A 57,671-nucleotide genomic window follows, 5' to 3' on the forward strand; every position below is an offset into this window, starting at 1 on the left:
GAGGGCGCGAAGCCAAAACGCCGCTGTACCGGGCGTACTGCAAGTTTTGGCGACAAAGCCCTCGGCGAAAAGGCCAAGCGAGGCGGCGCGAGGCATTGCACCCCGGGCTGCTAGCAGCCCGGGGTGCAATGCATCGTGTCGCCTCGCGCTGCGACGGCGATGCCCTGAGTCTGCGAGTTGGAGCAGCCTGGGGCCGCGGAGCACAGCCTCGGCGCCGTGTACCATGGCGTCGACATCATGAGCACCCTCGACCACTTCGAGAGCGCGTTTCGATCGGCGAGCAAGGACAGCTTCACCTGGGCCCCGCCGCTCATCCGCAAGATCCTCGTCGTCACCGATCTCGACGCCCCGGGCTCGGCCGAGTTCGAGGCCCAGATCGAGCCCCTGTTGACCGGGGTCCTCGCCCACACCGTGGCCGCTGGCGTCAGCCCCGAGCGCCGCGTGGTCAACGGCAGCGACTACACCCGCGTCGACGAGCTCCACCAGCTCGTCCAGGACTGGGGCCCGGACCTGCTGTGCACCTACCGCAACCTCCACAGCTCCGCGTGGTCGTTCAAGTTCTCGCTCGGTGAGTTCATCGACGTCCTGACCCAGGCGACGAGCGTGCCGGTCTTGATCACCCCGCACCCCCAGCAGGCCCAGACGGCCGCGCACGCGCTGCGCAACACCGACGTGGTCATGGCGATGACCGATCACTTGACCGGGTCCGAGCGCCTGGTCAATTTCGCCGCCGCCGTGACCCAGCCCGAGGGCAAGCTGTGGCTGAGCCACGTCGAGCCCGAGATCGCCTACGAGCGGATCCTCGACGCGATCGCCAAGATCCCCCAGATCAACACCGACACCGCCCGCAACCTGATCCGCGACAAGCTCCTCCAGCAGCCAACCGACTACGTCGAGGCCTGCCGCCAGGTCATCGCCGAGCACCGGCCCGCGCTCGAGGTCAAGCCCCTGGTCGTGATGGGTCACCACCTCGAGACCTACCGCCAGCTGATCCGCGACCACGAGGTCGATCTGCTGGTCATGAACACCAAAGACGAAGATCAGCTGGCGATGCACGGCATGGCCTACCCGATCGCCGTCGAGATCCGCGAGATCCCGCTGCTGCTGCTGTGACCGCCATGCCACCGCTGTCCCCTCTCCTCGCCTCGGCCCCCGAGACCGGCCACGAAGTCTCGCTGACGATCACCCTCGTGTTCACCGCCTTGTTGCTGGGCATGATCCTCGCGCTCGCGCTCGAGGAGAAGCTCCACGCCAAGAAGTCGCTGATCGTCGCCCTGTTCGCGGTCGTGTGCCTGTTCGTCGGGACCGCCGTCGACATCCTGCCCTTCGGCCCGGTCATCGTCGGCAGCCACGAGATCGACATGCCGATCTACATCCCGGCCGTCGACTGGGGCGTGATCGCGATCATCCTCGGCTCGAGCCTGTTCATCGACGTGACCAGCAAGTCCGGGCTGTTCACGTGGATTGCGATCAAGCTGACCAAGGCCTCGAAGGGCGAGCCTCGCCGGCTGCTGTGGCTCTACGGCCTGATGACCGTGGTGTTCTCGGCCGTGCTCAACAACGTCACCGCGATGCTGATCGTCGGCTCGCTGACCGGCGTGAGCCTCAAGAAGCTCGGCCGCGAGAAGTACCTGCTCGGCTTTTTGATCGTCGAGGGCCTGCTGACCAACATCGGCGGCCTCCTCACGCTGATCTCCTCGGTCCCCAACATCATCGTCGGGACCGCGGCCGGGATCAGCTTCGTCGAGTTCTTCTACAAGGCCAGCCCCTACGTGATCGTTGCGACGATCGTCACGGTCGCGCTGGGCATCCGCCTGTTCAAGATCGAGAAGCTGCCCGACGACGCCGCCCGCGAGGAGGCCGCCAAGCAGGTCGAGAGCTTCGACGAGAACGACGGCATCGAGTCCCAGGGCTTCTTCATGTTCGGGGCCGCGATGACCATCGCCTTCGTGCTCGTCATCGCCACGACCTCGATCCTGCCGTGGGTCAACGAGCTCGGCATGGGCTACGTGGCGCTGTCCTTCGGCGCGATCATGCTGATCCGCTACAAGAGCTCCGTCGACCAGTTCTACAAGGGCCTCGACTGGGATCTGCTCGGCTTCTTCGCCGCGTTGTTCGTGGTCATCAACGTCATGGAGCACGCCCAGGTCCTCGCGCTGATCGGCGAGGGCCTCGCGTGGATGATCGGCCTCGGCGAGACGACCGGGACCGCGCTGGTTTTGGTCTCGGCCGCGGGCTTCTCCTCGGTCACCGACAACATCCCCCTCGCCGCGATGCTGGCCAAGATCCTCGGCAACATGGGCACCGTGAGCACCGATCCCAAGTGGTGGTCGGTCGTGTTCGGGGCCAACCTCGGCGGCAACCTCACGCCGATCGGCTCGGCCTCGACGCTGGTCGCGGTCACGATCATCCACCGCTACAAGCTCGAGCTGAGCTTCGGGGCCTTCGTGCTCAAGGCCCTGCCCTACGCGCTGATCCAGATCGCGCTCGCGGTCGCCTACGTCCTGCTCTTCCTCGCCTGAGCCCACGCCACCGCGGGGCGCCCGCCCAAGCGGGTCGCCGCTGGCGCCGCCCCTCATGCGCGGTTCCCGGCAGCACCACTAAAGTAAACAACGGGTCTCGCCGCACGAGCGCTCGCGGGTAGGCTCCCCCCATGCGCGACTCCAAGCACGAGCCCGTCCGCCTGACCGCCTACGCCAGCGGAGGTGGTTGAGCCGCCAAGCTTCGGCTCTCGGACCTGGTCGAGGTCCTCGACGGGATGCTCCCGCCCGCAGCCGGGAGCGAGCACGTGGTCGTCGGACCGGAGCTGTCCGACGACGCCGCCGTCGTGCGCCTGCCGACCGAGGACGGATCCGAGGGGCCGCAGCTGATCCTGACGACCGACACGATCGCGCCGCTGGTCGACGAGCCCGAGGCCTTCGGCGCGATCGCGGCCGCCAACGCGATGTCGGACGTGTGGGCGATGGGCGGCCAGCCGCTGTGGGCGCTCAACTTGGTGTTCTTCCCCAATGACCAGCTGCCGCTGTCGATCCTGCGCCGGATCATGGCCGGCGCCCGAGACAAGTGCGCCGAGGCCAAGGTCTCGATCGTCGGGGGCCACACGGTCCGCAACGGCGATCTCAAATTCGGCCTCGCCGTGACCGGCATGCTCGCGCGCGGGCGTCGGCGCGCGCTGGCCAACACTCGCGCGCTGCCCGGCCAGGTCCTGATCTTGAGCAAGGCGCTCGGGACCGGGGTCATCGGCACCGCGATCAAGAAGCAGGTCGCGAGCGAGGCCGTGGTCGCGGCGGCGATCGCCTCGATGACCAAGCTCAACGCGACCGCCGCCACCCTCGCCCTCGACCACGGCGCGACCGCGTGCACCGACGTGACCGGCTTCGGCCTGCTCGGGCACCTGCGCAACATCTTGCGAGGCAGCCGCCTCCGGGCGCAGATCGATCTGCATCGCCTCCCGCTGCTGCCCGGCGCCCTCGAGCTCCTCGCCGCCGGCCACTACCCCGGCGGCAGCAAGTCCAACCTCGAGCACGTCGAGGGCTCGCTGCTGCGGCGCTACTCGAGCAACGACAAGGACGCCGCTCGCCGGACCCGGCTGGCGGCCGACGCCCAGACCAGCGGCGGGCTGCTCGTGTGCCTGCGCGCCGAGGAGGCCGAGCGCATGCTCGAGGAGCTGCGCGGGAGCGGGCACCAGGCCGCGATCATCGGGGAGCTGCTGCCCGCGAAGCCGGCTCAGATCGGTGAGATCGAGCTCCGCAGCGGGCGCTGAGGGCTGGCTGTTGGGCTTCTCGAGATGCGGTCGCGGCGACGTGTGCAGCTTTGAGGACTTGTCTCAGGGCGGGAGAATGTGGGCATCGAGCTCGATCCCCTGACACGCGTCTTCGACCTCGGCTCTCGCCGAGGGACACGACGCCCCCGGCCCACTGGTCGCCCACACTTCGTACTCCGAGCATGACAACTCGGCCAGACATGACAGTCCGCGCGCGAACGCATCCTCGCAAGCCGTCCCCTGCTCGACGCTCGCGTCCGCCTTGTCGTAGCAGTAAGACACGCAGCGCTCGAGCGCGTCCGCTTCGATCCCGGGGTCGACACAGGCCACCGTCTCGCAAATGGAGTCGCACGCCGCGTATTGTTCGGACGGCACCGGTTCGCGGTGGCATCCGAGCAAGACCGCACCGAAAGCCAGAGTGCGCCAGTGTACCCGCATTTAGGCCCCGGTGCGAATGGTCAGCTCGGGACAGCGGTCGGTCAGCAGGGCCTCCTCCGCCGCGCAGGGTGCGCCCTCTTCTTCTGCTGCCCACTGGTAGAACTCGTCGCAAGTCAGGCGGTCGAGGCATTCCAAGAGTTCCTGGTAGGCGTCGCTGCAATCGTAGTGACTCGCGTCTTCGACCCGCTCCTCGCAGGTGACCCTGCACCCTTGCTCCGCGTCCTCGGTCGGCTCCAGGGTTGGGTCACAAAAGGGCTTTATGCAGATCTTCTGGCACAGTGCGATCTGGTCTTCGCCGTCGCCAACGCTATCTCCCGAGCCCGACCGGTCACAGCTACCGCACACGAGAGCGAGAGCGAGAGCGAGAGGAATTGAGCGCAGTATCTCGAACATTTTTGAAACTCCTAGCATCGAGTAGCCGGATGTCAAAGCCGGCCGTGTCCGGGTCCGTATCCGAGAGGATATGCGCCGGAAGGGGGCACGACAGAGTCAACGCGAAACGTACCGTCACACTGGGACTGCCAGATGAGGCTGGCGTCCGTGTGCGGCGTGAACCAGAGGATGTCCGTACATCCGTTGCGATCGAAGTCCCTCAGGATCGGCGACGCGTCGTCGAAGATGGCTTGCGCCGGCGTCATGGTCTGGCTTGAGACGTCGTAGAACTGCACCTCCGAGTCCTGAGGCCGATAGACCATCAGGCTGTCCTTGGCGCCGTTGAGCCGGATGGCCGCCAACTTGCCCTTTCCGACCTGAAAGCTCGGGGAGAACATGCAGTTCGGGAGGGATGCCCAGTACGTGACGGTCTCCATTTCGAAGTCATACCATGCGATTTCATCCTGCTGGTCACCGTCGAAATCACCGGAAACACCATTATACTGCTGACTGGACAATCCACAGAGCGTCTTGTCAATCAAAGTCTCTTGGATCCCGCCCCCCGAGAAGCGCGTGAGGTGTACAATATCCTGAGTCGGGCTTACCCAGAGCATCGAACTCTGCCCGGACACGAGTTTACCCATAATCGGCGAGTAGTGCCCGTCAGTATATATCCGATCGTCGTAGTCGAGGCTCGATTCGATCTCACCTCCAACATCGCGCCACAACCTGTCGGCGGGGTCTTCAGGACGGTGCCACCATACACTACGATCGGCGGGGCCGAAGAATCGATCCAACACGATGGGGACATCGACGTTGGTCACCAAGTTGCCCGGAACGTCGGACACCACGCTGCCATCGAGATTCTTGAACAGCATCTCGTCGAAATCGCCGGGACCGTACATCAGCACATCGACCGGGCCTTCATGGTGGAGAAGAACAGGCTTCCAGTACGGAGCAGCCCCCGCGGAGCAGTCATTCTCATCGTAGCACCCGGTCGTCTCGACGAACTGAATCGGCTGATTGACTCCCCCGACCGACTCCCAGACGATGTACTGTCCGGCGGGACGGTGCCAGACGAGCGTCCCCGAGTCTGGCGGACCCGAGGCGCCGCCGATGATGGAGCGCGGCAGGTTGTAGATGTAACTGACCGTGGTCCGATCGAGCGTCGAAGGATACGGGGGCAACGGATTCGGGTTGGTTCCGAAACACTGAGGATAGCCCATGACAGAGTCCGAGTCGGCCGCCGTTACACCGCGGCCATCACCGTCATCGATACTGGACAAGTCACAAAGAGTCCCCTCGGGCTGCAAAAAACGAGCATGCTCGTGCGAAAGACCGAGAACGTGGCCGAGTTCATGTGTAATGGTGCGCTCGAGGCCTGCGGGACCCTGCAGGAATGCGTTGTCCCAGAGGTAGACAGTTCGGTCGCTTTCGGCGGCGTTCGGAGGGAAAGCCAAACCTTTAATCGTACAGAGGACGCCCCAGAGGCATGAGTCGCCCTCGTACCCCACGGTAAACAATGCGCCATCGTGGCTACAAGGCTCACCACCGCCGACCTCGATAAAGTTCACATCTGCTGCACTCTCCCAGGCGAGCGTGGCCGCACGCATGGTTTCCGTGGCTTGAGCCCTGTAGTTCTCCGGTGCGTCATTCCATGAATCATCAAAACAGTAAGAGAGAGCTAACTTCTGGCTCGGGCTCCAGATCTCATCGATCGCAAGTTCAGTGTCACAGTACACTGTCCCCCGAAACTGTTCTCTGGCCGGGCCCTGCTCTTCTCTGACATTTCCGTTGTAGCGCCAAAAGGCTGCTACGACCTGACGAAAATCATCAACTAAGAGATCGCCTTCAATGACCCAATGAGTACCATCTTGGGCCGTGATGACGTGATCCTGGACATATTTCTGCAACTCCGGGGATTCGATGACCAAATATCCATCGCCGCCCGAACCTCCCGTTTCGCCGTTGGGCCCCCAACTGCACCCAGCCAAACTGGGGTCGGGCTCATCAGGTGTACTGGGGCCACAACCCAGAGAGAAAACACAAGTCACACAAGCGAACCATCTCAGACGCGCATGTCTCATCGTGCGACGATATCATTGTCGCCCGGTTGCAATGTAACATATCGGGAACCCTCGATGTGCGTTTGCTCACTTGAGCATAGTGCGTTCCTCATCCGACCAGGACCGCTGAGTCGCAGGGACTGCGCGTCGCTGTTGGGGGATTGGCCGAAGTCGAGCTCGAGCTGGCCAGGCTCGCGGCGGCAGTCAGCCTCCAGCCTCAGCCGCGGCGGACGACCTCATTGAAATACGACAGCGTCGCCTGAGCGATCGCCTCGACAATCTGCCCGCGCCCGCCCTCGTCGAGGAGCAGCTTGCTCTCGTCCTCGTGATCCAAGAACCCAACCTCATGCAGGACCGCGGGCATCCGCGCGCCCATGAGCACGTCGAAGTTGGCCAGACGCACGCCGCGATCGACCCGGTTGGGGAAGCGCCGCGCCTGCTCGCGCTGGATCGCCGCGGCGTAGTGGGCGGCGTGCTTGCGGTCGTTGGTCATGCCGAGCTCGCGGAGCATGACCGCGACCTCGTCCCCGCCCGCGTCGCGCGGCCGGCCGAAGCCCTCGTCGTTCTCGCGCTGGGCCGTGAGCGCGGCGTCGTGGCTCGAGGCCTTGACGTCGAGCAAGAAGGTCTCGAAGCCGGTCTGATCCCCGTTGCGCGAGGCGTTGCAGTGGAGGCTCAAGAACAGGTCGGCCTCGACCTCGTTGGCGAAGCCGACGCGCTGCGTCAGGTGCAGGGTCTCGTCGGCCTCGCGGGTCAGGAGGACCTCGGCGTGGGGCATCAGATCCACGACCCGCCCGGCCAGGGATTGGGCCAGCATCAGGGTCAGCTGCTTCTCGTGGACTCCTCCGCGGTGTGCGCGACATCCGCCGTTCTCGCCGCCGTGACCGGGATCGATGACCAGGCGAAAGCCCTGCTCGATGACGGGCCGGGGAGCGGCCAGGGCTCGGGCCGGCCGGAGGACGGCGGCGCCAGCGGTGAGTGCGCTAAACCCGAGCAGGAAGTCACGTCGGTGCATGTCCTACATGTAGGATATTGTCGGTTCGCCTCAAAGAAAGCGCCGAAACTGGCTCTGGCCTTCTGGGCTCGGGCGGCGCTGCGTCTGCGGCCACGAGCGAGCTCCGGGGGTATATATCTTGCCCGTTGCGCCTCGAGAGCCACTCGCCGGAAGAAGAGCGCTCACCATGGGCGATCGCTGCCGTCGCGCTCGTCGCGGGGCTGCTCCAGATCATCGCGAGCATCGTCCTGGGTCTGGCGCGGCTCGAGAAGTTTACGGCGGCGGCCAACGAGGGCGCGTACATCTACCTCGTCGTCGGGGCGCTGCTCGGCGCGGGCGTGTTCTCGGTCTGGGTGGTCCGCTCGCGACCACAGCTCGCGGTGACCCTGGCCTTGGTCTGGCCGGCCGGGGTCTGGTACGGCCTGCGCGCCCACACCTCGACCCTCGGCCTCGCGTATCACGGCGAGTACATCCTCCATCACTTGTCGGCGCTGCTGTGCCTGGTCCTGGCGATCTCGGTCCCGATCGGCTGGGCCAAAGATCGTCGCCTCGGCAAGCTCGCCTTCGTGCCGCTGCTGCTCGCGCTGCCCGGCGCGCTGGCGCTGGCGGCCTCGCACCTCGGGCAGGTCCCGGTCGGACCGACGTGGCTGGCCGATCATCGCCTCGCGACGATCGGCGCCGCGCTGTTGCTGGCCTCGTGGCCCGTCGCGGCCGCGCTGTTCTGGTCCGAGCTCGGCCCGCGTCAGCGCCGGCCGCTGGTGTTCGTGCTCTTGCTCCCGCTCGCGGTCCGGGTCGGCTTCGCGGGCTGGGACGGGCTCTCGGGCGCGCTCGTCGAGCCCGAGGCGATCCCCTGGGTCGGGGCCGCGCTCGTGGTCACGGCGATCGCCACGCTGATCTTGCTGCGGCCACGGCTCGAGCTGTGGGTCATGGCCGTGGTCGGCGTGATCTGCCTGCTCGCCAGCATGTTCTTCTACTTCCTGTACGAGAACGGCTTCGGCGAGCTCGAGGACGGCCTCGGCGGTCTCTTGCAGTCGCTGTTTGGGTTCGCGGTCCCCTACCCCTCCTACGTCGACGACCTCCGCTCGGCGGCCCTGATGATGGGGCTGTTCTTCATGTTCGTGACCGTCTACTCGGCGCTGGTCTCGGCCGAGGATCGGGTCCGGGGCATCGCGTTGGGCCTGATGGTCATCGCCGGGCTCGGGTTCTCGAGCCCGCACCTGGTCCTGATGTTCGGGGTCGGGGCGCTGCTCGTCGTCGAGGGCATGCTGCCCGGGGCCCCGCACCGCGAGCTCGGGTCCCGGCAGGCCGCGGCCGACGCTGCGGCGATCGAGCGCGCGCTCGCCTACGACGATGGCCCGCCGCGCGATCTCGCCAGCGTCCGCGAGCTCATCGAGGGTCTGGCCGAGCGCCTCGGCCTCGATCCACCGACGGCGGTCGAGACCGAGTCCGGCGCCGGGATGATCGGCCTGCGCGGAGAGCTGCTCGGGCCCGAAGGTCGCGCGGAGGGCGGGCCGGTCCTCGATCTGCGCGCCCGCGTCGAGCCCGGCTCGACCCGCATCGAGCTCAGCGTCGGGTTGCCCGGGCGCGAGGAGCCGGTGTTCGAGCTGGTCCCCGATCCGGGCAAGCGCGGCCGACGTCCAGACCACCTGCTGTCGCGCAGCCACCGGGTCCACGGGGAGCTGCGCGCGCTCGAGGCCTTCGGTGACGCCCCCCTCGACGCGCTGACCAGCTTCCCGACGGCCTACCTGCGCGCCTGGGACGGAGGCGTGGACGTCGATCTCGGCCGCGAGCTCGTCGGCCTGCGCGTCGATCAACTCGACGCGCTGGTCCGGTCCGTGGCCAAGGCCCTGGAGCCCGCACAGCGGTGAACACCGGACCCCTGCACCGCAGCCTGCGCTTCGCCGAGATCGAGCTCCTGTCGCCCTACGAGCTCGCGGCGAGCCACGACGATCGTCGCCACGTCGCGCTGCTCGAGGAGCCCGGCGCGCCGTCGGAGCTCGGCCGCTACGCCTACTTTTGCACCGACCCCTTCTGGGAATTTCGGACCAAGCGCGGGCGCTGCTGGGCCGGGCCTCCCGACGACCTGCGCGCGCTCGAGGGCGATCCCCTCGCCGAGCTCGCCGGCCTGCTCGAGCGCTACCGCTGCGACACTTCAACCTGGCAGCCGGGCCTCCCGCCCTTCGTCGGCGGCGCGGTCGGCTACCTCGGCTACGAGCTCCTGTACCTGATCGAGGACGTCCCCGACCGCGGCCGCGACGACCTCGCGCTGCCCGACGCCGAGCTGCTGTTCTACGGCCTCGTCTACGCCAGCGACCGCGTCGAGGGCCGCAGCTTCATCCTGGCCACGGGCTTCGGCGCCAGCCCCGAGCAGGCCCAGGCCCAGGCCCAGGCCCGGCTCGCCGAGGGACAGCGCGTCGTCGAGCGCCATGCGCGTGACCCGGGCCCGCCCGCCGCGGCCGAGGTCGAGCGGCTCCGGGCGCGCGCCCGGGCGGCCCGAGCCCAGGACCCGCGCCTGCTCGAGGTCCACCTCCACGAGCGCCGGATCACCCCGACCGTCGACCGCCTCGCCTACCTCGCCTCGATCGAGCAAGCCAAGCGAGAGATCCTGGCCGGCAACGTGTTCGAGGTCTGCCTGACCCAGCGCTTCGATCTGCCCCGGCAGACCTTGCCAGCGCAGCTTCGCCAGCTCTACGGGGCCCTGCGCGCGGTCAACCCGGCGCCGATGAGCGCGTACCTGCGCCTCGGCGAGATCGAGGTCCTGTCGGCCTCGCCCGAGCGCTTCTTGAGCCTCGATCGCGCGGGCGCGGTCGAGACCCGGCCGATCAAGGGCACCCGCCCCCGCGGCGCCAGCGAGGCCGAAGACCGGGCCCTCGGCGACGAGCTGCGCGGCGCCGCCAAGGACCGGGCCGAGAACCTGATGATCGTCGATCTGTGCCGCAACGATCTGGGCAAGGTCTGCCAATTCGGGACGGTCCGGGTCAGCGAGCTGTGCGGCGTGCACCCCTACGAGTTCACCTGGCACATGGTCTCGACGATCCGCGGGGTCCTGCGCGAGGGCCTCGGGCCCGTCGACTTGCTCCGCGCGACCTTCCCCGGCGGCTCGATGACCGGCGCGCCCAAGATCGAGGCGATGAAGATCATCGACCGGCTCGAGCCGACCAAGCGCGGGGTGTTCTCGGGCGCGATCGGCTTCTTCGACTTCGACGGAGCCCTCGATCTGAGCATCGTGATCCGGACGCTGGTCAAGTCCCCCGAGCTCGTCACCTTCCACGTCGGCGGCGCGATCGTGGCTGACTCGGACCCGGCCGAGGAGTACCAGGAGACCCTCGACAAGGCCCACGGCCTCGTCCTCGCCATCGACCTGGCCCGACGGGAGCGCAGTCGCTGACATGCCCTACCGCCTGCTGATCCTCGATAACTACGACTCCTTCGCCTACAACATCTACCAGGCGCTGGGCGAGCTGACCCAGACGGCGGCCAAGGTCTACCGCAACGACCGCGTGTCGCTGGCCGAGGTCCTCGCCGACGACCCGACCCACGTGTTCATCTCGCCGGGCCCCGGCAACCCCGAAGATCCGGCCTACTTTGGGATCTGCGCCGAGGTCGTCAAGACCCTGGGCCCGCGGCAGGTCCCGATCCTCGGCGTGTGTCTGGGTCACCAGGGCCTCGGCGCCGCGCTCGGTGCCCGCGTGACCCGGGCACCGCAGGTCATGCACGGCAAGCAGAGCACGATCGAGCACGACGGCCAGGGCCTGTTCGCCGGCCTGCCCTGCCCGCTCACGGTCATGCGCTACCACTCGCTGATGCTCGACGAGGCCAGCTTGCCGCCGCAGCTCGCGGTCACCAGCCGCACGCGCGAGGGCCTGGTCATGAGCGTCGCCCACCGTGAGCAGCGCGTGGCCGGCGTGCAGTTTCACCCCGAGTCGATCGGCACCGAGCACGGCGCCGAGCTCCTGCGCAATTTCCTGGCCTGGTGACGCCGCTCAGCCGTCGCCGTCGCCGTCGCCGACGTGGATCCGCGCCAGGCTCGAGGACTCAGTCAAAGCCTGGGCCGATGCCGTCAAGCTCGAGCTCAGCGGGCGGCCCGGCTTGGTCACCCTCGCCCAAGCTCCGATCCTCGACCTCGACCTCGACCTCGATCTCGCGCCCGCCGTCCTCGAGATCGCGGACCTTGACGACGACCTCCTCGTCCTTGAAGCCGCGCGAGTGGAGGTCGGCGAGCAGCTGCGCGCGGGCCTCCTCGAGGTCGGCCTCGCGCAGCGACACCCGAAACGCCCGGTGGGCCAGGCGGCGCGCCCAGATCGTATCGATCTCACCCTCGAGCGCGGTCTCGACGATCTCGGCATCGGCGAGGGCCGGGAATTGTTCACGCAGCTCCGGCTCGATCTCGCCGAGCGCGAGGCCCTGATCCCACAAGCGGATCTGCATCAAGGTCTGGGGCTCGCCGCCCCCGGCTTGGACCTGCTCGCGCACGAGCACGTCGACCTCGGCCGCGTCGCTGCGCTCGCGCACGTAGCGGGCGATCTCGCTGGCGGGCAGGCGCTCACCATCGGCCGGGCGAATCTCGACGCTGAGCCCGAGCGGGATGTCGTAGGAGGTCGGCAGCACGCACGCGCCGACGATCGCCACCATCAGGGCTCCGAACGCGAGCGCGACGCGATGACTGACGAGCAGCGCGAGCAGGCCAACGCCGCCGCCGCGGGTCTCCTTGGCGCCCGCCCCCGCGCCCCCAGGTTGAGCGTAGCGCGCTGCCCATGCCGACACGGCCGCTTGTTCGGCGCTCGGGCGCAGCGGCGGCGGGTCCACGCGGGGGGCATGGAGCTCGCGGAGCAGCTCCTTGGTCGAGGGGTCAGAGGGCATGGGACACCTCCGCTTTCTGCTCGTCTTCGAGCATGCGCGAGCGAGCTCGAAGCTCGCGGACGGCCCGGGAGATCCGCTTGCGCACCGCCGACTCGCGCAGACCGAGCAGCTCGGCGATCTCGGCGTGGCGCAGGCCGTCGCCGTAGCGCATGGCCAGGAGCTGACGGGTCTCGGTTGGGCACTCGGCGACCAACGCCCGGACCCAGGCGGTCCGCTCGTCGGCGATCATGTGGTCGAGCGGCCCGGTGGTCTCGCGCAGGCCGTCGGCGATGACCTCGAGCGCGACCGCGCTCTTGCGCGTGCGGTAGTGATCGATGACCGCGTTGCGAGCGATCCGCAGCGCCCACGCCCGGACCGAGCCCCGCGCGGGGTCGAAGTCGGCGAGGTGCTCGACCACGCGCCGAAACACGTCGGCGACCAGCTCTTCGGCGTCGGCCGCCGAGTCGACCCGACGCGCGACGTAGCGCGCGACGAGGGGCTGGAGCTCTCGGTACAGGCGCGTGAACGCCCGGCGATCACCAGCGACGGCCTTGCGGACCCAGCGGGCCAGCGGATCGCGCATAGCGAGCATCGAGACAGCTCTACGAGCGGCGCCCGGATCTGTGACCGGATCCGAGCCGGAGAATTGATCACCTGACCAATTTGATCATCGAGTCGAACCACCCGGGCCGTCCGGCGAGCTGCTCGAGCTCGCCATCGTCGAGGTACACGCCCCCGCACGAGAAGCACTTGTCGACCTTCACGCCGCGGAATTCGACCTCTTGGAGCTCGGCTCCGCACTTGGCGCAGCGCATCCAGTGCAGCTCCTTGAGCTTGGCCCGGTCTTCTTCGGCGAGCTCGGCCTGCTTGGCGCGCACGGCCTCGCGGCGCTTCTCCATCTCTTGGCGGAGGATGTACTCCTCTTCGTTCTCACTTGGGCGTGACATGTGGCTCCTTGCTGTGATGGGGGCTTCAGCCCCCCGAGTCCGCGGGTGGGTCCGCGGATGGGTCCGCGGGTGGCGTGGGCTCGGGGGCGGGTGTGGGCTCGGGCTCGGCCTGGCTCGGCTTGTTCTTGCTGAGGTAGGCCTTCGCGGTGGCGTTGTTGGGGTCGACCTGCAGGAGCCGCTCGTAGAGATCGGTGGCCCGCGCAGTGGCGCCGGTCTTGGCGGCGACCTTGGCGGCGCCGCGCAGCGCGAATTTGCTCTTGGGCGACTGCTGAAGCGCGCGATCGAAGAACTGGTCTGCGCGCCCGTTGTTGCCCTGCGCCGCGTAGCCCTCGGCGAGGCACACGAGCACGTCGATGTTCTTGGGCTGGCGGTCGAAGGCCTTGAGCAGGGTCTTGATCCCGCCGGCCGCGTCGCCCGACGAGACCTGCGTGCAGCCGCGCTCGAGCAGGCGGTCGAAGCTCGATCCGCCGCCGCCGCCGCCGCCTCCGCCTCCGCCTCCGCCTCCGCCAGGCGGTGGTGGCGCCTTGGCCACGCTGGGATCGCCCCCCTCGCCAGCCTCGCCAGCCTCGCCCAGCCCACCGGTCTCGCCCTCGCCCGCCCCGTCGTCGCCCGCGTCACCGGGGCCGAACTGCGAGCGAATCGCGAGCGCGACGATCTGATCGGGGGCCGCGACGAGCAGCCGCTCGGCGGTGTTGCGAGCTGCGGTCTCGTCGCCAGCCCGGAGCAGCGCCAGCGCCAGCGCGCTGTCGCCGAGGCCCGTGCGCGGCGGCGGCAGCCCCTGGAGTCCGGCGACGAGCCCCGGGGGCACAGGCGCGTCGAGATCTTGCCACAGCACCGCCGCTCGCACGATCAGCGCGGTCTCGGTCGCGGCCTCGGGGACGTGGGGCAGGACCTCGGCCTCGCTCCGGCCGCTCGCTAGCCGCGCGAAGGCCCGGACCTCGGCCAGCCGATCGATGTCGGTTGCGCCTTCGAGCCCGTCGACCAGCCGCTCGCCATCCTCTTGATCTTCGCTCGCCCGACGGCGGAAGTCCTCGCGCTGATCGGGGTCGATCGCGGCCGCGATCTCGTAGGCGAGCGCGCGGCTGATCAGCAGGTCCGCGAGCGCGAGCTCCATCGAAGCCTGAGTCGGGGCGTCGGCGTCGCTGGCGTCGATCGCCCGCTGGAGCTCGGCCTCGGCCTTGGCGAGGTCGGCCACGCCCAGGCGCCGCGTGGCCCGCTCGGCGGCCGCGACCTCGGGCCGCGCGGTGGCCTGGACCGGGGCGTCTTGCTGGCCACCGCCGAGGTTGAGCAGCTTCTCGCGGATCTGCGGCACGCCAAACATCACCCCGACGGCCGCGATCACGCCGAGAAAGGCGATCAGACCCGGTCCGACGCCGCGCCGCTTGACGGGCGTGAACGCGGCGGGCTCATCGGGAGGAGCCGGCCGCTCGTCGTCGAGATCGAGCTCGAGCGCCCGCCCCTCGGCGCGCTTGGGCCGCTTGTTCGCCGCGCGCCGGGGCGCGTCGCGGTCGCTGTCGTCGAGCTCGAGCGCGGGGCCATCTGCCTGGCGGGGGCGCTTTTTCACCGGGCGGGTCAGCGCGTCATCGTCGGCCAGCTCGAACGAGAAGTCGTCCGCGAGAGCGGGGCGCTTGGACGCGCCGGGGCGAACGCGCGTCGTGGCGTCGGTCCCAGGCTCATCGTCGTCGACCGCGAGGAACTCGCCGGCCCAGCTGCGCGCGGCCTCCGGCTCATCGATCTCGTCGAGCTTGGCGCGGCTGAGGCCGAGCTCGTCGTCCGGTTCTGCGCTGGGGCCAACGTTCAGGTTCAGGTTGAGCGACTCGATGTCGACCGGCGGCGGCGGGACGCTGCGCGGCGGAGACAGGGGCGCTCGCGCGCTCGCTTGCTTCGGCGCGGCCGCGACCTGCGCAGGAGGCTGCGCGGGAGCTGGCGGCGGCGGCGGCGGCGGCTCGGGGGCCGGCGGCGCGACCGGCTTGACGACGGGCTCGATGGCCCCGAATTGGGCAAAGGCAGCGGAGAACTCCGGCATGCTCCCGATCCGGACCCAGCTCTGACCGGTGCGCGAGACCTGATCGTCGGGGTGGAGGCGACCCTCGTCGATCCACTGACGCATGGTCGCCACGTCGGGCGCGGTGAAGCTGGCGTCGTCGGTCGTGTGGATCTGCCACCCCGGGGGCTGAGCGGACGCCGACTCGACCTTGAACACGTGCTTGCAGACCGAGCAGCGCACGGTGATGCCTTCACCGACCTGCGTGTCGTCGAAACCGAACTCGGTCCCGCACTGCGGGCAGCGAACGATCATCCATGCCTCCGCGCCGGGCGTCGACCGAGCTCAGCGCTGGCTGGCGCGCGCTCCGATGGGCTGACTTGGTTGGCGGCCATCCGGGACGGGCACTCTAGCAGGCCGCTGAACAACCCACCACGCCCCAGAGCACGCCTCTGAGGTCCTGTTCATGCCCAGGTGTCAGGAGGCCAGTCCGAAGAACGAGCCACCGACCGCCATGACCCCAGCCACGAGCAGGATCAGCCCGAAGTACTGCATCGCGACCGGCGCCTTGTCCTTGACGGGCTCGATGCCGGCTTCGGCCTTGCACCTCGGGCAGACCTTGTGCTCGTCGTCCGGCTCGGCCTCGATCGGCGTGTGGCAGTAACTGCACACGTAGCGCATGTAGCCGAACTACGACGGGCGCCCGGTCCTGTCAATCTCGGACCTTTGCTGGCTTTACCAGGGCTTCACCTCCCGCGAGCAGGACGCGAAGACGCGGCTCCCGAGTGTGTGGCACCATCGTGCGGTGCGGATCCTGCTCATCGAAGATGACGAGCGCCTCGCCGAGCGCACCGCGGAGTACCTGCGCACCCACAAGGCGGAGGTCGAGATCGTGGGTGACGGCGAGCGCGGGCTCGAGCGCGCCGCGGCCGGCGAGCACGACATCGTGCTCCTCGACCTCATGTTGCCGGGCATCGAGGGCCTCGATCTGTGCCGCAGGCTGCGCCAGCGGTCCAAGATCCCCGTCATCATCCTCAGCGCGCGCGGCGAGGAGGTCGACCGCATCGTCGGGCTCGAGGTCGGAGCTGACGACTATCTGCCCAAGCCCTTCTCCCCCCGCGAGCTGCTCGCCCGAATTCGCGCGGTCCTGCGCCGCCACGCCACGACCAGCAGCGTCGAGGCCGAGACCCTCGAGCTCGGGGCCCTCGCGATCGACCGAGCTCGGCGCATCGCCACGGTCTCCGGCAACGCCTGCGAGCTCACAGCTTACCAATTCGATCTCCTCTGGATCCTCGCGTCGCAGGCCGAGCGGGTCCTGAGCCGCAACCAGCTCCACGCCCAGGTCCGGACCCTGCGCGGCGAGCCGCCCCAGGAATTCGACCCGAGCGTCGACCGCTCGATCGACGTGCACCTGAGCAAGGTCCGCCAGTCGCTCGCGGCCGCCGACGCCAGCGCAGGCTCGAACTTGATCAAGACCGTCCGCGGGGTCGGCTACGTGCTCTCGGCTGACGGCTGATCGCCATGCCCACAGACCCCCCCGAGGCGAACGCTGGCGGGCCAGCTCGGCCTCGAGCCCCGGAGCGCGCCACCGACGCGACGGCCGGCCCGGGCCGCGGCCGCCTGTTCGTGCGCATCTACGCGACCTTCGTGGTCTCGGTCCTGGTCTTCGCCGCGCTCGCCGGGGCGCTGGTCTGGGCCGCGGCCTCCTCGTGGAGCGACGAGCGGGTGATGGAGCTCGTCGATCGCGCTCACGAGTCGGGCCCGGCCCTCGCCGAGGCCCTCCTCACCCGCGACGAGCCTGACCTGACCAAAGCCAAGGCCAAGCTCGAGCAGGATCTCGACGCCCAGGTGTTCGTGTTTCTGCGCGAGCGCGGCCGCCCGCTCGGCCCGGCCGATGAGGCGGCGCCCAACCCCCGCACGCGCAACCACCCGAACCTCAACAAGGCCGAGCGCCACCGACTGCGCCAGGGTCAGCCGGTCGTCCACGAGCGGGGCCTCGGCCCGCCGACGATCACCCTGCCGCTGTTCGAGCGGGGCTTCTTCATCGACGACGACGAGGACCAAAGCGAGGACTCCGAGCTCGGCGCCGAGGCTGGGCGCACCTACGAGCGCGCCCTCAACCGCGAGCGCGGGCGCTTCATCGCGATCGTGGCGATCAACCCCAGGCACAACCCCCGCCGCGGGCTGCTGGGCTTTGGCCTGTTGCTGCTGCTGGCCCTCGCTGGCGGGGCCTGGCCGCTGGCCCGCTCGCTGACCTCACGCCTGGCCAAGCTCGAGCGCAGCACCCGGGCGCTCGCGCGCGGCGAGCTGTCCCACCGCGCCGAGCTCGTCGACGAGCCCCGCGACGAGGTCGATCTGCTCGCCCTGTCCTTCAACGACATGGCCGATCGGCTCGAGACCCTGGTCACCGGTCAGCGCACCCTGCTCGCCAACGTGTCCCACGAGCTGCGCACGCCCATCGCCCGGACCAAGGTCCTCGTCGAGATCCTCGGCGGGCGGCTCGAGAACATCCGCGCGGCCGAACAGCGCGGCGAGCTCGTCGCGGCCGATGACCTCGCGCGGCTCGAGCGTGGCCTCGACGAGATGCAAGAGGATCTCGGCGAGGTCGAGACGCTGATCAAGGATCTGCTGACCTCCGGCCGCCTCGAGCTCGGCCGCGACGGCGGGCTCACGCTCGAGCGCATCGACCTCGCCGCGCTGTGCGAGGGCGCGGCCGCGCGCTTCGACGCCCGAGTCGAGTGCGAGCCAGACATCGCGCTGCACGTCGACTCCATGCTGATCGACCGCCTGCTCCGGAACCTCCTGGCCAACGCGCGCCGAGCCTGCCCCGCGGGCGAGCTGTGGATCCACGGCCGGCGCGAGGGCGACACGGTCGTGATCGAGGTCGAAGACGAGGGCCCGGGCATCCCCGCCGACAAGCGGACCCAGATCTTCGAGCCCTTCGCCCGCCTCGACTCGGCCCGGGCCCGCGATCAGGGCGGCGTCGGCCTCGGGCTGTATCTGTGTCGGCAGATCGCCAAGGCCCACGGCGGCAGCATTCGCGCCGAGGGCCGCCGCGATGGGGCCTCGGGAGCCCGCTTCGTGATCGTGCTCGCTCAATCCGAGAGTGAGTTCGGAAACTCGAGGTAGGTCTCGAGCAGCGCCATGATCAGCTCGCGCGGGTCACCGCCGGGATCGGGCGAGCTGAGGCGCCCGCGCTGGTGGAGGTCGAGCCGCAGCCGCGTGAGCGCCTCGTCGAGCGTGAGCCCTTCGCCGCGGGCGCGGGCGCCCATGACCTGGTCGCGCTGGGCCTCGGTCTCGAAGCAGCGCGCCTTCCACGACAGCGACACCCGGACGTCGGCCCGGGTCAGGCGCATCAGCTCGCGTTGGTTGTGGGTGACGATCCAGCGCTGCTCCTCGGCCGACCAGACCACCCGCACGCCGATCTCGAGCAGGGGTCGCTCGGACTCGTAGCGCCACTTCACCGGGGCGACCGCGTGGAACACCGAGTCGGTGTCGAGCACGACGCAGTGGTTGTCGTGGGTCGGGATCTCGCGCGGGTCGGCGCGCGGGCCGTCGGGCCAGTAGAAGAACGCGCCGCCGCTCGCGTCGCCGAACCAGCTCACCGCGGTCGCGATCGGGACGCGCTCGCGCTCGAACAGCCCCGAGTGATGCATGACGACCATCAACCACTCGGGCGCCTCGTCGCGGCTCAGCCCGCAAAACTCGGGCACGTCGGCGTGGACCCCCAGCTCCTGCCCGGGCAGCATCAAGTTGACGAACACCATCGCCGGCTCGACGACCGGGAGCCCGTAGAGCCGGGCCGCGGCCTCGCGCAGGCGGGCGCTGTAGAGGTAGGGCTCGACGCCCGACACCTCGACGCGCTCGCCGTAGGCGAAGGTCCCGCGGAAGAAATTCGTCCGGTCCGCGAGCTCGCGCAGATTGACCGGGCGGCCGGAGATTCCGCCGGTGCGCAGGTAGTGGCTGACGACGTCGTGGCGGTTGAGGAAGCCGGCGCCGAAGCCCTCGGCGACGGGCTGGCTGACGATCATGTCGTAGCCCGGGTAGCCGTCGAGGGCCGCCCGAACCACGGCGAGCTCCTCGCCGTCGAGGACGCGCTCGAACTCGAAGCTTCGTGCTGGATGCGTCACCCGCGAATGCTAGCAGCCCGGGGTGCTAGCAGCCCGTGGTGCTACCCTGCGCCCGTGCAACCCCACCAGCAGGCATTCGTCGAGCTCCTGGTCCGCTACGAGGTCATCCGCTTCGGCGAGTTCACGCTCAAGTCCGGGCGCAAATCGCCCTACTTCGTCAACGCCGGTCAGCTCCGCACGGGCCAGGCGATCGCCGGGCTCGGCCGGGCCTACGCGGCCGAGATCCAGCGGGCCGAGCTGGCCTGCGACCTCGTGTTTGGGCCAGCCTACAAGGGCGTGCCGCTGGCGGTCGCAACGGCGATCGGCCTGGCCGAGCAGGGCCTCGACGTCCCCTACGGCTTCGATCGCAAGGAGGCCAAGGATCACGGTGAAGGTGGCGTGTTCGTCGGGACCCCTCCGGCCCCGGGCATGAAGATCGTGCTCGTCGATGATGTGATCACCTCGGGCCGCTCGATCCGCGAGGCCGTCGAGCTGCTGCGCGCCGCGGGTCCGGACATCGAGGTCGGCGCGGCGATCGTCGCGGTCGATCGCCAAGAGCGAGGCCGCGGCGAGAAGACGACCCTGCGCGAGCTCCACGAGGAGCTCGGCGTCGACGTCCGGGCCATCGTCTCGATCCGCGAGATCGTCTCGTTCCTCCACGGGCGCGAGATCGACGGCGCGGTCGTGCTCGACGACGCGATGAAGGCAGCGATCGAGGCCTACCTGGCCGAGCACGCCGGGGCGGACGGATGAGCGCGTGGGTCAAGGGCGCGCTCGCAGCCGCGGTCTTCGGCTGCGCGCTCGGCTGCGCCGACGCCGATCCCCTCGACGCCGATCCCCTCGACGCCGAGCTGATCCGCGAGCTGTCGATGGGCCAGGGCTCCGCGACCGGCGACGCGCGCAGCGGCCCGTGGCAGTTCACGTTCGAGACCGAGTCCTGTGACTGTCCGAGCTTCGAGTTCGACGGCCAGACCCAAGATCTGTGCGCGCTCGCTGGCTACGTCGCCCTCGACCTCGAGCTCATCGAGGGCAGCGGCGTGCTGGCCATCCCGACCGGCCCCGGCGCAGAGGCGGGCGTGCTGACCGGCGCGATCGAGTCTGACGGGAGCTTTGACCTCGCCTCACGCCACGACGCGGCGACGGTCGCCGGCCCGCTGGAGTCGCTCCAGCGCATGGACGGCGAGTTTCGAGATGGCAACACCCGCGCAATGGGATGGGCCGGGCAGCGGCTGATCGGCGAGGCGGCAGGGAGTGCCGTCGACTGCCGCTGGATCGGGTCCTTCGACGCCGTCCCGAAATGAGCTCCCAACCCGGCGAATCAGCCTCCGGTAGGGCCATTCGCCGGCCACTGCCCTTTCGGCGCCATTTTGATAGATTGCTGAAATGGGTAAGGGAAAACTCGTCAATTTCATGACATTTTGCGCGCTCGCCATGGCCCCGGCCTGCGGTGACGACGGCAGCTCCGCGGGCAGCGGCGGCACGGACTCGGGCACCGACGAGACCGATGGCGATGAGCAGAGCTCGACCGAGTCCGGCGAGGCCGAGGCCGAGGGGGAGAGCGGCGACGGCGACGGAGACTCCGGTGATGGCGACGGCGACTCCGGTGATGGCGACGGCGACTCTGGTGATGGTGATGGCGACTCTGGTGATGGCGACGGCGACTCTGGCGACGGCGACGGCGACACCGGGGACGGCGACGGCGACACCGGGGACGGCGACGGCGACACCGGCGACGGTGACGGTGACACCGGGGACGGCGACGGCGACCCCGACCTGTGCGGGACCACGCTCTACTCCACGGTCCGCGACTTCCAAAGCGCCCACCCGGACTTCCAGAGCGCCGTCGGCGTCGACCCGGGCATCGTTCAGCAAGACTTGGGCATGGACCTCAAGCCCGTCTACAACGGCAACCCGAGCACGCCGACGACGACGACCGAGGCCAACTTCAACCAGTGGTACAACGACGTCGATGGCGTGAATCAGAACTTCGAGGTCCCGATCGAGCTGCAAGAGCTCCAGCCTGGGCTCTACGAGTACGCCAACAACATGTTCTTCCCGATCGACGATCAGGGCTGGGGCAACGAGGGCAACCCCCACAACTACCACTTCACCCTCGAGCTCCACACCAAGTTCCTGTACCAAGGCGGCGAGGTGTTCGGCTTCGAGGGCGACGACGACCTGTGGGTGTTCGTCAACGGCCAGCTCGGCATCGACCTCGGCGGCGTCCACGGGCCGCTCTCGGGCAACATCGACATGGACGCCCAGGCCGACGACCTCGGCCTCCAGATCGGTCAGGTCTACGACCTCGACTTCTTCTTCGCCGAGCGCCACACGACCCAGTCGAACTTCAAGATCACGACCACGATCGCGTGCTTCGACCCGCAGTGATCGCTGCGCGATGTCAGCGGGCGTGGGCGTGCAAGCGCCTACCCCCCTAACATCGCTGCCCTGCTGAGCGAGCCGCCGCTTGGCGTTTACGCTTCGCTCACCTCGTCAGCATGGTCGAGAGCCCGGACCCGGAGAATGCTCTGATCATGACCATCTCGAGCCTCATCGCCAACCGCCTCGTCACTGGACTCGGAGCCCTCGCCATCGTCGGCAGCCTCGCCGGCGGGACCGCGATCGCAGCCAAGCCCGCGCCCAAGAATGACAACCCCGTCCGCGAGCTTCGCCACGAGATGCGCGACCAGTCCAAGGCCGAGCGCGAGCAGACCAAGGAGCTCCGCAAGCAGCTCGCGGCCGAGTACGCCAAGGACAAGCCCAACGCGGCCAAGATGAAGCGGCTCCACAAGAAGGTCCAGGCCAAGCACGCGGCGGCCGAATCCCAGCGCTTCTCGGCCGTGCTCGACATCCACGACGAGCTCGACGCCAAGCAGCGCCAGCGCGTCGCCGAGCGCATGGCCGCCGAGGGCGAGCCCGGCAAGGACAAGGCCGGCAAGCGCGACAAGGACAAGGCCGGCAAGCGCGACAAGGACAAGGCCGGCAAGCGCGGCAAGGACAAGGCCGGCAAGCGCGACAAGGACAAGGCCGGCAAGCGCGACAAGGACAAGGACAGCAAGCACGCCAGGGCCGAGCGCAAGGGCAAGCCCGGCAAGGGCAAGGCGCACCGGCCCGGCAAGGGCAAGGAGCGCCGGCCCGCCTGATCAAGCTCGAGCGCCGCTCGAACACAGCGAACAGGCCGCGGGATCCCGCGGCCTGTTCGCGTTCGAGCGCAAGCTACTCGGCGGCCGGGACTGGGGCGATGCGCGGGACGCTGTAGGGGACGGGCGAGAGCGAGCTGCGGACCATCGTGACGTAGACCAGGTAGCGACCGTCGGCGGTGAAGCGAGGCAAGGTGTCGATCACCTCGTTGTTGCTCAGGTAGCGAGCGGGCCCGCCGTCGAGCGCGTTGACGGCGAGCTCACTGGGCAGCGCGCCGTCGACGGCCGCGTAGGCCAGCGCGCCCGCTCGGGTCGAGACCGTGAGCGCCTCCACGCTCCGGCCCGCGGTGTCGACGACCCGCGCCTCGAGGTCGTCGGGGGTCAGCGTGTGCAGGCCGCCCTCCCCGTCCGCGACCATCGCGTCCTCGAAGGTCTGCCACGCCTGCGCGCCGAGCTCGACGAGGATCAGCTCGGAGCCCGAGACCCCAGCGGCCCTGACCGCAAAGCGCGGCCCGTGCAGCTCGCCTACCTGAGGATCCTCGGTGGCGATCACGGCGGGGCTGACGAGCGCGAGCTCGTGCAGGGCCCGCCCCTGAGCGAAAAAATCCGTCGGGATCCGCAGGTGGGCCCCGGGCCGGCGGCGGTCGAGGACGTGGATCGCGTGCTCGGCCCGCGCGGTCGTGGTCTGCTGCTCGGGCGGCAGCGGCGTGCGCGACAAGAGGGCGAGCTGGACGTCGTCGATGAACACCAGCGCGCCGACCTCGGCCTCGGGCAGGCGCAAGAGCTCGAGCGCCGACCCGCCGTCCGAGGTCCCGACGCCCCGCTCGTCGATGCGGCCCTCGTCGACGCCCGACTCGGCGTCGAGCCAGACCGCGACCGTCGCCCCTTGCGGCTCGATGTCGACCACGCGCGCCGCGAGCGTTTGCTGCCCCTGGCCACCCGCCCGCGCTCGAAGTCGGGGCGCGAGCACCCCGACCGATCCCGACGCGGGCAAGCTCGCGTGCTCGCGCCACACGCAGCCGGGCCCCTCGACCTTGCGCCAGATCCGGGCCTCCCCCGCGAGCGTGGCGATCGCAAGCGCGCTGCCGTCGATCGCGGCCTCGATCCGCGGCTCTCGATCCATCTCGATCGAGCCGCCCGCGAGCGAGGCACAGCTGGCGAGCTCGAGCTCGCCCGTCTCGAACAAGCCGGCGACGGCGTCGGGCGACAAGTAGCCAAAGTGCATCGACTCGCCCACGCCCAGCGTCAAGGACCGGGCGTCGTCGCTGTAGACGTCGAGGGCGTGATGGACGACCAGGACCCCGCCGTCGGGGGTCGGCAGCGCAGACCCGGCTGCGAGCGGCCCGAGCAGCGTGCGGGCGTGGGGGTCCTCGCTGAGGGTCGCGTCGATCGAGGCCTGCGCGAACTCGATCGCGGCCGCGAAGGTCGTCGGCCGCTCGTACATCCAGCGCGCGACCTCGATCGCGTCTTCGTACTGCAGCTCCTCGACGGTCGGGCGCTCGTCATCCTCGCGCGCGCTCACGGCTGGCTGACGCAACACGGCCTGGATCGCGCCGTAGCCGGGGATGCGCAGGAGCGGATCGTCGCCGGGATCGTCGACGCTGAGGTGATGGGGGAAGGCCAGATCGCCGACGCTGAGCACGGCGTAGTCGCGGGCGTCGAGCTCGTCGATCGCGTCGAGGCTGGGCTCGAGCTCGAGGCCGTCGAAGTCGAGGGTGCTCGGGGCCTCGAACACGACGAAGCCAAACCCGCGCTCGTCGGCGAGCTCGAGGACCAGGGCCACGCCCTCGGCCTCGCTCTCGGGCAGCTCCGCGCGCGCGCTCGCCTCCCAGTCGGCGTAGCTGTCGACCTCGACCGCGAAGCCGCCGCGCTCGAGCACCGCGTAGTAGTCGATGTCGCCGGCTTGGGTCACGACCATCAGCCGCCGACGATCGTCCGGGGCCCCGATCCCGCGCTCGCGGGTGCCCGTCCACAGCGCCGCGCCGAGGCCGACGACCACGAGCAACGCCAGCAACCACAGCCGAGATCGGAAGCCTCGAACGAAGACCTCGACCTCGGTGTCGTCCGCGGACATCAAGCCCAGTTTACGGCGATTTGCGCCGGGCCGTTACCGCCGCGCGCAGACCGTTGGCGAACACCCGCAGACCGAGGCCGTGACCGGGGCTGTCGCCCGCGTCGGCCCGGGCGCGCCAGCGCGGGTGGTTCTCGGCGTACAGGAAGGCCTCGGGGTGAGGCATGAGCCCGAACACCCGCCCGCTGCGATCGCACAGCCCGGCCGCGCCGCCGGGCGAGCCGTTGGGGTTCGCGGGCCAGGCCTCGCTGACCGCGCCTTGCTCGTCGACGTAGCGCACGGGCACCCGGTGCTCGGCCTCGAGCTGCGCGCGGATCTCGTCGTCGGCGAGGACCAGCTTGCCCTCGCCGTGGCGGCTGGGGCTCTCGATGATGTCGAGGCCGCGGGTCCAGACGCAGGGGCTCTCGGGATCACAGCGCATCCGGACCCAGGCGTTGCGATAGCCGAGGCGATCGTTGCCGACGACCGAGGCCCGCTGGGGCGCGAGGCGATCCGCGGCGTCGGCCGCCAGCAGCGGGCCGGGCAGCAGCCCGAGCTTGACCATGACCTGAAAGCCGTTGCACATCCCGATCGCGAGGCCCCCGTCGGCGACGTAGCGAGCGAGGGCGTCGCCGAGGCGAAAGCGGAGGCGGTTGGCGAACACCCGCCCGCTCGCGACGTGGTCGCCGAACGAGAACCCGCCGATGAAGGCCAAGATCGCCACGCCCGCGAGGCGGCCGGGGTCGTCCAAGAGCTCGGCGACGTGGACCCGCTCGACCTCGGCCCCGAGCAGCTCGAACGCGGCGGAGGTCTCGGCCTCGCAGTTGAGGCCGTAGCCGGTCGGGACCATGACCCGGAGCTGCGCGAGCTCGCGCGGGTCGAGCTCGGGGATCAGGCGTGCGCGCACGGCTTCAGAGTCCATGAAGTCCCTCCTCGTAGCGCGCGCGCAGCTGCGCGTGCGTGAGCGACACCTGCGACCGAGCGCCGAGGCTGGCCGTGAGCGCGCCGCTGTCCGTGACCCGCCCGAGCGCGACCAGGCCGTGGGCGCCGAGCTCCTGCTCGAGCGCGGGCGCGTCGGCCTCGGTGCAGGTCAGCACGATGCGGCCCGTGCTCTCCGACAGCAGCGCCGCCGCAGCCGAGAGGCCGCCTGGACCGGCGAGGCCATCGAGCTCGAGCTCGAGCCCGAGCTCCGCGGCCAGGACCATGTGGCTGAGCGCCAGCGCCAGCCCCCCGCGACCGCAGACGTGGGCCGAGCGGACCCGCCCGGCGTCGCGCTGCTCGACGAAGGCCCGGTAGCGCGCCCAGCAGCGGTCGAGATCGGTGCGTGGGACGTCGGTCTGCGCCAGCGGCTCGGCGCCCGCGAGCATCCGCTCGAGCTCGCTTCCGCCGAGCTCGAGGGCCGTGTCGCCGAGCAGGTACACGCGATCGCCGACGGCCCGCGGCTCGAGGGTCAGGCTCCGTCCAACCGCGGTCATCTGGCCGATCACGCTGACCAGCAGCGTCGGCGGGATCGAGATCTTGACCCCGCCGAGGAAGGCGTCGTTCTTCATCGAGTCCTTGCCGCTGATCAAGGGCACACCGTAGGCCACGCAGGCCGCGTAGAGGCCCTCGCAGCAGCGGACCAGCTGGGCGAGCTTGTGGCGTCCGTCGGGGGTCTTGGCCGACTCGATCGGATCGGGCCAACAAAAATTGTCGAGCGCCGCGATCCGATCGACGCGGGCCCCGGCGCACAACACCCGCCGCACGCCCTCGTCGACGCAGGCCCGGGCCATCGCGTCGGTGTCGAGATCCGAGTACCAGGGGTGAATGCCCTCCGCGAGGACCACGCCCTCGTCGCGGGCGTGGCGGACCCGCATGACCGTGGCCGTGGCCGGGACGTCGCCGCGCAGGCCGATCAGCGGCTTGACGACGCTGAGGCCCTTGACCTCGTGATCGTAGGCCCGCGCGCGGTCGTCGTTGGCCGCGAGGTTGGGCCGCCCGAGCAGCGCGAGGATCGTCGCGTTGAGATCGAGGGCCGCGAGCCGCTCGCGCGCGGCCTCGGCCCCGCCCGCGGGGATGTCGGGCGGCTGCGGCGGATCCCAGCGGGCCTCGAGCGTCGGCAGCGGGACCCCCTCATGGAGGAACTCGAGCCCGAGCTCGCAGACCGCGGTCTCGCCGTAGCGGACCACGAAGCGGCCGTCGTCGGTGAACTCGCCGAGGACCGTCGCCTCGACCTCGCGGCGCTCGGCGAGGGCGAGGAAGGCGTCGAGCTGGGCGGGCGGGACCGCGAGGGTCATGCGCTCCTGGGCCTCGGAGATCAGGATCTCCCACGGCGCGAGCCCCGGGTACTTGAGCGGCGCGACGGCGAGATCGATGCGCGCGCCGCCGGTCGCCTCGGCCATCTCGCCGACCGAGCTCGACAGCCCGCCCGCGCCGTTGTCGGTCATGCCCGAGTAGAGCCCGCGATCGCGGGCCTCGGTCAAGAAGTCCCACATCATCCGCTGGGTGATCGGGTCACCGATCTGCACGGCCTGGACCGGAGAGCTCTCGTCGAGCTCGACGCTCGAGAAGGTCGCGCCGTGGATCCCGTCCTTGCCGATCCGCCCGCCGACCATCACGACCTTGTCGCCGACCTTCATCGGCTTGACGTGGGTCGGCCGCGGCGGACCCTCGCCGCCGGGCCCCGGGACGCTGACCGGCATCGCCGCGACCGTCCCGCAGTAGACCAGCGGCTTGCCAGCGTAGCGCGCGTCGAACAGCTCGAAGCCGCGGCTGTAGGGGATGCCCGACTGGTTGCCGCCGTCGATGACCCCGTGGTGGACCCCGTCGCGGATCCGACGGGGGTGCATGAGCCCCGGCGGGAGCTCCCCGTCCCAGCGCGGATCACCGAAGCAGTAGCCCCACACGTTGGTCAGCAGATCCGCGCCGAGCCCGGTCCCGAAGCTGTCGCGGTTGACCCCGACGATGCCCGTCATCGCCCCGCCATAGGGGTCGAGGGCCGAGGGGGAGTTGTGGGTCTCGACCTTGTAGACGAGGTGATCGGCCTCGGTGAAGCGGACGACCCCGGCGTTGTCGTGGAACACCGAGACCAGAAATTCGGCGTCGACCGGATCGCTGCCCGCCTCGCGCCGCTGCGCGGCCACGGCCTCGGTCGCCGCGCGCACGTAGCCGCGAAACAGGCCGCGCTCGACCACCCGCTCGACGCCCTCGGGATCGACGTAGCGGATCGGCGACGCGAAGATCTTGTGCTTGCAGTGCTCCGACCAGGTCTGGGCCAGGCACTCGACCTCGGCGTCGGTCGGATCGCGGCCGAGCGCCTCGAAGTGCGCCTGGATCGCGCGCATCTCCGCGAGCGACAGGGCGAGCATGCCCTCGCGCGAGATCGCCTCGAGCTCGGCGTCGCCCTGGCCACGCAGCGCGACCGTGCGGACCTCGACCGGCGCCGAGCTGCCCGCCTCCGGGACGCTACGATCGAGCGCGCGCGGGCTCGGCTCGAGCTTCATGCGCTCGATCAGCGAGTTGTGCAGCAGGTCCCGGGCCGCCCGCTCGATCGCCTCGGGCTCGAGCCCCCAGAACAGATAGAGGGTCGAGCTGTAGGCGCGGCCGACGAGCGCCCGGCCGACGCAGTCCGCGGCCGCGCGCGCGACCGAGCGGCCGACGGCGTCGGTGACCCCGGGCAAGAAGCCGACCGACAGCGCCCACGGTCGCTCGCCGTCGCGCTCGGGATCGTCGAGCATGCCGAGCGCCCCGATCTCGGCGACCGGGTCGACGAGCGCCGCGAGCACCCGCTCGGCCTCGGCGTCGTCGAGCCCGAGGTCGAGGTGGTAAACCTTGCGAGTACGCAGTGCCTGCGGGCGCAGGTCCAGCCAGGTCTCGAGACGTCGACGTGTCGCTTCGGCGAGTGGGTCTCCGAGTCCGGGTTGCGCCTCGATCTCGAGCCGATGGACGGTCACGGCGGATACCTCCCCCGTGGGCGAAGAGGTGTCAATGACCCCTCGAACAGACCGTCGCAGGCCACGCGGGGCGACCGCCCCACCGCGGCGCCGGGATCTCTCGCGCAATCACGAGCCGAGCGTGCGCTCCGACGACATGGATGCACCCATCCTCAGATCCCCGACCAGAGCCGCCAGGAGGCGCCCCGCGGCGTTCTCGTCGCCCGCCGTGGCGCCCTACCCCGGCTTCGATCACCTGTCTGGGATGGTCTGCGCGCGCTCCGGGGCGGTCTTTGCCCTTGACACCTTCGCAATGGCCCTGCACCATTTCCAGGACGGCTTCGGATTGCTTGGCTGCGCGGTAGCTCGGTCGAGAATCAGGGCGAGCGACTCAGCGGACCGGATACGAGACTACTAGGGTCCGCGCGGTTAGCCACAGCCCCTCCGATCCGCTGGATGTGCGTGGATCCCACGCACTGCCAGAGGCCAATTTTCTGGCAGAGGCCGAATTTCGCCGGCAGCTTCCCACTTTCGAGTTTTGGCCCACGTTCGACGCCGACCGCTGCGCGTGGTCGTGGCCCCGATCCTCATCATCACTCCGATGACAATCCAAAAACTGCATACAAACCGACCAGGGTGGTCAACGCGGCCATGAGGGCCCGAGCTACAAAGACCCGAGGGACCATGGCAATGACAGCTGATGTCCAGACCCTGCAAGCACACGATCTCGACGAGGAGCGTACCGCCGAGGTCGACGAGCAATGGCGCCAGTCGCTGCTCGTCGTGATGCGCCAAGTCATCAACTCCTTGCCCGACGAGACCTCGCTCGGCGAGTTCGTGGCGGCCACGCGTGCCAACCCGCACCTCGCACCAATGCTGGGCTACATGTCGGTCCAAGAGCTGATCGACATGGCGGTCGCGCGCCCGGCCCAGGTCTCTGCGCCCACGCCCACGCCCAAAAACGGCCGCCGTCGGCGCCCAGAGCCCGAGATCGAGTTCGACGAAGACGGCAACCCGCTGATGGAGCTGCCCGACGCCGGGCCCGCCGTGATCCGCCGCCGGGCCGACGTGCCCGACGGCGACTTTCGGATCCTCCGGACCCTGGCCGATGAAGGCTCGATGACCGAGGCGCCGCTGATCCGGGCGACCCGGCTCACCTCCGAGCAGCTCAAGTTGGTCCTCAGGCACCTGCGGACCAAGGGTTGGATCCACATCGAGGGCAGCGGCCAGAAGCGCAAGATCAAGATCACGCGCAACGGCTCCTCGCACCTGCGCAAGCTCGGCCGCAAGCGGCGCTGAGCGGCGCGGGCAGTCGCGCTGCCCCGCTCCCCAACTCTCTCCACCAAAGGGCCCCATCAAGGGCCCCACCAAGACCCCCACAAAAAGCTCCACAAAGAAAACGAGCCGGCCCTTCTGGGCCGGCTCGTCTGCGTAGGATCGGTCTTAGCCGATCACTTGGCCGATCACTTGGCCGATCACTTGGCCGATCACTTGGGCGGATCGACGACGGTCTGGATGATGCCCGTCAGGCAGCTGATCGCGGCCGAGAAGTCGGTGTCGCAGATCGACTCGATGCAGCAGCGGATCTGGTCGTCCTCGTTGAGGGCCTCGCAGACCTCCTTGACGCGGACTGGCGGGATGGCCTGACCGGTGAAGCCGCCCATGCCGTCTTCGCCCGTGCAGCCGGGTCCGACACCGAACTCGAACTCCTTGGTCGCGGCGTCGCTGTCGTCGTTGGGCAGGATGTCGCCCATCGGGTAGGCCCCGTCGATCCACTGGCGGTAGACGAGGTCCATGACACCGCCGGCCGTGGGCTCGAAGGGCGGGTCCTGGTTGTGGGCCGTGACCGGCGGGACCCCGAGGATCCCGAGCATGATGACCTCTTTGTTCTGCTTGGTGATCAGCTCGTCCTGAAGGTAGGTCAGGTAGCGGCTGAGCGGGTGGAGCACGCCGGTGTCGATCGAGCTGCAGTCGGCGTAGACGCCGTTGCCGTCGGGGGCGCCACAGTCGACGCCAGCGTTCCAGCACACGGCCGAGGTCGCCTGGGTCTTGGTCCCCGTGTCGGGGTTGATCTCCCAGTACGTGTTCTGCATCTGGTCGGTGAAGAACGCGTAGCCCGCGGGCGAGCGGACCGAGCAGTCGGCCTCGTCAGTGATGACCGCGATCGCGAGGATGGCGCCGTCTCGGAGGAAGGGCTTGTTGCCCTGGTTCCACTGCGCGCCGGGGTTGATCGCCTGGAGCATGCCCTCGAGCGGGGCCTCGTAGCCGCAGCCGTTGATGCCCTGGGGCCCAATGCAGCTCAGCGCGCCCTTGACGTTGTTGCCCGGGATGTTGGTGGTGTTGGCGTCCGCACCCTCGAAGTGGATGAAGGGATCGGCCGGGGCCACGGGCACCGGACAGCCGACGTTGCAGGCCTCCGGGAACTCGGGCGGGTTGGAGCCGAGGCCGGTGAAGTCGTCGATGCGGTCGATGCAGGCGACGTTCTGCGGCGCGCCCTGGGCCGGCTCGTAGCCCTCGGGCTGGAAGGGCGTGCACTGCGGGTGCCCGAGGTCGGTCGTCGTGACCATGATGTTGACGTTCGGGTTGAGGGGGTTGCCCTCGTTGTCCGTCAGCTCCTGGAGGCGATCGATCAGCAGCGGGAAGTTGGCCGACAGGTTGACCTGCTCCTCGCCCATCGTGCCCGAGTTGTCGATCACGAACAGGAGGTCGACGAGACCGCACTTGCCATCGCCCGAGGCGCACCCGGGCGCGCCACCTCCGCTGTCGGTGTCGTCCTCGAGGTCGAGGCAACCGCCGGGCGGGCAGCCGGTGTCATCGCCGTCTCCGTCCCCGGGATCGCCGTCGCCGTCGCCGTCGCCGTCGCCGTCCCCAAAGGTCATGTTGGTGCCGATCCCGTCACCGGTGTCCGACAGCGTCGTCAGGCTGGTCGTGTCGTCGCTGCCGGAGTCTCCGCAAGCCACAACGGTCCCAAGGGTTCCGGCGAGGCCGGAGAGAAGCATCAAATTGAAGGTCGTCCTACGCATGTTTCCTCCGCCAGCTAAGACGCCGCGGTCGCCCGAGATTACACGTTTTCCCGGGGGAAGTGGAAACCAAGCGTCAGTTTCCTGTGTCCACGCGACGCGCGATGCGCGACGCGCGGAACAACCTGGCTACTCGACGGAGAACACGTTCTGGATGACGTCGGTCAGGCAGCCCAGCGCAGGGCTGAAGTCGTCGTCGCAGACGGACTCGATGCAGCAGCGGATCTTGTCGTCGTAGTCGAGCGACTCGCAGACTTCCTTGACCCGGACCGGGGGGATCGCCTGGCCGGTGATCTCGCCCTCCATGTTCATGCCCGTGCAGCCCGGCCCGATGCCGAACGCCCACTGCTGATAGTCCGCGTCGATCCCGACCATCATGTCCTCTTCGAGGATGTCGCTGTCGCGCCACTGGCGGTAGACGAGATCGTGGACCCCGCCCTCGGTCGGCTCGTGCGGCGAGTTGGGGTTGTGAGCGGTGACCGGCGGGACGCCGAGGATGCCGAGCATCACGACCTCCTTGCCGAGGCCCTCGCGGACGTAGTGGTTGAGGAAGTCGGTGTAGCGCGAGACCGGCTGCATCAGGTCGTCGTCGTCGTCGGACGAGCAGTTGACGTAGACGCCGTTGGCGTCGGGGCCGTTGCAGGTGACCCCGGCCTTCCAGCAGATCGCCGAGCTCGGCAGCGGGTCGCCGTCGAGCTCCGCGAAGTAGTCGCTGTCGGTCATGATCGCGTAGTCCTTGACCGAGCAGTCGGCTTCGTCGGTGATGATCGCGACGGCCAACACGGCGCCCTCGCGCATGAAGGGCCGATCGACGCCGCCGTTGGGGCAGACCTCGGGGTCATCGGGCGCGCCGCAGTTCCACGACGCGAGCGGGTTGAGGGCCTGCATCATGGCCTCGAGCGGGGACTCGTAGCCGCAGCCGTCGATGCCCTGGGGGCCGATGCAGGCCAGCGCCTGGGCGACGGGGCTGTCGTCGATGCCGTCGTTGTTGATGTCGACGGGCTCGACGGGCGGGACGTTGTCGCCCTCATCGTCGAAGTGGATGATCAGATCGCCGTTGAGCGGCTCGATGCCCGGCGACTCGCACACCTCGGTGCAGGCCTCTTCGTAGACTGGCGGGTTGATCTGGGCGAGGCCCGTGAAGCGGTCGAGGCGCTTGCGGCAGGCCGTGGCCACGGGAGCGCCGGCCTCGGGCTCGTAGTTGGCGAAGGGCTTGCACAGCGGGTTCCCGTAGTCGGTGGTCGTGACCATGATGTTCACGTCCGCACCGCTCTCGACGCCCTCGGACTGCAGCGACTCGAGCTGCTGGACCAGCAGGGGGAAGTTGCGCGCGAGGTTGAGCTGCTCGGCGCCCATCGTGCCCGAGTTGTCGATCACGAACAGCAGGTCGACGAGGTTGCAGTTGCCCTCGGAGTCGCAGCCGACCTGCTCCTCTTCCTCGGGCAGATCGAGGCAGCCCGTGCTCGGCGGGCAGCCGTCTTCATCGCCGCCCTCGGCGGTCTCGCCGCTGTCGCCGTCGCCGTTGTCGTTGTTCGTCGGGCTGTCGTTGCTGCCGCTGTCGGGGTTGAGCGTCGCCGCGGTGTCGGTGTTCATGACGTCATCGCCGCAGCCGTGCATGAGGGCCAACACAGAGACCGAAGCCAAGACCAAGATGTAAGAGCGCTTCATGGATCGACCGTCGCGATCCCGAGGACCGCCAGGCAGGAGGTTATCAGACTGAGGTGCCGCGAAGGAGACATCCTCACGCGGGGAGAGCGCTACGCGGGCCTCACACGACCACGTTGACGAGCCGCCCGGGCACGTAGATGACGCGCTTGGGCGTCTTGTCTCCAACGAAGCGCGCGACCGCCTCGGACGCCATGGCCTGCTCGACGATCGCGTCCTTGGCCTGCTTGGGATCGAGGCTCGAAGGGATCTCGAGCTCGCCCCGCTTCTTGCCATTGACCTGGACGACGAGGGTCCAGGTGTCCTCGACGAGCAGCGCGGGGTCGGCCTCGGGCCAGGGCTCGTAGGTCAGCGACTCGCTGTGGCCGAGCGCGCGCCACAGCTCCTCGGCCAGATGGGGCGCAAATGGCGCGAGCAGCTGAGAGAAGCGAGCCGCGGCGTCACGGCCGATGCGCTCGTCGTCCTTCTCGATGTCGCGCACGAACACCATCAGCGAGCTGATCGCGGTGTTGAAGCTCATTCGCTCGATCCGCTCGCTGACCTCGGCGATCGTCCGGTGGAGCAGCCGTCGCTGGCGCTCGCTGCCCTCGCCCGCGGCGAGCTCGCGGGGGCGGTCGTCACCGTCCTTGGGCGAGTCGAAGAGCAGGCGGTAGGCCCGGGCGAGGAAGCGGGCGCAGCCGTTGACGCCCTCGGGCTGCCACGGCGCGCTGGCCTCGAGCGGACCCATGAACATCTCGTAGAGGCGCATCGTGTCGGCCCCGTACTGCGCGATCACGTCGTCGGGGTTGACGACGTTGCCGCGGCTCTTGGACATCTTGTCCCACTGGATCGTCAGGGGCTCGCGGGTGTCCTTGTGGACGTACTGGCCCTCGCCGATCTCCTCGATGTCGTCGGCGACGAAGATCCGCTTGGGCCCCTCGGCCTGGGTCTCGGGCACGTAGGTCGCGCCGAGGACCATGCCCTGGTTGATCAGCTTCTGAAACGGCTCGCGGGTCGACACGTGGCCGAGGTCGAACAGGACCTTGTGCCAGAACCGGGCGTAGAGCAGGTGCAAGACCGCGTGCTCGGCCCCGCCGATATAGAGGTCGACGGGCATCCAGTAGTTCTCGGCCTCGCTCGACCACGGCGCGTCGGCGTTGCGGGGGTCGCAAAAGCGCAGGTAGTACCAGCACGATCCGGCCCACTGGGGCATGGTGTTGGTCTCGCGCCGCGAGCCGTCGGGCAGCTCGACCCAGGCGGTGGCCTTGGCCAGCGGCGGCTCACCGCTGTCGGAGGGGTTGAAGTCGTCGACCTCGGGCAGCTCGACGGGCAGCGCGTCGACCCCGACCGAGGCGACCTCGGCCCCGCCGTCGGGGAGCGGCTTGTGAACCAGGGGGAAGGGCTCGCCCCAGTAGCGCTGACGCGAGAACAGCCAGTCGCGGAGCTTGTAGTTGACCCGGGCCTCGCCCTTGCCCTGCTCGGCCAGCCACGCGGTGATCTTGGCCTTGGCGTCGTCGCTTGCGAGGCCGTCGATCAGGCCCGAGTTGATCGCCACGCCGAGCTCGGAGTACGCGGCCTCCTCGACGTTGACCGCGGCGCCGTCGTTGGCCTCAGGCCCGGGCGCGACGACCTGGACGATCGGCAGGCCCATGGTCGTGGCGAAGGCGTGGTCGCGGACGTCGTGACCGGGCACGGCCATGATCGCGCCGGTCCCGTAGCCCATCAGCACGTAGTCGGCGATCCAGATCGGGATCGGCTGGTCGTTGACCGGGTTGATCGCGTGGGCGCCCGTGAACACCCCCGTCTTTTGGCCCTCGGCCGCGGCGGCCTGGCGGTCGCGCTCGGTCCGGTGCGCGGTCGCCTCGACGTAGGCGTTGACCGCCTCGCGCTGGGCGTCGACCGTGATCTGCCCGACCAGCGGGTGCTCGGGCGCGAGGACCATGTAGGTCGCGCCGAACAGGGTGTCGGGCCGGGTCGTGAACACGCGGAGCTGCTCGTCGTGGTTGGCGAGCTCGAACACGACCTCGGCGCCCTCGGACCGACCGATCCAGTGGCGCTGCATCTCGAGCACGCTCGTCGGCCAGTCGAGATCGTCGAGATCGTCGATCAGGCGCTGGGCGTACTTGGTGATCTTGAGCATCCACTGGCGCATCGGCACGCGGATGACCTCGTGACCGGCCTCGACCTGCTCGGCGACCTCCTCGTTGGCCAGGACCACGCGCAGATCCGGGCACCAGTTGACCGGCGCCTCGTGGAGGTAGGCGAGGCGGTGGGCGTCACGGTAGGCGCGCACGGCCCCGTCGCCTTCGGCCTCGACCTCGGCGGGGATCGGCAGCTCGCGGATCGGCCGCGCCCTGCCCTGCTCCTCGTCGTACCAGCTGCCCCAGATCTGCAAGAAGATCCACTGGGTCCACTTGTAGTACTCGGGGTCGGTGGTCGCGATCTCGCGCGACCAGTCGTAGGAGAAGCCCAGCATCGCGAGCTGGCGCTTGAAGTTGTCGATGCACTCGTAGGTGCGCTCGCGCGGGTGGGTGCCCGTCTTCATCGCGTAGCGCTCGGCCGGGAGCCCGAAGCTGTCCCAGCCCATCGGGTGGAGCACGTTGAACCCGCGCATCCGCTTGTAGCGGGCGACGATGTCGGTCGCGGTGTAGCCCTCGGGGTGGCCGACGTGGAGGCCGCTGCCGCTCGGGTAGGGGAACATGTCGAGCACGTAGTACTTGGGCTTGGCGAGATCGACCTCGGCTTTGAAGGTCTCGTGCTCGGCCCAAAATGCCTGCCAGCGGGGCTCAATCTTGGCGTGGTCGTAGGGCATGGGGGTGGAAAGCTACGGTGTTTCGAAGGGGGGAGCCAGCGGTGCCGGGCTCGCCTCGCGCAACCCGCGCTTTCGGCCCTTCACTGCCAGATCGAGAGCGTCACCTCTGCGCGGAAGTCCGCGGGAGCGTGGAGCTCCAGCGAGTAGCGGCCGGCCTCGAGCGGCATCGTGCCGAAGAACCCGCTCGGAATCGTCTCGGGCCTCGCGCACGGCTCGCACTTGACCAGCTTCAGCTCGACCCCCGGGGTCTCGACCAGCTGCTCCTCGGAGATCCACAGGTCGTAGTTCATGCTGGCGTCGACGTCGAAGCGCGCGGCCGTCCAGATCCTGTCGGCGAGCGGGCCGATCGTCGCCGCGTTGGCGCAGTCGAGCGTGAAGGTGGTCTCGATCCGGTGCTCGCCGTCCCCGCTCAGCAGGCCCAGGTCCGGCGCGGCCTCCCCGACCCCGCACCCGAACACCCGCCAGCGGTAGCGCTCGGCTTCATTGCACTCGCCGAGCTCGGGCTCGAAGTCCGCGAGCAGCTCGGCGGTGGTCATGCCGACGACCGACTCCATGGCTGCGGACAGCTCGGCGCCGCTCGGATATCGGCCGGTGATCCGGCAGACATCGAGCACCGCCTCGAGTCCGAAGCGCTCCACCAGGTACGCCGCGAAGCGACCGAGGATCCCGTAATCTCCGGGGGAGAGTCCGGACGGTGCCTCCATGCGCGCGACCAGTCGCTCGAAGTCGCTGGTCTTCGAGTCGTAGCTGTACCCGCCATAGACCTCAGCCAAGCCTTCTGTGAGGGCGCTGGGGCACATACCCGACGCCGTGTTGGCGAGATGAACCATCTCATGCTCGTGCGGGAGCAGCGGCGTGTGGGCGGTCCGGTCCTCGACCCAAGCACACGCGGACGCACCATCGCACGGCAGCTCGGCATCGTATTCCTCGTGCGAGTACCAGCGATACGAGCCGAGGTGCTCGCTGACGCCAAACTCCGCCGCGAGCGCCCAGGCGTAGGCGTCGACGTACGCGAAGGTCCCCTCGCAGGTCTCCTCCGCGCTTCGGTCTCGTCCGTCGATGTCGATCCACTCGCCGCGGTACAGCCAGTTCGGCTCGTACGGCTCCACGCACCCGCTGACGAGCGCGAGCACGACGCCCCCCAGCGCGCCGAGCTTGCTCAATCGATCCACTGGCTATCCTCCAGCGTGACCGTCCACAGGTTGTGATTGCCGTCCTCGAACGCGACCTCGAAGCTGGCCATGCTCCAAAGGCCGCGGCTCTCGCTGATCCAGATCTCGGTCGAGTTCGCGGCCATGAAGCGGTTGGATCCCTCGCTCGCGTTGAGGCCGGAGATCATGAACTGCGCGGCCCCGGCAGGGATCTCGTAGCCCAAGAGTTGTCCATCCAGCGGGGCCAACACCTCGTAGCCTTCCGCCTGCCCCCACAGCCGCATCTGAACCCGGTCGGCGCTCAGCGACGCGATGCCGTTGGTGATGAGCACGGCGTCGACTTCGAACACATCGAACTCCTCGAGCGTGAACAGCGTGCCCGTGTTGTCGTAGGAGAACGCCGCCGCCGAGCAGCCGCGAGGCGTGCAGCCGGCGTCGAAGGTCGCCGAGGCGGCCCAAGGGATGAGAGCAGGAGCAAAGGCGGGGTGATGCGAGCGAAGGTCATGACCTCTACGGTCTAGGGCGAAACTAGACCCCGCCGCGTCGACGCACCTCGCAACATTTTCGGCGCTGAAGGCGTCGCCGCGCCCGGAGGCTCACTGCCAGATCGAGCGCGTCACCTCTGCGCGGAACTCAGCGGGTCCGTGGAGCTCCATTGTGAGCCCCCGGATTCAGGGGTTGTCGCACTCGCTGTCGTCGACCTCGGTCACCGCGAAGGTTGCGAACATCTCGAGATCCACGTTGGCGACCTTGGTCCGCGGCTCGCCCCCGGCGGCGAAGCAGTGGATGCCCTCTTGGGTGTCGCCAGCGAAGGCGCGCAGCTGGGTCTCGTACTTGCCGGTTTGGGTCACCTCGACCTCCCAGTTCATCGACCCCGCGATGTCCGAGCAGTCGACGGAGGTCCCGGTGATCCACGGCGGATTCGCGGGCATCGTGCAGGGCAGCTCGGGGTCGAAGCAGTCACGGCGCCGGGTCGCGAACTCGACCCGGTCGATCGCGGCCCCGCAGATCGTCGTCGCGTCGAAGTCGACCGTGAAGGTCGCGTGCGGGTCCTGGCCGGCGTCCTCGCTGCCGCCGTCGGCGGGCTGGGCGTCGTCGGTGCACGCAGTCACGGCCAGGCACGGGGTCGAGCACAGGGTCAAGAACAGGGCATTGCGGGGGCTAAACATAGACATGATCGCGCTCAATTCAGGTAGCCGAGCTGACGGGCGGCGAGCTCTTTCATGATCTCTTCGGCGCCGCCGCCGATGCTCAGGACCTTGGTCTCACGATAGATCCGCTCGGACTTGACGCCGCGTATGAAGCCCGCGCCGCCGAGGATCTGGACGGCTTCTTTCGCGCACAGCTCGACGCAAGCAGTCGCGAGGTTCTTGGCCATGCAGACCTCGGGGATCGGGACCTCGCCGCGATCGATGCGCCAGGCGAGATCGTCGAGCACACACTCGACCGCGCGGATCGAGGTCGCCATGTCGACGAGCTTGTGACGGATGACCTGGTGGCGGACGAGGGGCTTGCCGAAGGTCTCGCGCTCGCGGGCCCAGGCCAGGGCTTCGTCGTAGCAGACCCGGGCGAGGCCGAGGGCGAGGGCCGCGAGCATCATCCGCTCGCCGTTGAAGTTGACCATGATGCCCATGAACCCGCCGTGCTCGGGCCCGATCAGGTTGGCAGCCGGGACCTCGCAGCCGTCGAAGTAGAGGGTCGCGGTGTCCGAGGACCACCAGCCCATCTTGTCGAGCTTGGTCCGGGTCAGGCCGGGGGCGTCGCCGGGGATCGCAAGCAGCGAGATGCCCTGCATCCCGGGGCCGCCCGTGCGCACGGCGGTGGTGATCCAGTCGGCGCGCATGCCCGAGGTGATGAAGGTCTTGCTGCCGTCGACGATGTAGTGATCGCCCTCGCGGCGAGCGGTGGTCCGGAGCCTGGCGACGTCGGATCCGCCCGAGGGCTCGGTGATCGCCAGCGCGCTGATCTGCTCACCCGCGATGACCGCGGGCGCGATCCGCTGCTTGAGCGCGTCGGACCCGAGCGCGATGATCGGCGGGAGCCCGATCCCGTGGCTCATCAAGCTAGCGAGCACGCCGCCGGACCCGGCCCGGGCGAGCTCCTCGGTGATCAGCAGCTGGGCGAAGGCGTCGACCGGGGTCCCGCCGTAGGCCTCGGGGAAGCCGAGCCCGAGCAGGCCGAGCTCGGCGGCCTTGGTGTAGAGCGCGCGGGGGAACTCGCCGGCCTCCTCCCACGCGTTGATGTTGGGCTCGAGCTCGCGCTCGACGAAGCCGCGCACGGTCCGGCGCAGCTGCTCGTGCTCGTCGGTCCACCCGGGGTGCTTGCGCGCGAAGGCCATCACCAGATCTCGCAGCGGTCCGGAGGGTTCATCGGCGTGCCCTCCTCGCACGAGAAGGCCTCGGCGAAGGCGGGCAGATCGACGAGCGGGCCCGCGGCCCGAAACGCGCCGGGCGAGTGCGGGTCAACCTCGAGGCGACGCGCGAGCTCGGGCTCGGCGACGTGCTGACACCAGTTTTGGGCCCAGGCGACGAAGAAGACCTGCTCGTTGGTCATGCCCTCGACGACGGCCGGATCCCCGCCCTGCTCCTGGGCCCAGGTCTGGTAGGCCAAGAAGGCCTCCTTGACCCCGCCGATGTCGGCGATGTTCTCGCCCGCGGTCAGCTCGCCGTTGACGTACTTGCCCGGGAGGGCCTCGTAGCCGTCGTACTGCCCGACGACGCAGGCGACCCGCTCCTCGAAGGCCTCGGACACCTCCGGCGACCACCACGGGGTCAGGCGCCCGGTCGCGTCGTACTTGCGGCCCTCGTCGTCGAAGCCGTGGGTCAGCTCGTGGCCGGCGACGGCCCCGATCCCGCCGAAGTTCATGACCATCGGCTGGCTGGCATCGAAGAAGGGCGGCTGAAGGATCCCGGCCGGGAACACGATCTCGTTGTTGGTCGGGTTGTAGTAGGCGTTGACGAGCGGGGTCGGCATGAACCACTCGGCCTTGTCGACCGCGGCGCCGATCTTGGCGACCTCGCGGGCGGCGTGGGCCCGCTTCTCGGCGCTGACGTTGGCGAAGTGGGCCGCGCCCGTGATCTCGACCTCGCTGTAGTCTTGCCAGCGATCGGGGTAGCCGATCTTGCGCTCCATCGCGGTGATCTTGCCCTTGGCCCGGTCGCGGGTCGTGTCGTCCATCCACTCGAGCGTGGGGAAGCTCGACTCCATCGCGGCGTTGATCCGCTCGATCATGTCGTTGGCGATCGCCTTGCTGTCGCCCGTGAAGGCCCGCTCGACGTAGGCCGGACCGAGCAGATCCGGCAGCGCCCACATCAGCGACTGGGTGCAGCGCTTCCACAGCGCCGGGCGCTCGCCGACGCCGGTCACGATCTGCGCGAGCTCGAAGTTGGCCTCGCCGAGCTTGGTGTCGAGGTCCTCGGCGGTCGCGTGGATCACCATCCAGCGCAGGTAGGCCTGGAGCTCGGCGAGCTCGCGCTCGTTGACGAGCTTGGCGACGGCGCCGAGGTAGTCGGGCGTATGAATGTTGAGCTCCTGGGTCTGGGGGAGCCCGGCGCCGTCAAAGTAGGCCGCCCAGTCGAGGCCCTTGGCCCGCTTGCGCAGGCCCTTGTAGCCCTCCTTGTGATAGTTCGCCTGATCGTCGCGGAGCTCGACGGGGGTCATGGACGCCGCGGCCAAGGTGGTCTCGATCGCGAGCACGGTCGCGGCGTCGGCCTTGGCCTGCTCGGCGCTGGCTCCGACGAGCGTGAACATCTTGGCGATGTGGGCCTCGTAGGCGGCGAGCAGCTCGCGGCCGCCGTCGCCCTCGGGGCCCTCGGCCGGCAGGTACATGGCGCGGGCAGGCAGACCGAGGCCAGCCTGGGAGATGATCGCCATGTTCTTGTCGGGCCCGCCCATGTAGTCGGCGCCGACGCTGACGATGAACAGGGGCGGCGCCGCGGGCATCCCGAGCCAGCCGATCCGGCCCCAGACCGTGGCGTGGAGCTGACCGACGACCTTCATCAGCTGGTTTTTGTCGGCGATCGAGTCGATCAGCGCGAGGGTTTCGGCGATACCCGAGTGGCCCGCGGCGTCGCGCGCAGGCATGTCCATGCAGGCGTTGTAGTAGTTGCCGAGCTGCTGGGTCTGCGGGTCGGCGCCGCCGGCCTTGGCCGCGGCGCCTGCGGCCTCGAGGAGCTCGCGGAGCACGGCCTCGTTGTTCTCGGAGACCGTGTCGAAGCTGCGCCCGTAGCGGGGCTTGTCGGCCGGGCGCTCGTGGGCCGCGAGCCAGCCGCCGCAGGCGTACTGATAGAAGTCGACGCAGGGATCGACGCTGGCGTCGATCGAGGCCACGAGCCCGTCGACGCCGGTGCTGGGCACCTCGGCGGGCGCGGCCGGGTCGGGCTGGTCTCCGACCGGTTTGGGGTCGGGGTTGACGACCTCACCGCCGCGATCACAAGCAGGGGCGGCGCCACAGGTGAGCGCGACCAGGCCCAAGGACACCCAGGACTTGATTCGAGACATGCGCGCCAACCATGCCAGACCGCGAGCCTCGGCCCGCGGGCGCGCGCGGGCCGAGCGACGTGAGGATCCGTGTGCCCTATACTCCACGCCGCCTGTGCTCGAGCTCGTCGACCTGCGCAAGTCTCATGGCCGCACCCTCGCGCTCGACGGTGTGTCGCTGCGCGTGGACGCGGGCGAGATCCTCGGCTTGCTCGGGCCCAACGGCGCGGGCAAGAGCACGCTCGTGTCGCTCGTCGCCGGTCTGATCGCGCCCGATGCCGAGGGCGGCGAGCTTCGGCTCGCGGTCGCGGGTGGCGTGAGCGGCTCACCGCGCGACCCCGCGGTCCGTCGCCACATCGGCCTCGCCCCGCAGTCGCTGGCGCTCTACGCCGAGCTGACCGGGGCCGAGAACCTGCGCTTCTTCGCCGGGCTGCAGGGCTGCCGCGCCGAAGAGGTCCGCGCGCGCGTCGACTGGGCCCTCGACTTCGTCGGGCTCAGCGAGCGCCGCGATCATCGGGTCAAGACCTACTCCGGCGGCATGGCGAGGCGCCTCAACCTCGCCGCCGCGCTCGTCCACGACCCCGCGCTGCTGCTCCTCGACGAGCCGACCGTCGGGGTCGACCCGCAGTCGCGCGAGCGCCTCCTCGACAACATCCTGGACCTGCGCGGGCAGGGCAAGGCCGTGCTCTACACCACCCACTACATGGAGGAGGCCCAGCGCATCTGTGATCGGGTTGCGATCATCGACCGCGGCCAGCTGCTCAGCGTCGGCCGAACGGACGCGCTGCTCGCCGCCCACGCGGGCAAGCCGAAGCTGGTCGTCGAGTTCGAAGACGGGCGCGAGACCGTCGAGACCGACACGCCCCTCGCAACCCTCAACGAGCTCGCCGAGGGTCGCGCGCCGCTCGGCTTTCGCGTCGAGCGGCCAACCCTCGAGCAGGTCTTCCTCGAGCTGACCGGGCGGAGCCTGCGGGAGTAGCGTCGTCGATGCACGCGATCTGGTCACTCATGGTCAAGGATCTGCGCCTGCTGCTGCGCGATCGCGGCGCGGTGTTCCTGACCTTCGCGTGGCCGCTCGTGCTCGCGACCTTCTTTGGTGCGCTCGGGCCCGGGTTCGGCGCGCAGCTCGACGACGAAGGGGGCGGCGCGATGACGGTGCTCGCGGTCGACGAAGACCGCAGCGCAGCGAGCGAGGCGCTGCTGACCGAGCTCGACGCCGATCCCCGCGTGACGCTCGAGCCCGCGAAGCTCGAGCCCGCCCGCGAGGCGGTCCGAACCGGCGCATCCCCAGCCTACCTGCGCCTCGCGGCCGGGTTCGGGGGCCCGCGCGCGCGCGGCGAGCTCCGGACAGTCGAGCTCGGGGTCGATCCCCGCCGCCGGGCCGAGGCCGAGGTCCTCGCGGGCGCGACCGAACTCGCGGCCTGGCGCGCGCGCGCGCGGACGCTCCCGGGCGCGTCCCCTGCCCCGGCGCCCGCGCGGCCCCTGGAGCTCGACTACCACAGCGTCGAGCCCGGCTCGGCGAGCGCAAACGCGCGCCCGCCCTCGCCCTACGCGGTGACCTTTCCCCAGGGCATCATCTGGGCGGTGATCGCCTGCGCGGCGACCTTCGCCGTGAGCCTGGTCGAGGAGCGCAAGCGCGGAACCCTCGCTCGCCTCGCGGTCGCGCCCGTGTCTCGCCTCTCGATCCTCGCGGGCAAGGCTGGCGCGTGTCTGGTTGCGATCGTGATCATGGAGATAACCTTGGTGCTCGTCGCGCTGCTCGGCTTCGGCGTCCGGCCCCAGAGCGTCGGCCTGCTCGTTCTCGCCCTCGCGTGCACGGCCCTCGGCTTCGTCGGCGTGATGACCCTGCTCGCCGTGCTCGGTCGCCGGACGCAGTCGGCGGCGGGCCTGAGCTGGGCGATCCTCATGGCGATGGCGATGCTCGGCGGCGGGATGCTGCCGCTGTTTTTGATGCCGAGCTGGCTGCAGCTCGCGGCCAGCGCAAGCCCGGTCGCGTGGGCGCTCACCGCCATCGAAGGCGCCGTGTGGCGCGGGTTCTCCGTCGCAGAGCTCGCGCCGCCGTGCGCGGCTTTGCTCGTGCTCGGCGGTGTGTGCCTGGCGCTCGGCGCCCGAGCCGTGCGCGAGCTATGACAAACGGTCGGGCCCCAACCCACGATCGGGATATCCCGTGGTGGTTGTGCCATAGGACCTTTTTCTGGTTCACTGGCCGCCATGCGGCCTACCACCTACCTCACAGCTTTCTTGACCCTCCCTGCTCTCACCCTCGGGTGCGCTGACGACGGGGCCGACGATGCAGGCGACAGCGCGTCCGAGACCGGGACCACTGACCAAGGCGACGGCGACGGCGATCCTGGCGACGGCGACACCAACGAGACCGGGACCGCCGACCAGGGCGACGGCGACGGCGATCCTGGCGACGGCGACACCGACACCGACACGGGGGACGGCGACGACACTACCGGTGACGGTGACACCGGTGATGGCGACGGCGACACCGGTGACGGTGACGGCGACACCGGCGATGGTGATGGCGACACTGGCGATGGTGATGGCGACGGCGACACCGAGGCCCAGTTTTGCACCCCCGGTAACCAGGTCTGCGCCGACCCCGATAGCTACCAAGTCTGCGACGACCAGGGCGAGGCCTGGAGCGACCCGCTCCCCTGCGATCCGACCGAGGGCTGCCTCAACGGCGACTGCGTCCCGCAGTGCATCCTCGTCCAGTCCAACCCCAGCTCGGTCGGGTGCTCGTTCTTCGCGACCAAGCACGACAATTTTTACAACAACAACAATAACCCGGCTCAGAACGACTCGCTGATCGCCGGCAACATCTCCGACGATCTGCCGGTCTCCGCCCAGCTCTACTTCGTCCCGGTCAACGGCAACGCCGAGGAGGCCATGGGCGAGCCGGTCGTGATCCAGCCCCAGGGCACCCACACCTTCTCGCTGTCCCAGACCGAGATCGACAGCATCACGACGACCCGCCAAGGCGGCGTCTACCGGCTCGAGACCGACCTCCCGATCGTCGCCTACCAGCACTCCCCGATCGGCTCGACCGCGACCAACGACGCCTCGATGCTGCTGCCCGAGTACGCGCTGACCGGCAACTACATCGTGTCCTCGTACCCCGCGACCGTCGGCGCGTACCCGAGCTACTTCCTCGCGATCGGGACCACTGACGGGACCACCGTCGACATCACCGTCGGCGGCGCGACCGCGGGCGGCGGCGGCATCCCGGCCCTCGCCAACGGTCAGTCGACCCAGGTCATGCTCGATCGCTACGAGGTCCTCAACATGGTCGTCGCCCAGCAAAACGGCGGCGACCTGTCCGGCACGATCATCTCGTCCGACAACCCGGTCCACCTGATCGGCGCGACCGAGTGCGCCAACGTGCCGCAGAGCCCCTACACCTACTGCGACCACATGGAAGAGGCCGCCTTCCCGCTCGAGTACTGGGGCGAGGAGTACGTCGGCGCCCACGCCCCGACCCGCGGCAACGAGCAGTACCACTGGCGCGTCTACGGCGGCGACGACGGCCTCACGATCAACACCGCGCCCCAGCAGCCCGGCTTCCCGCTCAACCTCGACAAGGGTGAGTACTACCAGTTCGCAACCAGTGAGACCTTCGTGATCACGGGCGACGGCCCCTTCTTGCCGGTCCAGTACCTCGAGAGCGAGAACCCCAACGCGGGCACCGGCGACCCGGCCATGTACCAGATGGTCCCGACCGAGCAGTTCTTGAACCGCTACGCCTTCGTGACCGGCGAGAACTACGACGTCCACTACGCCCAGATCACGCGCCCGGCCGGCGGCGCCGAGGTCACGATCGACGGCAACCCGGTCGGCGGCTACTACCAGGTCGGCGCGTTCGAAGTCGCCGACGTCACCGTCGGCCCGGGCGCTCACTTCGCAGCCAGCGAGCAGCCCTTCGGCGTCGTCCAGGTCGGCTACACGGGCGTGACCTCCTACGCCTACCCCGGCGGCCTGAAGCTCGAAGTCATCAACCCGCAGTGATCATCTTGCCGCAGTGATCTGGCCGCAGTGATCTGGCCCCCCCTGCGGCCGTCAGCAACGGCCGCAGGCGGCCGGCCGGTCGCCCCTCGCTCGGGCCCCCTGAAGGGGGCTCGTTTTTTTGTGGGCCGAAACTCTAGCAGCCCGGGCTGCTAGAAGCTCAGGCCCTCGAGGACCTTGGCCATGTCGGCCTCGAGCTCCTCGTCGACCTCGCGCTCGACCGCGCGCTCGAGCAGCGCCTGGGCCTTCGCGTGGGTCCAGCCGTTCACCGGGGCCCCGTCGCCGATCAGGCCCTCGTCGCACCACGAGGCCACGACCAGCAGGGCGCCTCGGCGCACGCGCGTCACGGGTGACTGCAGGGCCGCCTCGACCAGGTCGAGGCCCCGGCCTGGATCGTCGACCAAGCTCTGCACGACCACGAGCAGGGTGTCGTGGACGTCGTACTGGGGCTGGAGCCCGCTCTCGTGCGCGGGGCCCGTGGCGATCTCGGTGATCGGTAGCAGGCGCCTGGCGAGCTCGAGGGCCTGCGCGAAGCGGTCGGGCTCTTCGGCCTGGAGCAGCCGAAACCACGACGGCGAGCTGCGCGGGTTGGCCTCGACGCGGCGCAGGTGGTGATCCCAGGCGTCGATGTCGAGCAGCTGCGCGGCCGCGTCGGCCTGGTGAAAGCGCTCGAGCGACTCGGCCTCGAGGCCGGCGTGGACCAGCGCCTCCCACTCGGGGCGAGCGGCCACGCGCGCGCACATGTCGAGCACGGCGCGGCGGATGTCGAGGGTCCAGCCGAGCTCGCGGAGGGTCTCGTCGTCCTCGAGCTCCTCGCCGACGGGGCCGATGAACTCGCGCAGCTGCTCGGCCACGAGCAGGTGGGCGAGGTCGAGCGGGCGGTGCTCGGGCCGGCGCGCGAGGTGGCGCAGGTAGGCCGCGGCCGCGCGCGGGGCGTGTTCGTAGTCTTCGATGTCCTCGGCCGGGCCACCGTTGAGCAGGGCCGAGAAGATCCCGGCCGCGCCGTCGAGCAGCGGGTCGTCGACGATGTCGGCCTCGAGCGCGCCCGCGAGGTCACCGACCATCGCGCAGGTGTGGGCGAGGTACTCGTCCATCACGTCGTTGCGAAACCCGTCGCGGACCAGCCACGCGAGGATCTCCGGGTCCTTGGTGTCGGCGAGGCGCTCGACCGCGTGGATCCGGCCCCAGCCCCGCGCGCCCTTGGCCAGCTCCCACAGCTCGCGGTCGGCGTGCTCGAGGGTGCTGGCCAGGGCCACGGTCGAGAACAGCGTGAACTCTTCGTGGCGCCCGATGGTCAGGAGGGTCTCGCGCTCGTCGCAGCCGACGAGCACGCCGAGCATGCTGATGCCGAGCTTCACGACCTCGCGATCGGGGGCGGCCCGGACCAGGAAGAGCGCGAGCTCGTGGAAGCGATCGGGGTCGAGGTTGCCGTTGCCGACGAGCTCGGCGAGGACGTCGTCGAGCACGCCGAGGACCGGCGCCCGGGTCAGCAGCCGGGTGAGGTGCTCGAGGTAGGCGGGCGTGGCCGAGCCCAAGAGATCGCGCACGGCCTTGACGATCTGCTTGGCCCGGAGGCGCTCGTCCTCGACCTGGGTGTGCCGACCGATCACGCCGTCGAGGGCGCCAGCGGCCCAGCGCAGACCACCGCGCGCGCGCTGTTCGTCGTCGGGCAGGGCGAGGTCGAGGTGAACCTCGCCGGGGGAGGCGCCGAGCTCACGCTCGACGTGCTCGTAGATCGACGGTCGCCCGGCCCACACGCGCGGGGCGTCGAGCTTGTCGAGGGACCACAGCTGAACTTGAGACGATCGCATCCGGACGCTGGCGAGCCCGGGTGACCGGGTCCGCTCTACACACTGCCAAGGGTGAAGGTTTTCCCGCCGACGGGCAAGACGAGCCGGGCGAGAAAGCGCGGGCGTCGAGCTCACGACCCCGAACGCACGCGCAGATCCGTGAGCCAACCCGCAGGTTGGACCGCGCAGACACCCGCCTTACGTCCAGGCTGCTTACGTGCAGGCTGAACGAAGAACCCGTTAGCGCAGGCCGAGCACCGAAAGCGCCAGACACAGCTGACCGAGGTAGTAGGCCGGCAGACCCCAGAGACGATTTAGAAACTCTGGCTGCACGAAGCGCTCGCGCGCGACCGAGAGATCCGACAGGTAGAACGACACCGCGCCGAGCAAAAGTAGGTGCGAGGCCCCAGCGCGCCACGCTCCGATTGCCAGCGTCAGCATGATCGAGATGACGACGATGTAGGCGCGGACCGGCAGGCGCATGTCGTCATCGACGCGATCGCGAAGCCAGCGATCGACGAGCAACCCGGCCAGCGCCAACAGCGGCGCGGCGGTCAGCGCGGCGGTGGCGTCGAAGCCATGGACCGCGAAGGCGACGCAGTAGCCGACGTGGCCGAGCAAGAAGGCGCCGAGCCCGGCGAGGAAGATCGGCTTGGCCCGACCGAGCAAGAACGCGTCGCCGAGCCACGACAAGACCAGACCGACGAACAACCACCGACCCCACCCGAGCTCGAGCGCGCCCGCGTTGATGGCCGTCAACAAAAAGCCCGTCGAGGCGGCGAGCTTGGTGACCGCGGTCGCGATCGTCCACTCGCGGTGCTGCACGAACAGGTGGAGGCCGAGGGCCGCGAGGGTCAGGGCGACCCACAGCTCTGCGGCCGCGGGGATCTCGAGCGGGACCGGCGAGAACATCGCCGCCATCTTGTCAGCTTCGACCGAGCGCGGCCAGCAGCCGATCGTGGACCGGGGTCGCGACGCCGCGCTCGCGCGCGGTCTCGACGAACCACCCGTTGCGCCAGCGCCACTCTTTGACGGCCCCGCGGTAGCCCGCGATCGAGCGCGAGTAGGCGCTGAGCCGATCGACGAGCGCGGCGAGATCGAGCTCGACACCGAGCGCGGGCCCGCCGACCGCGAGCAGCTCGGCGACGAGCTCGCCGAGGCGCTCGCCGTGGTCCTCGACCACGGTCCCGACATCGCATCCGAGCGCCTCGCACAGGAGCCCGAAGGCGCAGTTCCAGATCAGCTTCTCGAGCTCGACCTCCGCGAAGGCCTGCGCGTCGACGAGCGCGGCCGGCAGGCCCACGGCGCGAAAGGCCTCGACGAGGGTCGGCGCGTGGGCGCCGACGAAGGGGCTCTCGCCGCCGGGCTCGATCGGGGCTCCGCGCGCGGGCACGGCCATGAACAACAGCCCGCGGGTCGCGTCGGCGAGGCCCTGCTCGCGCAGCCATGGGCGCAGCATGCCGTTTTGGATGAACACGAGATCGGCCCGGCGCCGCGCGGGCACGCGCTCGAGCACCGCGGGCAGATCATCGTTGCGGACCGCGACCAAGATCGCCTCGCCAGGGTCACGCTCGAGCAGCTCGTCGCCGCTGTGGCGGTCGACCAAGCCAAACACGGCGGGATCGCGCTGGTGGAGGGCCGTCCCGATCCGCCCGGCGCCGATGACCGCGATCACGAGAGCCCCTCCCCGGTCGCCCGCTCGAAGTGCTCGCGCAGGGCCGCGTTGACCTCTTTGGCGGCCTCCTGGGCCGGGAAGTGGCCGGCGTCCTCGAGCAGCACACGATCGAAGGGATCGACCCACGACTCATAGTGGGTCGGGTCGGCAAACCACGGCCCGAGCGCGTGGTCGCGCAGGCCCCAGATCAACCGGGTCGGGACGTGGATCGGCACCAGCCGGCGCAGCAGGTGGCGGAGCGCCGCGCGGTAGTAGTTGATGCCGGGCAGCCCGCGCTCGCGGACCTGGCGGATGTAGGGCTCGAGCCGCTCGTGAGTGAACGGCTCGCGGTTGTAGGCGTTGTTGCGCATGACCTCGGTGATCAGCTCGGGGTTCCCTCGCATGCGTCGCTCGGGCAGCCACGGGAGCTGAAAAAAGAACACGTACCAGCTCCGGCGCACCTGCTCGAGCCGACGCAGCTCCTTGACCATGATCTGCAGCGGCGGACAGTTGAGCACGCTGAGGCTGTGAAGCCGCGCGCCGTAGCGCTGCGCGACCTCCCAGGCCACGGCCCCCCCCCAGTCGTGGCCGACGAGGTGGACCTTGTCGACGCCGAGCGCGTCGATCAGCTCGACGGTGTCGCGGGCGAGGATGTCGAGGGTGTAGTCGCGCACGCGGCTCGGCGCGTCGGTGCCCCCGTAGCCGCGCATGTCCGGCGCGACCACGCGGTAGTCGTCGCCGAGCGCCGCGAGCTGCTCGTGCCAGCTGACCGCGAGCTCGGGGAAGCCGTGGAGGCACAGGACCGTCGGCGCGTCCTCGCGCTCGGGCCCGCGCTCGTACCAACGCACCCGCAGCCCCGAGACCAGGCAACCGACGTAGGTCTGGGTTCCCGGTGGAAAGTGCGCGAGATCATCCATGCCGAACAACGAGTACCGCGACGTCGCCGCCCGGTCTACGGCTGCAGCGCCGCGCGCAAGATGAGCGCCCGTATTATCCTCGCAGCGTGAGCGAACGAGCCCCACACGCGCGCCGACGCGGACCCGCCCTCGGCCCGAAGACGGCCAGGACCGCGGCCCGGGCCGCCCTCGGCCTCGCCCTCGTCAGCGGATGCCCTGCGACCCCGGCAGCGGACGCCGGACACGCCGAGGCCGCCAAGTCCAAACCCACGCCCGAGCCCGGGTCCGGGCCGAGGGACTCGGCCGGGCCGGAATTCGTGGCCGCGCCCGCGAGCGGTGACGTGGTCGAGATCGTCACACGCGAGCGCGAGCGGGCCGCAGCCGAGGGGCGGCTGCTGCTGGTCTACGTCGGCGCGAGCTGGTGCGAGCCCTGCGAGCACTTCCACGCCGCCGTCGACGACGGCACGCTCGACGCCGCGTTCCCGACCCTGCGTCTGCTCGAGTTCGATCTCGACCGCGACCGCGACCGCCTCGCCGCCGCCGGCTACAGCTCGCGGATGATCCCGCTGTTCGTGGCCCCGGGCCCCGACGGCCGCGCGGGGCCTCGCCGGACCGAAGGCGGGATCAAGGGCCCCGAGGCCGTCGAGCACCTGCGCCCGCGCCTCGAAGCCCTGGTTCGCGCGGCCACGGCGGACCAGAACTGAGTGTCGCCGAGCCGGGTCGAACCGGCCGCGTCCGTCACCGCGCTCGGGCCCGCACACCCTGCGTCGCGCCCGGCCCGTCCGCGGAAATCTTGCCCAATCGTGAACGTCCGTCGGCCGATAGGCTGGCGACACACCACGACCACGACCACGAGGCAAACCATGGACACTTCAGATCTCCAACGCGCCATCGAGAACTTCCTCAACCGCCTGCGCAGCGTCGGCAAGACCGAGCCCAAGGGCGTCCCGCCGACCTTCCTCCAGATCAACGGCCCGGCCCCGGACTTCGAGGCCAAGACCACCCACGGCGACATTCGCCTGTCGAGCTGGAACAAGGACAAGTGGGTGATCTTGTTCTCTCACCCCGCCGACTTCACCCCAGTCTGCACCACGGAGTTCGTCGGCTTCGCCAAGCGCTGGAAGGAGTTTCAGGAGCGCGACGTCGCGCTGATCGGCAACTCGATCGACAGCGTCTATGCCCACATCGCCTGGGCCCGCAACATCGAGGACAAGCTCGGGACCAAGATCCCCTTCCCGATCATCGCCGATCTCGACATGAAGGTCGCGAAGGCCTACGGCATGCTCCACGTCGCGAGCTCCGACACCTCCGCGATCCGGGCGCTGTTCGTCATCGACCCCAAGCGCACGCTGCGAGCGATGATCTACTACCCGCTCAGCGTCGGCCGGAACATCGACGAGATCCTCCGGGTCGTCGACGCCCTCCAGATGACCGACGAGACCGGGCTCGCGGCCCCGGCCAACTGGAAGCCCGGCGAGGCCGCGATCATGCCCCCGCCCCAGACCATGGACGAGGCCGAGGCCCGGATGAAGGAGCGCGAGGCCCAGGTCGAGGACTGGTACTACGCCAAGAAGAAGTCCGCCTGAGCCCCGCGAACGCCCGGCGCGCGTGCGCGCGCGCGCACATCCCCCGTGAACCCGGCGCAGCGAGCGTGTAAAGTCCGGTCAGCATGACGGGACCCGACGCCCAGACCGGCACCCACGAGGAGTTCCCCTGCCAGCAGTGCGGCGCCAAGCTCGAGTTCGCGCCCGGCAGCACCAAGCTCGAGTGCCCCTACTGCGGCCACACCCAGCAGATCGCGGCCGCCGCCGCCGCGCCGGTCGTCGAGCGCTCGTTCGCTGACGCCCTGCGCGAGCTTCGGCAGCGGCCGGTCAGCGCGCTCGCGGACAACGGCCACGAGATCCAGTGCAACGGCTGCGGGGCGATCACGGTCATCACCGCCCAGGCCGCGGCGTGCCCCTTTTGCGACTCCCCGGTGGTCGTGCCGATCCAAGAAGATCGCGCGACGATCGTGCCCGAGGCCGTGCTGCCCTTTGCGATCGAGCAGCGCGCCGCGGGCGAGAAATTCAAGACCTGGGTCACGAGCCGGTGGTTCGCGCCCAGCGACCTCGCGGCCAAGGCCAGGCGCGCCCGCATGGACGGCGTGTACCTGCCCTACTTCACCTACGACGCCCTCGCGCGCGCGTCCTACCGCGGCCAGCGGGGCACCTACTACTACGTGACCGAGACCTACACGGACTCCGAGGGCAAGACCCAGACCCGCCAGGTTCGCAAGACCCGCTGGACCCGGGTCAGCGGCCACATCCAGTGCTACTTCGACGACCTCCTGGTCTGCGCGTCGAAGTCGCTGCCCGACAAGCTCATCGCCGAGCTCGAGCCCTGGGACCTCGCCGCGCTCACGCCCTTCGACTCGCGCTACCTCAGCGGGTTCATGGCCGAGCGGGCCGCGATCGGCCTCGAAGACGGCTTCGCGACCGCCCAGCAAAAGATGGTCCCGACGATCGAGAGCACGATCCGCTCGGACATCGGCGGCGACACCCAGTCGATCGACAACTACTCGACCTCGCACTCCGACGTGACCTTCAAGCTGTTCTTGCTGCCGCTGTGGCTGTCGAGCTTCCGCTACGACGACAAGGTCTACCGCTTCGTGGTCAACGCCCGGACCGGTGAGGCCGTCGGCGAGCGGCCCTACAGCACCCTCAAGATCGTGATGGCGGTGCTCGGCGGGATCGCGCTGATCGCCCTGATCGTGGTCCTGGTCAAGATGTTCGCGTAGGAGCGCAGCTCTACTTGCGCATCGACAGGCGCAGGCCGAGGCCGTCGCCGTGCTTGCCCATGCCCAGCACGAACGCGCGCATCGGCATCTTCAGCTCGGCGGGCGCGAGCGCGGCGACGTCGGCGTAGAAGAACAGGCTCTCGGTCTGGGCCTTCGAGCTCGCAAGCGCGCGCTCGAGATCCTCGGACAGCTCGAGGGCCTCGCCCTCGCCGCGGGCCGCGTCGATCAGCGCGCGCATGTTCGCGGCGTCCTCGGCGGCCGAGGCCATGGCCCCGAACCCGCGGCCGGCCTCATCAAAGGTCGCGAAGTGCATCGCCTGCGTGGCCGCGCCCATGGCCTCGATCGAGGCCCGCTGCTCGGCGGGCATGTCGCTCAGATCGAAGCGCGTCGCGTAGACGTCGACGCCGACGCCGTCGTGGCTGAGCGCGTCTTGCTCGTAGCTCGTCGTCACACCCATGCCCATCGCCTTCGTGCCCGAACCGTCGGCCGGCGCCGCCTTGGTCATCGCGCCGATCATCGCCCGCCAGGCCTCGCGCATGGCCGCGGCGTCCGAGCTCGCGAGCAGCGCGCTGAGCTTCAGACCTCCGGAGCCCTGGCTCGGGGTCAGGCTCAACTGCATGGTCATCGCAAACTCGCCATCGAGGGTCGCGAGCCAGGGATCGAAGAGCGCGGTCCAGTCCGCGGCCGTCAGCCCGAGGTTGTAGGTCGCCGCGGTGCCCTCGACCAGGAACGCCTCGAGCCCGGCCATGGCGGCGCCTGCGTGGATCTGCCCGGAGCAGAGCATGCCGTAGTTGGCCGAGTTCGGGAGCTTGGCCACCAGCGCGTGCTCGGCCGGGACCTGGGCGGAGACAAAGGACCCGAAGGTGCTGCCCGCGATCGGGTACATGCGCACGAACAGATCCGTGGTCGTTTGACCGGGGCTGACGCTCACGACCACGCGCTGGGTCTGGCGACCGACGGCGAGCATCGCGTTTGCGTACTTGCGCAGCAGCTCCACGCTCTGGGCGTTGACCCCCGGCGTCCCCAGCATCGCGCCGCCCATCTCGGTCAGGACCTGATCGATCTGCGGCGAGAGGGCGTCGAGCAGCGGGCCCAGGTAGAGGATCAGCTCGGTGTGATCCGGCTGCGCGCGCAGCTGGTCAAACGCGAAGCCCTCGACCGCGCTGACGACCGCGGGCGGACCGATCAACGCGAGGCCGTCGCGGACCCGGATCTCGCGACCGGCCTTGACCGCCCGCGCGCCGAGCTCGTCCTGGTCGGCCGCGGCGACGAGCAGCGCGAAGGGCTCGGGGTGGGCCGCGGGGTCGAGCACGACGATCGAGATCGGGGCCGAGAGATCGGCGGCCTTGTCGAGGCTCAGGCCCGCGACCTGGCGGAGCAAGAAGGGCAGCTGCGCCCGGAGCTGGGCCGCCGAGCCGGGCTTGACGCCGTCGAGAGCCGCGCCGAGATCCGCGAGCTGCTTGCCGCTCGGCAGCTGCACGGTCGCCACGACTCCGGCGGGCGCGGTCACGGCCGCCGAGTCGACGGTCGGTGGCGCGACCTCGGGCAGCGGCGCAGCTTCGGCCGCGGGCGTGGGCGCGGCGGGCTTGGCCGCCGCCTGCTCGGCGTCCGCCTTCCCGCGCTGACTCCCCGCGCGTTGATTGGTTTGGTCACCGCATGCCGAGCCGAGCGCGAGCGCGGACAGCAGCGTGAGGAGGCGAGCTCGATCGAGGCGCATGGCCGAAGCATACCCGGCCCAGTCAGCGTGGCTGCGCAGCGACAGATGCTCTACGCTCCCCACGATGCCGGGAGATCCGCGCGACCTGACCCGCAAGCTGCGAGCCCCCGCCCGCGGCGCGAGCTTCCTCGGCTGGACCGCGGTCATGCTCGCGGCCGTCGAGTCGCACAAGCTCATCGACCGCGGGCTCGGAGCGAGCGACGAGCAAGAGCAGATCTTCGAGCGCTACATGAAGACCTGGACCGCGGGGATCCTGCGCCTGATCGCGGTCGACGTGACCGTGGTCGGCGAGCTCCCGCCGCCGCCGAGCGGCCCGCGCCTGGTCGTCAGCAACCACCGCACCGCCGTCGACATCCCCCTGCTCCTGACCTACTTCGGCGGCTCGGTCTTGAGCCGCGCGGATCTCGAGACCTGGCCGCTGCTCGGGCTCGCGGCCCAGAAGGCCCAGACGATCTTCGTCGACCGCGAGTCCAAGCACAGCGGCGCCCAGGCGATCCGCGCGATGCGAGCCCAGCTCCAGCGCGGCCGGACGATCTGTGTGTTCCCCGAAGGCACGACCCACGCGGGCGACGAGGTCCGGCCCTTCAACGCGGGCGCGTTCGCGGCCTCCCGCAAGCTCGGCGTCGAGTACCTGCCCGTCGGCCTCGCCTATCCGCCGGGCTCCGAGTTCACCGCCGACAGCTTCCTCGACCACGCCGCGAGCTTCGCCGGGCGTCGGCGCACGCCCGTGGCCATGGCCGTGGGCGCGCCCCTGCAGATCAGCGGGCGCGCGGCGGCGGTCCGCGACCAGGTCCACGCCGAGGTCCAGCGCCTGGTTGACCAGGCCCGGGCTGCGCTTGACCGCTCTCAGCGCCCGGCGTAGTTGATCGCCATGCGTAGCCTCGACAAGCGCGTCGCCGTCGTCACCGGAGCCGCGAGCGGGATCGGCCGCGCGACCGCGAAGGCCCTGGCCGCCAAGGGCTGCGAGCTGGCGATCGCCGACCTCGACGAGGCCGGCCTGGCCGAGACCGCGCGCGAGCTGACCCGCGCGGGCGCCGAGCTCAGCACCCACATCGTCGATGTCGGCGACAGGCAGCGCATGCAGGCCTTCGCCGACGAGGTCATCGAGGCCCACGGCCGCGCCCACATCGTGATCAACAACGCGGGCGTGACCGTCAACGCCACGCTCGAAGACCACGACCTCGACGACTTCGAGTGGATCGTCGGCGTCAACCTGTGGGGCGTCATCTACGGCTGCAAGTTCTTCCTCCCCCACCTCCAGGCCGCCGGCTGGGGCACCTTCGTCAACCTGTCGAGCATGTTCGGCCTGACCGGCGTGCCCTCGCAGTCGGCCTACTGCGCGACCAAGTTCGCCGTCCGCGGGTTCTCGGAGTCGCTGGCCATGGAGCTGGCCAACCAAAACATCGACGTGATCAGCGTCCACCCCGGCGGCATCCGGACCAACATCGTCCGCAACAGTCGCGGGCCCGAGGACGCGGCCCGCCAGCGCGTCATCAACTGGTTCGATCGCCACGCGATGCCGCCCGAGAAGGCCGCGGCCAGGATCGTGTCGGCGATCGAGCGTCGGCGTCAGCGCGTGGTCATCACGCCCGAGGCGCGGGTGACCGATCTGCTCAAGCGCCTCTACCCGCCGCCGATCCCGAGGCGCCTCGCCAGCTGGGCGATCCGCAAGAGCAAGCTGGTTTAGAAAGCCCTCGGCGAAAAGGCCAAGCAATGCATCGTGTCGCCTCGCGCCGGAATTTTGGCCGAGGGCGCTAAGCCAAAACGCCGCTGTACCGGGCGTACTGTAAGTTTTGGCGACAAAGCCCTCGGCGAAAAGGCCAAGCGAGGCGGCGCGAGGTATTGCACCCCGGGCTGCTAGGTCCCGGGCCCCGCAGGTGCCCTCCCCTTGCCGCGCGCGGCGGGTCGCTGCTTCGTCGCGGCTTCGCTCGGTCGGCGGATATGAGCGTCTCGACGAGCCGCGTGGCCCCCCCCAAAGAGGGCTCACTCGTTGGGGCCGCGCAGGCGCACGATCGTCGCCCCCCAGCTGCCCTCGCCGTGGCCGCCGAGGCGGTAGTCCTCGACCAGCGGGTGCTTGTCGAGGAGGCTGTGGACGGTTCGCCGCAGCACGCCCTTGCCCTTGCCGTGGACGATCCGCAGGTCGCGGATGCCCCGCTGGTGGCAGACCTCGATGTACTCGCGGCACAGCGGCGCGACCTCTTTGGGCGAGAAATTGTGCAGGTCGAGCTCCCCGTCGACCGCGATCGCAGCCGCCTCGGCGCCGGCCTCCCCCGACGCCCCAGCCCAGGGCGCCCGCGACAACCCGCGCGGACCGGCGTCGCGCAGCGGCTTGGGTCGGCGCACGCGCCCTTCGTTGCCGCGAACGCGCCGCTCGAGGTCGCGGCGCAGCCACGCGCGGGCGCCCGCGAGCCCGAGCGAGCCCGTCTTGGCGTGGCGGCGCCAACTCCCGGCCACGCGGACCTCGAGGCAGCGCCGCAAGACCTCGCCGCGGAGCCGAGCCTCGACCACCCGCAGCTCGCCGAAGACCGCCGCGGCCACGAAGTCGAGGGCCAGCTCGCGCGCGTCCTCGAGCTGTTCGGCGTCGACCTCCTCGTCGCCGAGCGCGATGCCCTCGGTCCAGCCCGCGAAGCGCAGTCGGATCAGCGTCGGGCAGACCCCAACCTCGATCCACTCGCCGCCCCGGGGGCCGAGCTCGACGCACTCGAGCTCCCGCCCGCCTTCGCCGCTCACATCACCGCGGTGGGCGAGCGCCAGCTCCCCCCGACACACGGCGACCAATTTTTCGACCTGCGCGAGCAGGCGCTCGACCTCGGCCTCGGTCGCGCGCCCGGACATTCGGGACACTTAGCGCGCTAGCAGCCCGTGGTGCAATGCCTCGCGCCGCCTCGCTTGGCCTCTTCGCCGAGGGCTTTGTCGCAAAAACTTGCAGTACGCCCGGTACAGCGGCGTTTTGGCTTCGCGCCCTCGGCCAAAATTCCGGCGCGAGGCGACACGAGGCATTGCACCACGGGCTGCTAGCCCTGAATCAAGCGCTGCGCGCTCGACTCAGGCCTTCTAATCTTCAAGGGGCCTTTCAAAAAGGCCCCTCGCTGCGGCGGCAAAGCCCCCTCC

At 69.8% G+C, this 57,671-nt stretch carries 46 protein-coding genes and 1 pseudogene; 21 read left to right on the forward strand and 26 right to left on the reverse strand.

Annotation, left to right across the window (positions count from 1 at the left end; all coding sequences use genetic code 11):
- Positions 1-237: 237 nt before the first annotated feature.
- The 3 genes and pseudogenes from ENSA5_RS13000 to selD all read left to right on the forward strand — a co-directional run.
- Entirely contained in the window at positions 238-1,113 is an 876-nt protein-coding gene (locus tag ENSA5_RS13000; protein ID WP_146155637.1) for a hypothetical protein, read from the forward strand.
- A gap of 5 nt (positions 1,114-1,118) precedes the next feature.
- Complete coding sequence (locus tag ENSA5_RS13005) at positions 1,119-2,522, forward strand: ArsB/NhaD family transporter (protein ID WP_146155638.1); 1,404 nt, start codon at positions 1,119-1,121, stop codon at positions 2,520-2,522.
- A gap of 203 nt (positions 2,523-2,725) precedes the next feature.
- Positions 2,726-3,763: pseudogene (gene selD / locus ENSA5_RS13010) on the forward strand (selenide, water dikinase SelD); the annotation flags it as partial.
- Positions 3,764-4,201: 438 nt separating this feature from the next.
- Here the strand turns inward: selD and ENSA5_RS13020 are convergent.
- The 3 genes from ENSA5_RS13020 to ENSA5_RS13030 all read right to left on the reverse strand — a co-directional run bounded on the left by ENSA5_RS13020 (position 4,202) and on the right by ENSA5_RS13030 (position 7,651).
- Positions 4,202-4,594: a hypothetical protein gene (locus tag ENSA5_RS13020; RefSeq protein ID WP_106391971.1), complete on the reverse strand. Its 393-nt coding sequence runs from the start codon at positions 4,592-4,594 to the stop codon at positions 4,202-4,204.
- A 32-nt stretch (positions 4,595-4,626) separates the two neighbouring features.
- A complete protein-coding gene (locus tag ENSA5_RS35925; RefSeq protein ID WP_146155639.1) occupies positions 4,627-6,507 on the reverse strand; it encodes a zinc metalloprotease in 1,881 nt (626 codons plus the stop codon).
- 349 nt (positions 6,508-6,856) lie between these two features.
- A complete protein-coding gene (locus ENSA5_RS13030) occupies positions 6,857-7,651 on the reverse strand; it encodes an N-acetylmuramoyl-L-alanine amidase family protein (RefSeq protein ID WP_106391973.1) in 795 nt (264 codons plus the stop codon).
- Positions 7,652-7,776: 125 nt separating this feature from the next.
- Between ENSA5_RS13030 and ENSA5_RS13035 the strand changes: the two genes are divergently transcribed.
- Genes ENSA5_RS13035 through ENSA5_RS13045 form a run of 3 tightly spaced genes read left to right on the forward strand, consistent with a single transcriptional unit; the run spans position 7,777 to position 11,607 of the window.
- Positions 7,777-9,498, forward strand: a complete 1,722-nt coding sequence (locus ENSA5_RS13035) for a hypothetical protein (protein ID WP_106391974.1) — start codon at positions 7,777-7,779, stop codon at positions 9,496-9,498.
- Positions 9,495-11,018: an anthranilate synthase component I family protein gene (locus ENSA5_RS13040; RefSeq protein ID WP_106391975.1), complete on the forward strand. Its 1,524-nt coding sequence runs from the start codon at positions 9,495-9,497 to the stop codon at positions 11,016-11,018. Before ENSA5_RS13035 ends, ENSA5_RS13040 begins: the two co-directional genes overlap by 4 nt.
- A gap of 1 nt (position 11,019) precedes the next feature.
- Entirely contained in the window at positions 11,020-11,607 is a 588-nt protein-coding gene (locus ENSA5_RS13045; protein ID WP_106391976.1) for an anthranilate synthase component II, read from the forward strand.
- 58 nt (positions 11,608-11,665) lie between these two features.
- On the opposite strand, the gene ENSA5_RS13050 is transcribed toward ENSA5_RS13045, so the two are convergent.
- The 5 genes from ENSA5_RS13050 to ENSA5_RS13070 form a co-directional block, all read right to left on the reverse strand.
- Complete coding sequence (locus tag ENSA5_RS13050; protein WP_106391977.1) at positions 11,666-12,490, reverse strand: hypothetical protein; 825 nt, start codon at positions 12,488-12,490, stop codon at positions 11,666-11,668.
- Positions 12,480-13,061 carry an RNA polymerase sigma factor gene (locus ENSA5_RS13055; RefSeq protein WP_106391978.1) on the reverse strand — a complete coding sequence of 194 codons (582 nt, stop codon included), beginning with the start codon at positions 13,059-13,061 and terminating at the stop codon, positions 12,480-12,482. The genes ENSA5_RS13050 and ENSA5_RS13055 overlap by 11 nt, the downstream gene beginning before the upstream one ends.
- Before the next feature lie 58 nt (positions 13,062-13,119).
- On the reverse strand, positions 13,120-13,416 hold the full coding sequence (locus ENSA5_RS13060) for a TFIIB-type zinc ribbon-containing protein (RefSeq protein WP_106391979.1): 297 nt from the start codon (positions 13,414-13,416) through the stop codon (positions 13,120-13,122).
- A 25-nt stretch (positions 13,417-13,441) separates the two neighbouring features.
- On the reverse strand, positions 13,442-15,715 hold the full coding sequence (locus tag ENSA5_RS13065) for a zinc-ribbon domain-containing protein (protein ID WP_106391980.1): 2,274 nt from the start codon (positions 15,713-15,715) through the stop codon (positions 13,442-13,444).
- A 162-nt stretch (positions 15,716-15,877) separates the two neighbouring features.
- Positions 15,878-16,081, reverse strand: a complete 204-nt coding sequence (locus tag ENSA5_RS13070) for a hypothetical protein (protein WP_106391981.1) — start codon at positions 16,079-16,081, stop codon at positions 15,878-15,880.
- A gap of 124 nt (positions 16,082-16,205) precedes the next feature.
- On the opposite strand from ENSA5_RS13070, the gene ENSA5_RS13075 reads away from it, so the two are divergent.
- Both ENSA5_RS13075 and ENSA5_RS13080 read left to right on the forward strand, forming a co-directional pair.
- Positions 16,206-16,916, forward strand: coding sequence for a response regulator transcription factor (locus ENSA5_RS13075; protein ID WP_258182832.1), 711 nt, complete (start codon positions 16,206-16,208; stop codon positions 16,914-16,916).
- A gap of 5 nt (positions 16,917-16,921) precedes the next feature.
- On the forward strand, positions 16,922-18,529 hold the full coding sequence (locus tag ENSA5_RS13080) for a sensor histidine kinase (protein ID WP_106391983.1): 1,608 nt from the start codon (positions 16,922-16,924) through the stop codon (positions 18,527-18,529).
- Here the strand turns inward: ENSA5_RS13080 and ENSA5_RS13085 are convergent.
- Complete coding sequence (locus ENSA5_RS13085) at positions 18,496-19,530, reverse strand: hypothetical protein (protein WP_106391984.1); 1,035 nt, start codon at positions 19,528-19,530, stop codon at positions 18,496-18,498. The genes ENSA5_RS13080 and ENSA5_RS13085 overlap by 34 nt on opposite strands.
- Before the next feature lie 54 nt (positions 19,531-19,584).
- On the opposite strand from ENSA5_RS13085, the gene pyrE reads away from it, so the two are divergent.
- The 4 genes from pyrE (at position 19,585) to ENSA5_RS13105 (ending at position 22,652) form a co-directional block, all read left to right on the forward strand.
- Positions 19,585-20,262, forward strand: coding sequence for an orotate phosphoribosyltransferase (gene pyrE, locus ENSA5_RS13090; RefSeq protein WP_106391985.1), 678 nt, complete (start codon positions 19,585-19,587; stop codon positions 20,260-20,262).
- Positions 20,259-20,810: a hypothetical protein gene (locus tag ENSA5_RS13095; protein ID WP_106391986.1), complete on the forward strand. Its 552-nt coding sequence runs from the start codon at positions 20,259-20,261 to the stop codon at positions 20,808-20,810. The genes pyrE and ENSA5_RS13095 overlap by 4 nt, the downstream gene beginning before the upstream one ends.
- Positions 20,811-20,892: 82 nt before the next feature.
- Entirely contained in the window at positions 20,893-21,897 is a 1,005-nt protein-coding gene (locus ENSA5_RS13100; protein ID WP_106391987.1) for a fibro-slime domain-containing protein, read from the forward strand.
- Between the two features lie 146 nt (positions 21,898-22,043).
- Complete coding sequence (locus ENSA5_RS13105; RefSeq protein WP_146155641.1) at positions 22,044-22,652, forward strand: hypothetical protein; 609 nt, start codon at positions 22,044-22,046, stop codon at positions 22,650-22,652.
- Positions 22,653-22,725: 73 nt separating this feature from the next.
- Here ENSA5_RS13105 and ENSA5_RS13110 read toward each other — a convergent pair whose 3' ends face one another.
- Genes ENSA5_RS13110 through ENSA5_RS13120 form a run of 3 tightly spaced genes read right to left on the reverse strand, consistent with a single transcriptional unit; the run spans position 22,726 to position 28,631 of the window.
- The gene (locus ENSA5_RS13110; RefSeq protein ID WP_106391989.1) at positions 22,726-24,723 is read right to left on the reverse strand and encodes a TolB-like translocation protein; all 1,998 of its coding nucleotides are present in this window, start codon (positions 24,721-24,723) and stop codon (positions 22,726-22,728) included.
- A gap of 10 nt (positions 24,724-24,733) precedes the next feature.
- Positions 24,734-25,621: a phosphoribosylformylglycinamidine synthase subunit PurQ gene (locus ENSA5_RS13115; protein WP_106391990.1), complete on the reverse strand. Its 888-nt coding sequence runs from the start codon at positions 25,619-25,621 to the stop codon at positions 24,734-24,736.
- Entirely contained in the window at positions 25,611-28,631 is a 3,021-nt protein-coding gene (locus ENSA5_RS13120; RefSeq protein ID WP_106391991.1) for an AIR synthase-related protein, read from the reverse strand. The genes ENSA5_RS13115 and ENSA5_RS13120 overlap by 11 nt, the downstream gene beginning before the upstream one ends.
- Before the next feature lie 663 nt (positions 28,632-29,294).
- Here ENSA5_RS13120 and ENSA5_RS13130 point away from each other — a divergent pair.
- A complete protein-coding gene (locus tag ENSA5_RS13130; protein WP_146155642.1) occupies positions 29,295-29,909 on the forward strand; it encodes a hypothetical protein in 615 nt (204 codons plus the stop codon).
- 188 nt (positions 29,910-30,097) lie between these two features.
- On the opposite strand, the gene ENSA5_RS13135 is transcribed toward ENSA5_RS13130, so the two are convergent.
- The 8 genes from ENSA5_RS13135 to ENSA5_RS13170 all read right to left on the reverse strand — a co-directional run bounded on the left by ENSA5_RS13135 (position 30,098) and on the right by ENSA5_RS13170 (position 41,737).
- The gene (locus ENSA5_RS13135) at positions 30,098-31,609 is read right to left on the reverse strand and encodes a hypothetical protein (RefSeq protein WP_181197714.1); all 1,512 of its coding nucleotides are present in this window, start codon (positions 31,607-31,609) and stop codon (positions 30,098-30,100) included.
- 150 nt (positions 31,610-31,759) lie between these two features.
- Positions 31,760-33,298, reverse strand: a complete 1,539-nt coding sequence (locus tag ENSA5_RS13140; RefSeq protein ID WP_258182833.1) for a hypothetical protein — start codon at positions 33,296-33,298, stop codon at positions 31,760-31,762.
- A 100-nt stretch (positions 33,299-33,398) separates the two neighbouring features.
- A complete protein-coding gene (leuS, locus tag ENSA5_RS13145) occupies positions 33,399-36,086 on the reverse strand; it encodes a leucine--tRNA ligase (protein WP_106391994.1) in 2,688 nt (895 codons plus the stop codon).
- A gap of 80 nt (positions 36,087-36,166) precedes the next feature.
- On the reverse strand, positions 36,167-37,258 hold the full coding sequence (locus tag ENSA5_RS13150; protein ID WP_146155643.1) for a hypothetical protein: 1,092 nt from the start codon (positions 37,256-37,258) through the stop codon (positions 36,167-36,169).
- Complete coding sequence (locus ENSA5_RS13155) at positions 37,246-37,587, reverse strand: hypothetical protein (protein ID WP_106391996.1); 342 nt, start codon at positions 37,585-37,587, stop codon at positions 37,246-37,248. The genes ENSA5_RS13150 and ENSA5_RS13155 overlap by 13 nt, the downstream gene beginning before the upstream one ends.
- Positions 37,588-37,908: 321 nt before the next feature.
- Complete coding sequence (locus tag ENSA5_RS13160) at positions 37,909-38,412, reverse strand: hypothetical protein (protein WP_146155645.1); 504 nt, start codon at positions 38,410-38,412, stop codon at positions 37,909-37,911.
- 8 nt (positions 38,413-38,420) lie between these two features.
- Entirely contained in the window at positions 38,421-39,575 is a 1,155-nt protein-coding gene (locus ENSA5_RS13165) for an acyl-CoA dehydrogenase family protein (RefSeq protein ID WP_106391998.1), read from the reverse strand.
- Complete coding sequence (locus ENSA5_RS13170; RefSeq protein WP_106391999.1) at positions 39,575-41,737, reverse strand: M13 family metallopeptidase; 2,163 nt, start codon at positions 41,735-41,737, stop codon at positions 39,575-39,577. The genes ENSA5_RS13165 and ENSA5_RS13170 overlap by 1 nt, the downstream gene beginning before the upstream one ends.
- A gap of 94 nt (positions 41,738-41,831) precedes the next feature.
- Here ENSA5_RS13170 and ENSA5_RS13175 point away from each other — a divergent pair, with 94 nt between their 5' ends.
- The 3 genes from ENSA5_RS13175 to ENSA5_RS37605 all read left to right on the forward strand — a co-directional run bounded on the left by ENSA5_RS13175 (position 41,832) and on the right by ENSA5_RS37605 (position 45,730).
- Entirely contained in the window at positions 41,832-42,695 is an 864-nt protein-coding gene (locus ENSA5_RS13175; protein ID WP_106392000.1) for an ABC transporter ATP-binding protein, read from the forward strand.
- Positions 42,696-42,703: 8 nt separating this feature from the next.
- Positions 42,704-43,846: an ABC transporter permease gene (locus tag ENSA5_RS13180; protein ID WP_106392001.1), complete on the forward strand. Its 1,143-nt coding sequence runs from the start codon at positions 42,704-42,706 to the stop codon at positions 43,844-43,846.
- 111 nt (positions 43,847-43,957) lie between these two features.
- Complete coding sequence (locus tag ENSA5_RS37605; RefSeq protein WP_258182835.1) at positions 43,958-45,730, forward strand: IgGFc-binding protein; 1,773 nt, start codon at positions 43,958-43,960, stop codon at positions 45,728-45,730.
- Between the two features lie 149 nt (positions 45,731-45,879).
- On the opposite strand, the gene ENSA5_RS37610 is transcribed toward ENSA5_RS37605, so the two are convergent.
- The 4 genes from ENSA5_RS37610 to ENSA5_RS13205 form a co-directional block, all read right to left on the reverse strand.
- Entirely contained in the window at positions 45,880-47,538 is a 1,659-nt protein-coding gene (locus ENSA5_RS37610; RefSeq protein WP_181197716.1) for a hypothetical protein, read from the reverse strand.
- Between the two features lie 219 nt (positions 47,539-47,757).
- Complete coding sequence (locus ENSA5_RS13195; protein ID WP_106392002.1) at positions 47,758-48,438, reverse strand: lysoplasmalogenase; 681 nt, start codon at positions 48,436-48,438, stop codon at positions 47,758-47,760.
- 4 nt (positions 48,439-48,442) lie between these two features.
- Entirely contained in the window at positions 48,443-49,192 is a 750-nt protein-coding gene (locus tag ENSA5_RS13200) for a ketopantoate reductase family protein (protein WP_106392003.1), read from the reverse strand.
- A complete protein-coding gene (locus ENSA5_RS13205) occupies positions 49,189-50,088 on the reverse strand; it encodes an alpha/beta fold hydrolase (protein WP_106392004.1) in 900 nt (299 codons plus the stop codon). The genes ENSA5_RS13200 and ENSA5_RS13205 overlap by 4 nt, the downstream gene beginning before the upstream one ends.
- An 86-nt stretch (positions 50,089-50,174) precedes the next feature.
- Between ENSA5_RS13205 and ENSA5_RS35930 the strand changes: the two genes are divergently transcribed.
- The 3 genes from ENSA5_RS35930 (at position 50,175) to ENSA5_RS13220 (ending at position 52,843) form a co-directional block, all read left to right on the forward strand.
- Positions 50,175-50,771: a TlpA family protein disulfide reductase gene (locus ENSA5_RS35930; protein WP_146155646.1), complete on the forward strand. Its 597-nt coding sequence runs from the start codon at positions 50,175-50,177 to the stop codon at positions 50,769-50,771.
- A gap of 159 nt (positions 50,772-50,930) precedes the next feature.
- Entirely contained in the window at positions 50,931-51,653 is a 723-nt protein-coding gene (locus ENSA5_RS13215; RefSeq protein ID WP_106392006.1) for a peroxiredoxin, read from the forward strand.
- Positions 51,654-51,736: 83 nt separating this feature from the next.
- Complete coding sequence (locus ENSA5_RS13220; RefSeq protein ID WP_106392007.1) at positions 51,737-52,843, forward strand: TFIIB-type zinc ribbon-containing protein; 1,107 nt, start codon at positions 51,737-51,739, stop codon at positions 52,841-52,843.
- A gap of 10 nt (positions 52,844-52,853) precedes the next feature.
- Here the strand turns inward: ENSA5_RS13220 and ENSA5_RS13225 are convergent, their stop codons facing one another.
- Positions 52,854-54,560, reverse strand: coding sequence for a hypothetical protein (locus tag ENSA5_RS13225; RefSeq protein ID WP_106392008.1), 1,707 nt, complete (start codon positions 54,558-54,560; stop codon positions 52,854-52,856).
- A 64-nt stretch (positions 54,561-54,624) separates the two neighbouring features.
- Here ENSA5_RS13225 and ENSA5_RS13230 point away from each other — a divergent pair, with 64 nt between their 5' ends.
- Together ENSA5_RS13230 and ENSA5_RS13235 are read left to right on the forward strand one after the other, a co-directional pair.
- A complete protein-coding gene (locus ENSA5_RS13230; RefSeq protein ID WP_181197717.1) occupies positions 54,625-55,422 on the forward strand; it encodes a lysophospholipid acyltransferase family protein in 798 nt (265 codons plus the stop codon).
- A 9-nt stretch (positions 55,423-55,431) separates the two neighbouring features.
- On the forward strand, positions 55,432-56,247 hold the full coding sequence (locus ENSA5_RS13235) for an SDR family NAD(P)-dependent oxidoreductase (RefSeq protein WP_106392037.1): 816 nt from the start codon (positions 55,432-55,434) through the stop codon (positions 56,245-56,247).
- 296 nt (positions 56,248-56,543) lie between these two features.
- Here the strand turns inward: ENSA5_RS13235 and ENSA5_RS13240 are convergent, their stop codons facing one another.
- Positions 56,544-57,395 (reverse strand): Smr/MutS family protein, encoded by an 852-nt coding sequence (locus ENSA5_RS13240; protein ID WP_106392010.1) that lies wholly within the window; start codon positions 57,393-57,395, stop codon positions 56,544-56,546.
- Between the last annotated feature and the right edge of the window lie 276 nt (positions 57,396-57,671).

Origin of the sequence: Enhygromyxa salina (assembly GCF_002994615.1) — a bacterium.
Classification (GTDB): Bacteria; Myxococcota_A; Polyangia; order Nannocystales; family Nannocystaceae; genus Plesiocystis; species Plesiocystis salina_A.

Coding starts and splice junctions, on each gene's coding strand:
- ENSA5_RS13225 (WP_106392008.1), bottom strand. CDS start 54,560: ATGCGCCTCGATCGAGCTCGCCTCCTCACGCTGCTGTCCGCGCTCGCG.
- ENSA5_RS13100 (WP_106391987.1), top strand. CDS start 20,893: ATGGGTAAGGGAAAACTCGTCAATTTCATGACATTTTGCGCGCTCGCC.
- leuS (WP_106391994.1), bottom strand. CDS start 36,086: ATGCCCTACGACCACGCCAAGATTGAGCCCCGCTGGCAGGCATTTTGG.
- ENSA5_RS13170 (WP_106391999.1), bottom strand. CDS start 41,737: ATGTCTCGAATCAAGTCCTGGGTGTCCTTGGGCCTGGTCGCGCTCACC.
- ENSA5_RS13165 (WP_106391998.1), bottom strand. CDS start 39,575: ATGGCCTTCGCGCGCAAGCACCCCGGGTGGACCGACGAGCACGAGCAG.
- ENSA5_RS13020 (WP_106391971.1), bottom strand. CDS start 4,594: ATGTTCGAGATACTGCGCTCAATTCCTCTCGCTCTCGCTCTCGCTCTC.
- ENSA5_RS13215 (WP_106392006.1), top strand. CDS start 50,931: ATGGACACTTCAGATCTCCAACGCGCCATCGAGAACTTCCTCAACCGC.
- ENSA5_RS13180 (WP_106392001.1), top strand. CDS start 42,704: ATGCACGCGATCTGGTCACTCATGGTCAAGGATCTGCGCCTGCTGCTG.
- ENSA5_RS13045 (WP_106391976.1), top strand. CDS start 11,020: ATGCCCTACCGCCTGCTGATCCTCGATAACTACGACTCCTTCGCCTAC.
- ENSA5_RS13115 (WP_106391990.1), bottom strand. CDS start 25,621: ATGGACTCTGAAGCCGTGCGCGCACGCCTGATCCCCGAGCTCGACCCG.
- ENSA5_RS13135 (WP_181197714.1), bottom strand. CDS start 31,609: ATGCTTCTCTCCGGCCTCGCCGGAACCCTTGGGACCGTTGTGGCTTGC.
- ENSA5_RS13065 (WP_106391980.1), bottom strand. CDS start 15,715: ATGATCGTTCGCTGCCCGCAGTGCGGGACCGAGTTCGGTTTCGACGAC.
- ENSA5_RS13105 (WP_146155641.1), top strand. CDS start 22,044: ATGACCATCTCGAGCCTCATCGCCAACCGCCTCGTCACTGGACTCGGA.
- ENSA5_RS13080 (WP_106391983.1), top strand. CDS start 16,922: ATGCCCACAGACCCCCCCGAGGCGAACGCTGGCGGGCCAGCTCGGCCT.
- ENSA5_RS13130 (WP_146155642.1), top strand. CDS start 29,295: ATGGCAATGACAGCTGATGTCCAGACCCTGCAAGCACACGATCTCGAC.
- ENSA5_RS13205 (WP_106392004.1), bottom strand. CDS start 50,088: ATGGATGATCTCGCGCACTTTCCACCGGGAACCCAGACCTACGTCGGT.
- ENSA5_RS13050 (WP_106391977.1), bottom strand. CDS start 12,490: ATGCCCTCTGACCCCTCGACCAAGGAGCTGCTCCGCGAGCTCCATGCC.
- ENSA5_RS13005 (WP_146155638.1), top strand. CDS start 1,119: ATGCCACCGCTGTCCCCTCTCCTCGCCTCGGCCCCCGAGACCGGCCAC.
- ENSA5_RS13055 (WP_106391978.1), bottom strand. CDS start 13,061: ATGCTCGCTATGCGCGATCCGCTGGCCCGCTGGGTCCGCAAGGCCGTC.
- ENSA5_RS13070 (WP_106391981.1), bottom strand. CDS start 16,081: ATGCGCTACGTGTGCAGTTACTGCCACACGCCGATCGAGGCCGAGCCG.
- ENSA5_RS13235 (WP_106392037.1), top strand. CDS start 55,432: ATGCGTAGCCTCGACAAGCGCGTCGCCGTCGTCACCGGAGCCGCGAGC.
- ENSA5_RS13230 (WP_181197717.1), top strand. CDS start 54,625: ATGCCGGGAGATCCGCGCGACCTGACCCGCAAGCTGCGAGCCCCCGCC.
- ENSA5_RS37610 (WP_181197716.1), bottom strand. CDS start 47,538: ATGCGATCGTCTCAAGTTCAGCTGTGGTCCCTCGACAAGCTCGACGCC.
- ENSA5_RS13220 (WP_106392007.1), top strand. CDS start 51,737: ATGACGGGACCCGACGCCCAGACCGGCACCCACGAGGAGTTCCCCTGC.
- ENSA5_RS13030 (WP_106391973.1), bottom strand. CDS start 7,651: ATGCACCGACGTGACTTCCTGCTCGGGTTTAGCGCACTCACCGCTGGC.
- ENSA5_RS13160 (WP_146155645.1), bottom strand. CDS start 38,412: ATGTCTATGTTTAGCCCCCGCAATGCCCTGTTCTTGACCCTGTGCTCG.
- ENSA5_RS13000 (WP_146155637.1), top strand. CDS start 238: ATGAGCACCCTCGACCACTTCGAGAGCGCGTTTCGATCGGCGAGCAAG.
- ENSA5_RS13060 (WP_106391979.1), bottom strand. CDS start 13,416: ATGTCACGCCCAAGTGAGAACGAAGAGGAGTACATCCTCCGCCAAGAG.
- ENSA5_RS13195 (WP_106392002.1), bottom strand. CDS start 48,438: ATGGCGGCGATGTTCTCGCCGGTCCCGCTCGAGATCCCCGCGGCCGCA.
- ENSA5_RS13240 (WP_106392010.1), bottom strand. CDS start 57,395: ATGTCCGGGCGCGCGACCGAGGCCGAGGTCGAGCGCCTGCTCGCGCAG.
- ENSA5_RS13095 (WP_106391986.1), top strand. CDS start 20,259: ATGAGCGCGTGGGTCAAGGGCGCGCTCGCAGCCGCGGTCTTCGGCTGC.
- ENSA5_RS13140 (WP_258182833.1), bottom strand. CDS start 33,298: ATGAAGCGCTCTTACATCTTGGTCTTGGCTTCGGTCTCTGTGTTGGCC.
- ENSA5_RS13110 (WP_106391989.1), bottom strand. CDS start 24,723: ATGTCCGCGGACGACACCGAGGTCGAGGTCTTCGTTCGAGGCTTCCGA.